We start from the raw sequence: 57671 nt of genomic DNA on the forward strand, positions 1-57671 counted from the left end.
TTCACATCTATTTTCAAGCCGATGGAAAGCATCGCTTCCGGCAGGCTTCGGGTAACGCGAAGAGACTTTAACGAAATACCCATCGTTACAATCTGCCGCGCGAGCTCCGGACGCATGCCGGATAAAATAACGGTAATGCCGAGCAGCTTCAGCGCCTGGTGCAGCTGGAGGATGCTTCGGGAGACAACATTATCCATTTGATACACGCCGGACAGATCAACAATTAAGTAGGCAAGCCCAAGTTCGCTGCCTTTCTGCATCGTTTTCTCCACTAAGCGCTGGGCCCGGGACGCATCCAGCGTACCGATCAGCGTCAGGACCGCTGCATCCTCGGTCAGCGGCACAATCGGAACGGACAGCTCCAGAATTTCCTGGCGCGTCAGCTCCGCCGCTTTTCGGTTGTAGTCCACGTAGGCTCTGGAAAACGTGTAGACCGCCTCATCAATTGCCGTGTTGACGCTTGATTCAATCCCGCGGTAACAATCAAAGGAGAGCTGCTCCCCGCCGATTTCCTTTTGAATAAATCGAAATACTGCCTCCCGGTAATGTGGAAGAAACTGAAGAGCTTCATCGAGCGGGAGCTCCTTTTCTGCAGAAAAAGTGCCAATTTCCTTTCCCCACCGGCTGATTTCTTCAAGTGCTTCGTCCCGTTCATATTTAGACATCGCCTGGCCGACCAGTCCGATAAAGTTGGCACGGATGTTCATTACTTCCTCGCTTTCGAGGCCGTGTCTGGAAAAACGAAGGAATTCGCCGATTTCCCTGGCGATTTGTTCTCTATGTTGAAAAATACCCTCTCCTAAAGAGGCAATCTGTACAGCGTTCATCGTCACATCTCCTTGAGATTTATAAGTAAAGCAGGATGGATCATCCTCATATGTAAAAATGAGTCATATGTTAATTTTAGCAGAAGCTTTAAAAACAGGCTATTAATTACATCGATTATAAACAAATCAGCATTCAGCTGGATAAATAACAGGACTGATTTTTTAAAATCAACAGAAAGCCGATTGAAATAGGCTGTAAAAGGAAATAAGCTGAAGAAGAGGGAAATAACGTTTCTTTTATGACAAAATAAAAAAGGTGCCACTATATGAAAATAACGGTTACGTCCAATGACGTTGCAAAAAGAGCAGGAGTCTCCCAGTCCACGGTGTCCAGAGTGATCAATAATTATCCTTATATCCGGGAGGAGACGAGGCAGAAAGTCTTAAAAACGATTGAAGAAATGGGCTTTACTCCCGACGAAGTAGCGAGAAGTCTCAACAAACGGAAAACAGCGACGATCGGGCTGATCGTCGGGGATATTTCCAATTCCTTTTTTGCAGAGACGGCAAAAATTATTATCAGCGAAGCGAGAAAAAGAGGATTCGACGTGATACTCTCAGACACGGACCATGAAAAAGAAAACCTGAAAAAATCGATTGATATGCTGGTAGGCAAGCGCGTGGAAGGCATCATTATCGGCTCGGTGGAAAGAACCGAGGAAGAAGTGGAACGGCTGTATCATTCCCAGACCCCGGTAGTGCTGTATAATACGCGGACGGATGAAAGCCCGTGCGATTACTTTGTGCTTGATAATGAAAAAGGTGCCAGAATAGCAATGAATTATCTGTTTCAAAAACAGCACCAGCGGATTGGATTTGTGTCCCCGTCTGCTAAATATTCCACCCTTCATGAAAGAATGGAAGGCTACAGGCAGGCTCTCCTGGAAAAGGGAATACCATACGACCCGGAGCTTGTGTACAACCAGCCTCTGGAAGCAGAAGAAATAAAAAAATACTTAACATCGATATTATCGATGCCCGACCCTGTTACGGCTGTATTTGCCGCTTCGGACCAGATTGCGGTAACGCTTTTGGAGCATTGTAAACGAATGAATATCAGCGTTCCGGAAGAGCTGGCCGTTATTGGTTTTGACGATATTCATTTATCCTCCAATCCTTTTATCGACCTCACGACCGTTTCGCAGAAGCATCAGGTGATGTCGCTGTCCGCGGTGGAACGGCTGATAGAACTGATCCAGGCAAAAGAAAAAGCACCCCGTCACGTACAGGAAATTATGGAGCCGGAACTTATCGAACGAAGCACGACCTAAAAAAAAAGTATCAAAAGTAGTTTACAAAAATCAAAAAACTTGTTAACCTTTGAATACGTATTCAAGAAGAGTGCGTATTCAATCATTTAGGCGGAATTTAACAGGTTCTCATTTTTTTTAATGTATTTTGAATACGTATTCAAAATAAGGAGGCAGACGTATCAGCAGAGACTTTTTTTCAGTAGAAGGAAAAACAATCGTAATCACAGGAGCCAACAAAGGACTGGGACTGGCTGTCGCAGAAATGCTTGCTGAAGCAAAGGCTGATGTCGCTTTAGTCGCCCGCGATGAAGCAGGGCTCAAGGCCGCTGCAGAGAAAATAAAAGCGGACGGCTTTAATGCGGAGTACTTTGCTTTTGATTTAACCAACACAAATGAGCTGCCGACTCTTTTTGAAAGTATTTATCAGAAATTTGGAAAAATTGATGTCTTAATTAATAATGCCGGCACGAATATTCCTGTACCGGCAGAGGAAGTAACAGAAAAGCAGTGGGATCAAATACATGATATTAACTTAAAGAGCGTTTTCTTTGCTTCACAGGCGGCCGGAAAATGGATGATCAAGCAGGGCCGGGGCAAAATTATTAATATGTCCTCCCAGATGGCCTTTGTCGGCTATTATAAAAGAGCAGCGTACAGCTCGAGCAAAGGCGGCATTACCCAGCTGACCAAATCGCTCGCGGTCGAGTGGGCGCCGCATCATATTAACGTAAACGCAATTGCGCCTACATTTATTGAAACACCGATGACGGCGAAGATGTTCGAAGATCCGGATTTCCGCAGGGATGTGCTGGCAAATATCCCGATGGGAAGGCTTGCCCGTGCAGAGGATATATTCGGGGCTGTCATGCTGCTAGCTTCTTCATCATCAGACATGATCACCGGCCACACGCTGCGCGTTGATGGCGGCTGGACCGTATGGTAGAACAAAAAATCCAAACAACCAATCAGGAGGAATAGTATGAGTGAAAAGTCAGTAAAAACATTAAATGAACAAATGAAAGACAGAATCATCCGATTTAAGGATTTAAAAGCAAAAGGAATTCCACTGATGTTTATCGACAGCATTATTCCCGGCCATCAGCGCATTAACTACGCGCTTATCGGTGATACGGCAAGCGAAAACCCTGAGTATAAGCCGATGATCACAGAACCGCACGGTTTTCAGATCGGAATGGTGAAAGCGCTACCAGGTAACGGCCCCGCTTTTCATACCCATGATTACATTGAAACATTCGTACCGTTAAGCGGAAAGTGGAGATTCTACTGGGGAGAGGGCCCGGATCAAATTGACGGCGAAGAAATTATCGGCGAGTGGGATCTAATAACGCTGCCGCCCGGCTTGTACAGAGGACTTGAAAACGTCGGTGAAGAAGAAGCCTGGCTGTTCGCCGTGCTCGAGCAGCACGAAGTGTTTGAAGGCAAGGATCCATACTGGGCTCCGGAAGTCGTGAGAAAAGCGGCGGAATACGGCTTTGATGCGGACGATAAAGGAAAAATGATCGCTCCCGATAATTTTAAACAGCTGGAAAAGGAAATGGCCGAGAAATTAAAAATGGGTGAGTAAACCACCGATAAAGGCAGAATACACATGATACAGAATCAGCCCAGGCAGCATAAATAAGAAGGAGGAAGTCAAGATGGAAAGCAAAAACACAGAAAAAGCCGCTAAAAAGCAGGAAAACACAGAGGTGGAAAAACCCAACGGCCGCCCGGCTCCGGCTTCAGCTTCAGCTTCAGCAGAAGAACCAAGGTGGGCCGTGAAAAACACTTTTCCCGCCAATATCGTTCATTATGCCGACAGCAATGACGTGAATGCAATGGACAGCCGCGATGACGATGATTACATGAACCACATAGCAAAAGAAGACGTGAAAAAACAGTCGATGAAAGGCTTCGGCGATTACAATAACATCATCGATTATATCGTGAAAATCACATGGCAGATATGGAACGAAAAAGATATCGGCATGATCTATGATACTTACAGCTACGGCGTGCAGATTCACCGTGGCAGCGTAAACAGCCACGGAGTCAACGAAGTAATCTCCGGTACGATGCAGACGCTGCAGGCATTCCCGGACAGATCAGGCGTAGGCTACAGCATTCTCTGGTCCGGCAACGACGAGGACGGTTTCTTTACTTCCCACCGTGGCAGATCAATTGCTACCAACATGGGTGATACTCTGTACGGCCCGGCTACCGGTAAAAGAGTTGTCTTCCGCACTGTGGCAGACTGCTTGATTCATGAAAATAAAATCTACGAAGAGTGGCTCGTCATGGACACGTACCATCTTGTACAGCAGCTGGGCTTTGATCCGGTCGAAGTGGCAAAGCGCACGGCTAAACAGACAAGTAAGCTGGCGCCGTCGATGTCCTTTAACTTAACCCAGACGGCTGAAGAAGGGATGCCGCCAAAGGAATATATACCAAAGTCTTCCTCATTTGAAATCGGCGACTTTATGCTGGAAATGATTAATAAAGTCTGGGAACGCCGCTCGTTCAATCAAGTAAAAACTTTTTATGAAAAAAATGCGGTCATGCATTACGTCTGCAACAAGGATATGGCGGGACACAGTGAAATTCAGGGCACCCTGCTGAACCTGTTTGCTTCCATTCCAAATGGAAAAGTACTCATCGACCGGGTGACGTGCAACAAAAAAGGATCCGACGACGATTGGGATGTAGCAGTCCGGTGGAGAATTCAGGGTCTGCACAGCGGCATCGGCTATTTCGGCTATCCGAGCGGAAAAGCAATAGAGATTAACGGCATTAACCATTACAAAGTCCGCAATCAGAAGATCCAGGAGGAATGGTTCCTGTTTGACGGTCTGGAAGTGCTCCGCCAGGTGTATACCGACCATAAAGATGACAATGACGGAGACTTCTCGTTCGAGGATGGAAACTTTACGGGCGTTTCTTAATGAAAAAAGAGGTGGACGGGCATGCGTTCAATTGCAGAACTAAAAAGAGGCTACGCAGCAAAACAATTTACTCCCTCTGAAATCGTCGAAGAATGCCTGCAGAAAATTCATAAAGCAGATGAGTCGCTTTGTTCCTTTATTACCGTCGCAGAAGAGGAAGCGCGTCAGCAGGCGCTGGCTGCAGAAACCCGCCTGAAAGCAGGCCGCAACAGGCCGCTGGAGGGAGTTCCCATCACCTACAAAGACATTATTAACACAAAAAACATCCGTACAACCAATGGAGCCTGGATCGACAGGCACCAGGTGCCGGCAGAAGATGCCGCGGTGGTGCACGATCTCCGTCAAAACGGGGCCATCACGCTGGGAAAAGCCAACCTGCATGAATACGCATTTGGCGTTACCTCGCGGAACCCTTTTTACGGAAACGTGAAAAACCCCTGGAACGAGCAGTATATGGCAGGCGGATCAAGCGGCGGATCGGCCGCCGCGGTGGCCGCAGGCTTCGGCTCTGGATCGATCGCAACCGATACGGCAGGCTCCATTCGAATGCCTGCCTCGTGCTGCGGGGTTACCGGGCTGAAACCAACCTACGGATCCATCCGCACGAACGGGGTTTTCCCGTTGTCGTGGTCTCTGGATCACGTCGGCCCAATTGGGGCTACGGTGGAGGATACGGCTCTTTTGTACGAGCATATGGGAGGAACAGCCGGATTATTTCCGGCCGGGGGGAAAATAAAAATAGGTGTTCCGACTGGTTTTTTTAATGAACGTGTTGATGAAGAGGTAAGCCGCACATATAAACAGGTTCTCCGTAACCTGGAAACAGAGAATATAGAATTAATCGAAGTGGACGTTGATTTTTTGAAAGAAGCGACGGCCGTTTCCAGAATGATAGCCGCTCCGGAAGTAACATACATTCATGAATACCGGGCCGATCTCAAAGACTACGGAGAGAACATTGCTCCTGTTTTTGAGAAAAGCCGGAGCTTCTCTGCGCTCGACTACGTAACGGCGCTGCAGACAAGAAACATAATGAAAGAAAAGCTCTCTCAGTTATTTAGAACGATTGATGTGCTGATTACGCCAACGCTTCCCGTCACTCCGCCTTTACTGCATGACCAGATACTTGCCGGCGGAGAAAGTATTGATGATGCGATGATCCGTTACACATGCCCATTCAGCTTGACCGGCCATCCGGCGCTTACGATGCCGGGAGGTCTTACTGAAAATAATATGCCAATAGGCATCCAGCTCATTTCCGGCTGGCTGCGGGAAGACATTCTTTTACAAACGGCGTTACTGTATGAAGCGCGTTTTCTGGATTCTTTTTACGAGGAAAGAAATCGACGCTGTACAGTGTAGGGATATTCCCTGCAGTCGGAATAGTACGAATGTTTAAAAAAATAGTTTATGAGGAGGAAACATGTTGAAAAAATCTTCAGCAGTATTTTTTACCGGCGCAGTCGTTTCTTCATTGGTCCTGAGTGCATGCGGCAATGATTCAAGTTCAGAGGATTTAGAAGGCGAAAGCATTACGGTCGCCCTGTCGGAAGGCGACATTGGCCAATTTAACGCCTGGCAGGCAAGAAGCGAGGAATTTACGGAAGAAACGGGCATCGAGGTGGAATTCACCGAAGTTCCGTACAACAACCTGCTGGACCGGATTACAACAGAAGGAATTTCAGGGCAGGGCACCTTTGACCTGGTCACGCATCTGGACGTTATGGGGCCTTCCAGCCGCCAGTTCTTCGAGCCGCTGGATGACTACGCCGCAGAAGATGATTACAATTTTGACCGTTTCCCGGAATCAACGCTTGATTTATCCACGTATGAAGGAGAAATATACAGCCTTCCGGTTAGAGCCAACGCCCAGCTGATGTTTTACCGCAAAGACGTGTTCGAAGATTTAGGCATTGATCCTCCGGAAACATGGGAAGAGCTCGAGCAGGCGGGAGAAACGATTACGGAAGAAACCGACATGGCCGGCATTGCGCCTTACTACCAAGCAGGAAACAACGGCCAGAATTTATACATGTGGACCTCTTATTTATGGAGTAACGGGGCGGATATTCTCGATGACGAAATGAAGCCTGTCTTTAATTCCGAAGAAGGCATCGAAGCCACCCAGCGCTATATCGACCTGCTGGTGGAAGACGAAATTGCGACGGCAGGCTCCGTTTCGTTTGGAGAGCAGGAAGCAAGAACAAACTTTAAACAGAGCAATTCCGCGATGTGGATCGGCTGGTGGTGGGTCTACTCAGACTTTAACTTCAGCGATTCCTCCGATGAAGAAGTTCTCGGAAATGTAGGATTCACGACGGTTCCCGGCTGGGAAGGCAAAGAAAGCGTGTCGAACATTTCCACGTTCCCGCTCGCTATGATGAAAGACTCCGAAAACAAGGAAGCCGCCTGGGAATTTATGAAGTGGCTGAGCGAACCTGAATTTGAAAAAGAAGTCGTGCTGGATGCCTTAAACGGCGATTCACCGTCCAATCAGTTTTCCACCGATATTTCACAGACCGCCAACCTGAATGACGAGGAGCTCAACGAAGCAGGAGACGACCTGTTTACGACCGGCGGAGAATCATTTGAAAACGCCCAGACGCTTCCTAAATTCGAAAACTGGCCGGAAGTGTCAGATATTATAAGCAATGCCATTTCCAACATGGCGACCGGTGAATCAGTGGAAGATAACCTTAACCAGGCAGCAGAAGACGTAGAGCAGCTGCTCGAAGAAGAGGGCTACTACGACGAATAAACACAGCATGCAACTACGTGAATAGTATAAAGGAGGTAAAGGGGTGACTAATAAATATTTCAAGTACCTGCTGCTCGCGCCGGCTTTTTTAATACTTGGAACCATCACGATATATCCGTTGATCCGCTCCTTCTGGATCAGCCTGCACGAATGGAATTTAACCGATTCCCTCGACATCGGAGAATTTGTCGGCATTGATAATTATCTGCAGGCCATGGGGGACAGTGGCTTTTGGAACAGCGTGACCGTCACGCTCGTGTTCACGTTGGCTACCGTATTTATTACGATAGCCAGTGCGATAGCCGTCGGAATTCTTTTGAGTAAGGAAAAGCCTTATATTTCCTTTCTCCGGGCTATCTTGATTATTCCGTTTGCTTTAAGTCCGGCACTTGTAGGATATTCCTGGAGATTTATGTTAAACCCGGACTACGGTTTATTTGATCGGATTATCGGGTTTCTCATCCCACCATTATCTGGTGTGGTTATGCTGGGGACACCTACGACGGCGCTTGCGGCACTGGTTTCCGTGGCCGTCTGGATCTGGCTGCCGTTTATCAGCCTGATGTTTATCAGCGGGCTGATGGGGCTTCCTAATGAAGTCTATGAAGCCGCTAAAATTGACGGTGCCTCTAATATGCAGATTTTGTTTAAAATAACCCTGCCTATGCTTCAGCCGATCATCCTCATTGCTTCTATCTTAATGACGATGTTTTCGTTAAAGCAGTTTGACCCCATCGTCACGATGACGAGCGGGGGACCCGGCAATTCGACAGAAGTGCTCAACTTCCTTATTTACAGCACCTCTTTCAGGTACTTTGATATGGGATATGGAGCAGCTCTTGGTTACATCTTAGCCATTATGACCATTGGTTTCGTGCTTATTTACATGAGGCGTCTGGTAAAAGGAGGCGAATGGAATTAATGAATAGTGTAACGGCAGCCCAAAAAGAAAAGCAGGCAGCAAAAGCGGTAAGTACAAGAAGAATAGCGGCCGAGGTCGTGGAAAAAGTCGGCGTTCTGCTTGTCGTGACCTTCTTATTTCTTCCGATTTTCTGGATTGCACTAACTGCGTTCAAGCCGGCGTCGGAAGTTTACTCGCTCAGCGTATTTTTTCAGCCGACGCTTGAAAACTTCAGCCGCATATTCAGCTCGGCCTATAATTTTGAGAACTTTTATTTTAACAGCTCCATTGTGGTGTTTTTTACGCTGCTTATTACGCTTCCGGTAAGCGTACTGGCAGCCTACAGCATTTCCCGTTTCCAGATGCGCGGCAAGCAGGTCTTTATGTTTGCGATCCTTGCTACGCAGTTTATCCCATTGATCGTCAACGTCATTCCTTTCTTTATTATGTTCCGCAACTGGGGCATTTTGGATACGACGCTTGCCTTAATTATCGTCAATCTCGGCCATACGATTCCCTACGCGATCTGGCTGATCAAAGGATTTATCGACAGCATCCCTAAGGATATAGAAGAAGCGGGCTTAATTGACGGGGCCGGACGAATGAAAGTAATCTGGCATATTCTTCTGCCGATGGCCCGCCCAGGTATTATTACGGCGACGGTATTCTGCTTCGTTATCACCTGGAATGAATACATGTTTGCCTTAATCCTCACCAACCAGGACGCGGTGACTCTGCCCGTAGCGCTGTCTTATTTTGTCGGCGAAAACGGGGTCATCTGGAACGAAATGGCAGCGGCCGGCATGATCTATGTGCTGCCGACAGTAGTCTTTATGCTTCTTGTCCGCAAACAGTTCGTTAAAGGAATGAGCGCGGGCGCAGTGAAATAATACAGAATGTCGGAAAGGAAGTCCCTATGGAATATATAAAAAAAGCCAACGATATCTCAATGGAAATAACAGAGGAAACCGAAAACACCGTAAAGCAGATCATTAAAGATGTGAAAAGCAGCGGAGATGAAGCGGTTCAGATGTATGAAAAAAAATTCAGCCAATCCTCCAGGCCGCTCAGGGTAACAGAAGAGGAAATGGAGGAAAGTATAGCTGCGCTTCCGGAGGAAACGAAAGTGCTGATCGAGCGCATTGTGGACCGGGTGACGAAATTTGCCGAAGCGCAGATGGAATGCCTGCTCCCGCTGGATAAGGACTTCGGTGACGGTATTCGCATGGGCCACCGCATTATTCCGGTCGAAAAAGTGGGCGCGTACGTGCCGGGCGGACGGTTTCCGCTGTTGTCTTCAGGACCGATGGTAACGGCACCGGCGAAAGTGGCCGGCGCGAAAAGAATTATTGCCTGCAGTCCGGCTAATTATAACGGCAGCATTCATCCGGCCGTCCTGTATGGACTGAAATGCTCCGGTGCCACCGACGTGTTTGCTATCGGCGGCGCCCAGGCAGTGGCGGCGATGGCGCTTGGCACAGAAACGGTACCGGAAGTGGATGTAATATCCGGGCCCGGCAACCGGTTTGTAGCAGAAGCCAAACGCCAGGTTTTTGGAAGAGTTGGGATTGACCTGATAGCAGGACCGAGTGAGATTCTCGTTTTCGCTGATGAGACGTCTAATCCTAAAGCATGTGCGGCAGACCTGCTCGCGCAGGCAGAACACGATCCTAATTCCAGAGCCATTCTCGTCTCCCTGTCCAAAGAGCAGGCGGAGGCTGTGATAGAAGAAGTCGAACAGCTGCTGGAGACATTTGCAGAAACATCTCCGGCCCATGAAGCCTGGAGCAGCGGGGGCGAAGTTCTTGTAGTGGACAGCCTTGAAGAAGGTATTAAATGCTGCAACGACTATGCGATTGAACACCTGCATGTTCATATTCCGCAGCATGAAACGTTTAAAGATCAGTTCAAACATTACGGATCTTTATTTTCAGGTGAAGAAAGCTCGGTGGTGTTTTCCGATAAAGTCTCCGGCACGAACCACACCCTTCCTACGCACCGCGGCGCCCGTTACACCGGAGGATTATGGGTCGGAAATTACGTGAAAGTCGCCACCCATCAAACGATAACAGGGAACGGAACGCAGTATTTGGCGGAACATGCCACCGCCCAGTCGGAAATTGAAGGGTTGGAAGGACACCGCTTGTCTGCCGAATGGCGGTTGAAAAACTGATGGGCATAAAAGGAGGGGGAGCATGGATCCTCTTGTTTTAATACCAGGATCATTGTGCACCGAAGAGCTGTGGGAGCATCAGGCTAAACATTTATCAGCAGGGCGGGAGGTTTATATTCCATCTATAGCTGAGCACGACAGTGTGACAAAAACAGCAGAGCATATTCTGAACAGTGTGCCCGGGACGTTTTCATTAGCCGGGTTGTCACTGGGCGGGATTATCGCGATGGAAATTATGAAACTGCAGCCGGAACGGGTAGACAGGCTCGCTCTGCTCGATACAAACCCGAATCCGCCCACCCCGGAGCAGATAAAGGGATGGAACAGCCAGCAGCAGGGCATACAGGACAGACAGTTTGACCGTATCGTGGAGGAACAGTTTATTCCGGCTGTGCTGTATGAAAAAGAAAAAAATGAACCGGCTCAGGAGATTACGAGGAAAATGGCAGCAGAAATCGGAGAAGATGGTTTTTTTCAGCAGCTCGAGGCAAACAAAGGAAGACCGGGATTTCTGGAGGATCTGCTGGATATTCAATGTCCTGTGCTGGTGATGGCCGGCCGCCAGGATGCGCTGTGCAACAATCAAATTCATCAGTTGATGGCCGCTCATATAACGGGAGCCAAACTGGTTTTTATCGAAGAGTGCGGCCATTTAAGCCCGATTGAGCAGCCGCAGGCCGTAACGGCTGCGATGGCCTGCTGGCTTCAGGAAGAGTGTACGATTGGAGGCCGCTATGTTTGCCAATAACGTTAAAGAAAAAATCCAGAACCAGGAATTGACCCAGGGGGCTATTACCAGCTTGTATTCCCCCGCTTTAGTGGAGATGCTTGGGTATGCGGGATACGAATTCATCGTGCTGGACGATGAACACGGAGCCTACAGCGGATCGGAGATGGAAGACATGATCCGCACCTCCCAGCTCGCCGGCATCGTTCCGATCGTAAGGGTGAGCTATGACGCTTCCAGCATCCAAAAAGCGCTGGACCGGGGGGCGTTCGGCATTCAGGTGCCGATGGTTAACACAGTGGAAGATGCCGAAAGAGCGGTCAGCCTGGCGAAATATCCTCCCCGCGGATCAAGAGGAACGGCATTTTCCATGCGTGCCGCCGGATTCGGCTTTTTAAACAACGGACAGTTTATGGATGACTCGGACGATAATATTTTAGTGACGGTGCAGATTGAAACGATGGAAGCCGTGAAACATTTCAAAGAAATCATGAGTGTGCCCGGCGTGGATATGGCCTTTCTCGGCCCAACAGATCTATCCGTTAATATGGGATACAAAAAGAATATCGGCGGACCGGAAGTTCAGGAAACGCTCGACAGCCTTTACCAGCAGGCGGAAGAAATGAACGTTCCCATTGGCACCATTGCGACCTCCCAGGCAGAAACAGAAGCCGTTGCCAAAAAAGGAGCCGTGTTTGTGTCGCTCGTGGTGACCACCTTAATCAAAAAAGCGCTGAACGACTCGCTGATACGATAATAGAAAATAGATTCAGCAAATAAAAAGCAGGCCAGGAAACAATTTGGTCTGCTTTTTTTGCTTGAAAAAAAGATAAATGTTAAAGAAAATATGGCTGTTTACCTTTCACTTTGGATATACACAAACAAAAAAAGCTGTGCTGAAACCTATTTCGGAGAGTTTATTTTTTGTGAAATTCATATGAATCACGAAAACAGTTCTCCTTTTAATAATGTATAAGGTATGCCATCATAGACATAAACGTATAGACGGAGAATGCTATGACAAATCCTCTTAATGATTTAAAAAATAATGTGTCCAATCTAACAAATGCTCAGCGCAGTATTGCTGACTATATACTTAAGAATTCCTCTGAAGCAGCTTTTTTAACGGTAAATCAGCTGGCTAAACGTGTGAACACAAGTACTACTACAATCATGAGGCTGACTTCCACTTTGGGATATTCAGGCTACAGTGAATTTCAGAAAGGTCTGCAGCAGCTGCTTAGAGATCGCACGGCTCCTCCTAACCGTCTGGAAGATAATTTGAAAAATGTAGGAAGTGATGATTTATGGGGAAAAACAATCGATCATCACCTCGATCATATTCACCAAGTAAGAAGTCAGCTCTCTAAGAGTCAGCTGGACGAAGTAGTCAACCAAATCCTTTCCTCCAATCAAATCTACTGCACGAGTGTGCGCAGCGGTCTCCCGGTAGGACAATACTTAACGCATGGGCTCAACCGAACGATGGGAAATTGTAAACTAGTACTGGCAGATACAGTGGACTGGGTAGATGAGGTTATTTCTATGCAGCCTGGAGATTTAATTATCGCAACGAGCTTCCCCCGCTATGCACGAAGAATTATAGATTTCATCAAAGCAGCCAAGCTCCGGGAAGTAAAAGTGGTGGCCATTACAGACAGTTATTCGGCACCGATTGTGGAATACGCCGATATCGTGCTTCCCTGTGATTCCGAAAGTCTTGCCTTTCATAATTCTCCTATCGCCGCCATGGTAGTCGTCGATTATCTGATCAACGCTACGGCTATGAGCCAATCAGCTAAAACGAAGCAACGATTAGACGAGGTGAACAACGTATTAACGAGTATGAATTACCATTACAAAGAAGCGGATGAAGAGTAAAAAGTATATCTTTTCTATAAAATATAAAGTTCCTAAGAGGCTGAAATCCTTTTAGGAACTTTTATTTTATTTTTTTGAAAGGGTTTACATTATAGGTTCGTGTTGTTATAGTAATAAATATTACTTTTAAATTAAATAAAGTAATAAATATTACTAAGGGTGATGACTATGGAAGAAGGCCTGCAAACGAAAGAAAATAAAATAATGACTAGAATGAAAAAAATCGGATCTTCCGTTTTTGCTGATGTAATGGAAATGAGCAATGTGATGCATTATGAGATGAAACCTGTTAATTTTTCAAAGCCTCTTGTTGGACGTGCAAGAACGGTAGACTTACCGCCGGGCGATAATTTGTTTTTACATCATGCTATTTACCAGGCAGAACCGGGGGAGGTACTTATCGTAGACGGAAAAGGATTTACCGGCGCCGCCTATTTAGGAGAACTAATGGCAGGGGCTGCAGAAGCACTTCATATTCAGGGGATTGTAATAGATGGTTTTGTTCGGGATCACCGCGAGCTTCGTGACAGTGCTATCCAGATATATGCAAAAGGTTTTGTCCCTTCCGGTCCAAGTAAAGAGGGACCGGGTTCGCTTGATAATGTAATTTCCTGCGCTGGAACTGTAGTTTTTCCTGGAGACTATGTGGTAGGGGATGAAGATGGAGTGGTGATCATTCCGCGGCAGAAAGTCGAAGAAATTCTGCAGAAGGCAGAGCAGAAGCTCCAGTATGAAACGAATCGCTTACAAATCATCAAGGAGTTTGTCAAAGAAGCGGATCAAAAGAATAAAAAATCACTTCAACCGGATTGGCTGGAAGCGAAAATAAAGAAATTCACTCATTAGGAGGAAACAACATGAATATTGGCTTTATTGGATTCGGCGAAGTCGGTTACGAAATGGCGAAAGGGTTTCGTGCTCAAAACGATAGGAATAAAGTATATGTTTACGATCACCTGCACGATAATCCCAAAACAATAGAAAGGGCGGAAACCATAGGGGCTGTTTTGTTCGACGCCCCCGAAAAAGTTGCCCAGCAGACATTGAGTGTATTATTTACAGCAGTTCCAGCCTCTTTTACAAAAGAAGCCTGGTCTTCGATAGAGTCTTATATAAATAAAGAAACTATCTATATCGATTTAACTACAGCGTCAGCGGAGGTAAAACAGCAAATAAGCGATAGTATGATAGAAAAAAATCAGTTTTTTGTAGATGGTGCAATTATGGGGCCATTAAAAGGAAACCAGCATAAAGTGCCGATCATGGTAAGTGGAAATGGGGCAGAAGCGTTTATTGAATGGGGCAGAAAAGTGGAAATGAACCTGGAATTTGTAAATAAAACCCCGGGAGATGCCACGAATATTAAATTTATTCGAAGTATTTTCACGAAAGGCCTGTCTACTCTTTTACATGAATTAATGGAAACAGCTTCTGCACTCGATTTAGAAGATACGATTCTACAATCTATTACACATACGATGGACAAAGAGCCATTTGAAAATATACTTAATAGATTAATCACCGGAAATGTGCAGCACTCCGAAAGACGAGTGAAAGAAATGGAAAATGTGGCTGATTTTATGCTTGAGAACAATGTAGAGCCTGTGATGACAAGAGCAACACGGGATAAATTGAAAGCTATCACGGAAAGTAATATTAGAGAGGCCTTTATGGAGAAAGAACCAAATGATTGGAAAGAAATGATACACACCATGAATCAAAAATAGAAAAGAAGGAGGGAGATCAATGGGCATTATTGCTTTAATTATATTTGTAAGCGTTTTAGTTATTTGGAGTATAGTATTAAAACGAAATTTGGGGGAAGCGGCACTGGTAGGGTTTTTGGCTATCGTTCCTCTGGGAGGATGGGACGCCCCGGCTTTATTTATACAGGGGATTACGTTTGCTTCCACTTTCTCTGTACTGTATGCTGCTATCGCTTTTGTATTTATGGCATATGTCATCGATAAGTTTGGGATCGTGGAGCGGCTCCTGGCTATTTTAAATTCCTTAGTAGGAAGACTGCCCGGCGCCCCTGCGATTATGGATGCGGTCGGTTCCTCCGTAATGGGCACCCTTTCCGGCGGCGATTCAGGTAATACTGCAGCAACCGGATCGATTACCGGTCCCTGGATGCTTCGAAATAAATGGAATAAAGAAATTGCAGCTTCTGTGATGGTAGGAAATGGAGGCATGGCTTCAGCGCTGCCGCCGACAACCTCCATGTTTATCATTTTAGGATTCGCCCCGGTTGCAGCAGCAATAACTACAGGAGAATTTTTCCTTGCTTTATTAATAGCCGGCGCTTACCAGTTTCTTCATCGGATGCTTCTAATCGGTTATTTTGTAAAAAAACAAAATATAAAAGCATTTCCGGCAGAGTCATTGGATCCGTTACGTACCTCCTTTAAGAATGGCTGGACTTCCATTCTGATCTATTTAGGAGCTATTATTCCATTGGTTTTAACTATTGGCCCGCTGGCCGGGTGGATAGAAGGCATCCCTTCTCTTGGAGAAGAAGCACTGGGCAGCATCGATATTGTGATATGGATCCCGACGCTGATGATAGCTATTTCATTTTTACTGGCTGGAAAGGCTGCTCCTAAATCAGCAGGAGAATTGGTTACGCTTATTCAGAGATCGATCCCGCGGTTTACTGTTATCGGCTCTCTAATATTCTTTGCGGTAGCTTCAAGTGAAGTATTAACCACCTTAGGATTATCTGATAATATAGCTCAGATCATGGGAGCGGTAAATGCACCGGGCTGGATTACCGTTCTTATAATAGGATTTGGCGTGACCGCCATTGCCGGTCCGTTAACCTCCACGGGTACTCTGACAGCTGTTGGATTAGTATCCTATGAAATTCTGGTATCTACTGGTTTTTCTCCATTAATCTCAGCAGTAGTGGTAATGACGTTTGCTTCCACTTCAGCGCAGATGCCTCCAGCTTCAGGATCCATTTATATTGCTTCAGGTATTGTAGGAGCCCGTCCGGAAAAAACGTTCGCTATATTAATCCTGTATTATGCTTTACCGGTTATTCTTATAGGCTGGCTTATTGCAATGGGCATTCTGCCAATTTAACAAGGAGGTATCAAGGGTATGCAAAAATTATTGGAGCGTCTTTTTACTATATGTTTAATACTATCGCTGTTGCTGGCGTTGATTATGGTAGTAACCCAGATTATAGGTCTGCTTATTGGAAACGGGAACCTGATGATTCAAAGCAGTGAAATGCTGACACAGCCAACGATCATATTAGCCGCATTGTTTTCAGGTATTGCTTTTATTTTAGGATACTTTCCAAGTTATCAGGAAACAAGAAAAGAATAATAAGAAAAAGACAAAAAATAGGTATTTTTATACAAAATCTTTACAGGGGGGTGCTTTCCGCAGGCCATGCCTCAGCTAAAGAGGAAAAACGCCTCTTTATCTTCTCCTATGGCTGTTCTGCAGGAGTCACCCCCCAGTTTCTTTTCTTCTTTTTTTCATAAGAAATTTTAAAAATATTTGATATCTTGTATGGATATACAAGACACAATACTTTCTCGATAATCTAAAAAAGAGCTGTCCCCTGCGGAACAGTTCTTTTCTTATTTAATTCTTCGCAGCGAGGTCCGTACGGATTCAATCAGCTGATGAAAGGCTTCTACTGCTTTAGCGGTATCCTTTTCCTGCAGGCCTTCGAGCAGGGAGCGGTGGTATGGATAGCTTTCATCGAAGATATCCTCTTTGCCGAAAGGCTCCTCCCAGAACTGGTTGAACTGGTCGGCAACGGATTCGATAATACTGTTTAAAAAATCATTGCCGGCAAGCTGGTAGATTTTCTGGTGAAAGGCCGCATCTGCTTTGTTGGCGGTTTTGCGGTCGTTATGTTTCAGCGCTTTTTCATAGTCATTTAAATAACCGGACAGAATGGTAATATCCTCCGGCTGGACGTTACGGATCGCTAACTTAATAGCCTGCTGTTCGAGAGCCTCCCGGACATCGAGCACTTCCAGCAGAAAATGCTGCTCGTTTTCGATATCAAAAGTGGTTTGAATATAGAAAGGGTTAATCTCCCGTACATAAGTGCCTTTCCCATTAATGATGGACACGATACCGCGGGATTCCAGTCCCTGAAGCGCTTCGCGCAGGGTGGATCGTCCTATCTGCAGACGTTCGGACAGCGCCGCCACGCTTGGCAGCCGCTCGCCTTCTTTTAATTCTTCAGATTTAATGTAGCCTAATATTTCTTCACCGGCCTGTTCGGATAAACGTTGTTTTTTCAATGCTTTCAAGCGGATGTGCTCCTTCCCGGGGACATGATCGTGTTTCTATTTTAGCACGCTTTTATTGGGGAACCTAGACAGAGGCTGTTTACCGCTCATAAAAAAGAAAAATAATTAGTTATTAGAAAATTTTGACCTATCATACAGGTTGATAGTATGATAGTATAAATAAAAAAGACAGCAGGTGATATTGTGAACTATTCAGATGAAGAAATTTGTATGGGAGCGCTTACAGAAGAAGGCAGTACATACGGTGAAGTCACGCCGCCCATTTACCAGAGCACAATCTTTACCAAAAGCTCCTTTGAAACATTTACTAAAGAACAAAGCGAAGAGGACCAGCATTTCGTTTACAGCCGCGGCACGAATCCTACGGTGCAGGTATTGGAAAAAAAACTTGCGATGCTTGAACGGGCAGAAGCCTGCAAATGCTTCGGGTCCGGGATGGGGGCGATCAGCGCTGTCTGGATGACGCTGCTGAAAGCCGGAGATCATGTTCTGTTTATGAATAATATTTACGGGCCGACCCTGCAGCTCGCGGCACACATGGAACGTTTCGGTATTGAATATACGGTATTTGATCACGAACAGGGGAGGGCTGTAGAAGAAGGGATAAAGGAAAACACCAGGCTTATTTATCTGGAAAGCCCGGGCACTATGAAAATGAAGGTAGTGGACATAAAGCATATTACAGACGCCGCAAAAAAGCGCGGTATTTATACCATGATGGACAATACGTGGGCCACACCTTTATTCCAAAAACCGATGACGCTTGGCGTCGATATTGTCATTCATTCGTTAACTAAATATATCGGAGGTCACAGCGATGTAGTGGGAGGAGCCGTGATCAGCAGCCATGCCTTAATTAAGCAGCTGTTTTTTTCAGGCTATCAGCTGTTTGGCTCTGTGCTGCAGGCAGACAGTGCTGCCATGATCATCCGGGGGCTGCGCACGCTTCCGCTTCGGATGAAGCAGCATCAGGACAACGCCCTGCAGGTGATTTCCTATTTGGAAAGCCGACCTGAAGTCAAAGCGGTTCATCATCCTGCAGCAGATAAACAGAACCGGGTGCTGATTGAACAGCAGCTTCAGGGATATGCCGGGCTGCTCAGTTTTGAATTAGAAGATGCCGGATTTGAGAAGGTTGCCGCGTTTATAAATCATTTAACGTTGTTTCGAATCGGCACGAGCTGGGGCGGCTATGAAAGCCTGGTTAACTCCCCTTTAAAAAAGGACAACCACGAGCAGCTCAAAGCCCAGGGGTTTGACCTGGGTATGATCAGGCTCTCCGTAGGACTCGAAGGCGCAGCCATGCAGATCAAAGACCTGGAAAAAGGATTTCAAGCTGTCACCGCATATTAAAAAAGGGGTGTTACGTTATGTCAGAGCAGCAGACTGTTTATAAAAAACCTAAACCAAGTGTAGGACTGGCCTTGATTCCCGTCCTGATAACGATCTTTATTTTTGTCGTAGGCATTGGCATTATGCAGTATCCGGCGGAGCTTATGCTCATCTTTGCCGGCGTGGTGTTTACTATTTTCGCAGGATTCTACCGAGTAAGCTGGGAACGGATTTTAGAGGAAATGGGAGAAAAAATCAAAAGGGCGCTGCCTGCTATTCTCATTTTGTTCAGTATTGGAATTATTATCGGATCCTGGATGATTGCCGGCACTATTCCATTAATGGTGTATTATGGTCTTAACATTATTGACCCGGCGTACTTATTTATTCTCGCTTTTCTCGTAACGGCGATCGTCTCCACATTTACCGGTACGAGCTGGGGCTCTGCCGGAACGATCGGGGTCGCATTAATAAGCATTGCGCAGACGATGGACGTCTCACTTGCGATCACTGCAGGTGCAGTCGTATCGGGCGCTTATTTTGGAGACAAGCTGTCGCCTTTATCAGACACGACCAACATGAGTGCGATTGCGGCGGGAGCCAACCTGTACGAACACATACAGCATATGCTGTATACGGCTGTTCCGTCTTCAATACTGGCCGTCATTATTTTCTGGATCGCGGGCACGTCGATTGATACGTCATCCGAGCAGCTCGGGGCAGTAACCGAGATGACTGCTGCGCTGGAAAGCCTGTTTTCCTTAAATGTTATTCTGCTGCTGCCGGCTTTGATCGTATTAATTGGTTCTATTATGAAAAAGCCGCCTTTAATTGTACTGTTTGCGTCTTCGATTACGGCGCTGCTTCTTGCCATGATTTTTCAGGGAGCCGCACTTGCGGATGTATTTGCCGCCGTTGTATCCGGCTTCACGGTAGACATGCTGCCGCAGAATATAGAAATTACAGAAGACATAGAATCGCTGTTAACCCGCGGAGGGCTCTACTCGATGTATAACGCCACCTTCTTTGTATTCTGCGCCTTCTTTTTTGCATCCGCTATGGAAGCGTCCCAGGTGCTTCACGTCCTGCTGGAAGGAATTATCAGCCGCCTGAAATCAACGGGAAGTTTAATTTTCACAACTCTGCTTTCCGGTTTTGTCATTATTAATGGAACGTCGAACGCGCTTGTTACCTACTTTTTAATCAAGGACATTTATGGGGAGTCGTTTAAAAAGCATAAGCTTCATCCAGTGAATCTGTCGAGAAGCATGGAAGACTCTGTCACGATCACGGAAGCACTGCTGCCATGGACTGTCTCCGGCGTATTTATCGCCACGACGCTTGGAGTCGGCAACTTTGAATTTCTGCCATGGGCCGTATTTAACTGGGGAGGTTTTGTCTTCTCCGCTCTGCTGGCTTTTCTTGCTCCCTATACAAACTATTTCGGCATTCGCAGACTAAAGGACGAATAACGAATAGTTAACCGGCGGCCTGTCCAGGCTGCCGGTTTTCCTTTTTCTGTAATTGACAAACAGCCACAATCAAAATACACTTAGTTTAGTAAAGAAACGAAGTTTTGAAGAAAGTAAATTGTAAGCGAATACAAAAAATCCTGGAGGGAAAATAATGAAGATAGTAGTAACGGGAGGGAACGGCCTGGTCGGCCGGACCGTCATCAAAGAGCTTCTTGACTATGGCTATGACGTATTAAATTGTGATCTGCGTCTGCCGGAGAAACCCCTTTGTCATACGATGATTGCTGATTTAAAAAATCTCGGCGAAGTATATGGGGTGCTGGAGGGCGCAGATGCGGTCATCCATCTGGCTGCAATTCCAAGAGCCTATGATTTTCCAAACGAAGTGACGTTTCAAAATAATGTCATGTCCACGTATAATATTTTGGAGGCAGCCGCAGGACTTGGCATAAAGAAAGTCGTTCTTGCTTCAAGTGAATCATCCTACGGCATCTGTTTCGCGAAGGATCCTTTGGAGCCTGAATATGTTCCCATTGATGAAAAGCATCCCCAGCTTCCGGAAGACAGCTACGGCCTGTCGAAAATCGTAAATGAAAAAACCGCTGAAGCGATGAACAGGCGTACTGGGATGCAGGTGGTATCTTTCCGCCTCGGTAACGTGATATCACCGGAAATGTACGAAAATTTCCCGTCTTTTATCCATGATCCTTCCCAGCGTGACCGGATTTTATGGAGCTATATTGATACAAGAGACATCGCATCTGCATGCATTCTGGCTGTTGAAAAAGATGGACTGGGCGCCGTGGCTCTCAACCTGGCAGCCGATGATACGAGCATGAACGTGGAAAGCCGGGAACTGATGAGAATAAGATACCCGGACGTACCGATTAAAGACAGTGTAAAAGGCTATGATTCACTGCTTGATAACACTCAGGCGAAAGAACAGCTGGGGTGGAAACCAAAGCACGAATGGCGCAGCTATGTGTCTTACGAACAGCAGCCAATTAACGAATAACCAAAAACAGCTTTTCTCCTTGAGAGGAAAGCTGTTTTTCTCTGGTCAAAAAAATAGTACAGAAAACTTAGTTCAAGTATTGAATAAACTAAGTTTTCTGTATATACTTAACAGGAATAGGTAAGCGTTTACATATTTGATGCCTATGTCCACGCTTGAAAGGAGAGGAGGACTGAGCAAAAGCATTATATTCCAATATAAAAAAGGGGTTATGATATGCGAAAAGGATTACGTACACCACTTTTATCAGGACTGGCTTTAGCTTTATTGGCACCAGTGGGCGCTCAGGGCGTTGACGCTCAGGAAGAAACGAAAGGAGCACTTGAAGTAGCTCCCATGGACGAAAGATATGAAGATTCATTTAAAATTGGTGCAGCGGTTGAACCTTATCAGCTGGAAGGCATTCACGGAGATATTCTAAAGCATCATTACAACAGCCTCGTTGCTGAAAATGTGATGAAGCCGGAAGCCATTCAGCCGGTCGAGGGTGAGTTTAACTGGGAAGAAGCAGATAAAATCGCAGCGTTTGCCAACGAAAATGATATGGAGCTTCGTTTCCACACGCTTATCTGGCACAGTCAGACGCCTGCATGGTTTTTCGAAGATGAAGAAGGAAATCCAATGGTAGAGGAGACGGATCCGGAACGGCAGGAAGCCAACAAAGAGCTTCTGCTCGAACGGCTTGACTCGCATATTAAAGCAGTAATGGAACGCTACAAAGATGACGTGGACGCATGGGATGTTGTAAACGAAGCCATTGCGGACGAAGCTTCGAATGAAGAAGGGCTGCGGGAATCCGAATGGTACCAGGTAACTGGAACTGACTATATTAAAGAAGCATTTGAAGCCGCCAGAAAATACGGCGGGGAAGATGCGAAGCTCTTTATTAATGATTACAATACGGAAATAGAGCCGAAACGAGACCATTTGTATAATCTCGTAGAAGAAATGGTGGACGAAGGCGTTCCTATTGATGGTGTCGGTCACCAATCCCATATTCAGCTGGATTGGCCTTCGATTGAAGAATCCAGGGAGTCCTTTGAGATGTTTGCCGGACTGGGGCTGGAAAATCAGGTAACCGAACTGGATGTCAGTCTGTACGGCTATCCGCCGGAGCCGGCTTACCCAACATACGAAGAAATTCCGGACAGCCTGTTTGAAACACAGGCCGAGCGCTATGATCAGCTGTTCGCTCTGTATGAAGAACAGGATGCAGACCTAAGCAGCGTAACCTTCTGGGGCATAGCCGATGATCACACATGGCTTAATGACCGGGCAGAAGAATTTAACGATGGTATCGGAAAAGACGCCCCGTTTGCGTTTGATACGGAGTACAATGTTAAACCTGCCTACTGGAGCATGATGGATGACGAAGTGCCGACCGAAGAAGAAATGGAAGAAGGGGTTACGGTAGAAGGCGGCCAGCTGCCGGATACGGCCACCAATAATCCTCTGTTCGCCCTTATGGGAATGGGAGCAGCCACTCTGTTTGGTGCTCTGCTGTTTATTAGAAAACGCAGATCAGCCTAAAAAAGAGAGTTCTAAAAAACGAAACGTTATATTCACCAGACGCATGCTTTCGGGAGACCGGGACGGCGTCTGGTTTTGTATTTTTTCGTTTAAAATAAAACCTCGTATTCCTATGAAAAAGGAATACGAGGTTATTTGTTTTATCTTATTGTGCCCGTTTAACTACTTCTCTGACAGAACTTGATTTCTTTAAAATCGTTTCCAATTCTTCCAGCGATTTTCCTTTGGTTTCCGGAATAAGCTTCCATACAAAGACGGCAGAAAGAATACTCATGACACCGTAGAAGCCATAGGTCATACCGCCGCTTACTTCCATCATCATTGGATAAGTGGAGGAGATAAAGTAGTTGGCGGCCCATTGGGCAGCGACAGCAATCGCCAGCGCCTGTCCTCGTATTTTATTTGGAAATATTTCAGACAGAAGCACCCAGACGACCGGGCCCCACGACATCATAAAGGAAGCCGTGTAAATAATAATGAAAACAAGCGTAGCGATACCTATCTGCTCAAAGAAAGCGAGACCGGCCACGCCGAACATACCGATTGTCATACCTATGGAGCCGATAATCAAAAGCGGCTTCCGGCCGAATTTATCAACCGTTACAATCGCAATGATAGTAAAGATAACGTTTACGAGTCCCATCACAATGGTCTGGAATAAGGAAGCATCACGGGCGGCTCCCATGCTTTCAAAAATCCGCGGCGCGTAGTATAACGCGACGTTAATACCGACAAACTGCTGAAAGACAGAAAGCAGAATACCAATAACGATAATCATTTTTCCATAGGCAAACAGCTTTTCTTTCCGCTGGTCAAAGGACTGTTTGATTTCAAACATAGTCGCTTTAGCCATTGTCGTGCTGTATGTTTTCAAAAGAACGTTCATCGCTTTATCTTCCTGATTGCGGGATACCAGGTAACGCGGGCTCTCCGGCACTGTAAAAAGCAGAAGCAGGAACAAGAGGGCGGGAATGGCTTCGGAAGCAAACATGTATCTCCAGCCGATTTCGTTCACCCAAGCCATCGTTTCCCCGCGGGCAATGCCCCAGTTAACGAAATAAACAACAAGCATTCCGAAGATGATAGCGAACTGGTTAAGGGAAACAAGTCTTCCCCGCAGATGAGGAGGCGCAATCTCACCAATGTACATCGGTGCGACGGCAGATGCCAGGCCGACCCCGATGCCGCCGATAATACGGTACACATTAAATGTAATCAAGAGGGCAGTAGTCGGCTCTCCCGCTGTGAAGAACAAAAATTCCGGATAGGCAGATCCCAGCGCAGAGAATAAAAACAGCAGTGCTGCCAGAATCAGCGTGTATTTCCGTCCCATCCGCGAGGCGAAGTAGCCGGATAAAAGCCCGCCGATAATACAGCCGATCAGCGCGCTGGAAACTGTAAGCCCGTGAACAAGGGGGCTCAGACCGAGGTTGTCGGCAAAATAAGTCTGCAGGGAGCCTTCCGCTCCGGAAATCACAGCCGTATCATATCCAAACAGCAGGCCTCCAAGCGTGGCAACCAGCGTAATCATTACAATATACGTCGTTTTATTTTTCATAAGTATATAAAGAGAACGAATTCTCTTTTCCAGCCTCCTTCCAATTTGTAAACGCTTTAATTATTGTATCAGCCAATCGATTGTTTGTATAGTCATTAAACAATGTATTTTTCAAAAAATTATGAGCGTTGAACACTATAAATTACCGCAAACTATGAATACCCAATAAACAAAGGTGATATAATAAAGTAAGCGTTACCGAAGTGTGAAATAGGTAAAATATTCACCAACGAACAATGGAAAGGAAGATCATATGTTTAAAGAAACGCTTGTCTCCGATAGTAAAAAAACGGCGGTTAAAGAGCTGGAGCTGGCAAATGAAAATGGCGCCGTCCTGCGGGTATTGAATTATGGAGCCAGAATCACAAGCTGGTGTCCGGCAGGAAGTCCGGAAAAGAGTATGGTTCTTGGTTATAAGGATGTTAATGATTACCTGGAAGATGATCATTTTTTAGGGGCTGTAGTAGGCAGAACGGCAGGAAGAGTGCAGTTCGGGGAAATGAAGCTTGGAAACACTTCGTATGACCTGAACCAAAATGAAGACGAGCATCAGCTGCACGGCGGAGCAGGCGGATTCAGCCAGGTAATGTGGGAGTATGCGTATAAAGAGACGCCCCAGTCTCTCGAACTTCATCTGACCTATTTGTCCGAGGATGGAGAGATGGGTTATCCAGGAAACCTTTCTGTGCGCGTGACCTACGCGCTCGATAAACATAGTGATGCCGTCACCTTCTCGGTTCGAGCCGTTTCTGATAAAGACACATGGTGCAGCCTGGCTAATCATGCCTACTTCAACATGGGGGAAGGGGAGAACTCCCACATTCTCGATTACGATCTGAAAGCGCCGGCAGCTTCGGTGTTGGAATTGGATGATGCCCTAATCCCGACTGGAGAACTGATAGACGTGTCCGGAACGCTGTTTGATATCACACAGGCTAAACCGCTCCGTGACATGATCGGATCGCCCGATGAGCAGATTATCTTTGCCAGCCAGGGAGTGGATCATTTCTTTATTCTGGATCCGGCTCAGGTGAAAAAAATAGAACTGACAGATCCGGGCAGCGGACGGCGCCTGAAAATAGAAACAACAGAGCCGGGAGCGGTGATCTACACCTCCCAGAAGTTGGAAAGTTCTTCACCGCTCCGCGACGGAGAGGCTTCCCCATACCGGGGCATCTGTATTGAGACCCAGCGGCTGCCTGATGCTTTCGCGTCAAAAGGACGGGGCTGTCTGCTGAAAGCAGGAGACATTTACTCAGCGGATACAGTCTACACGCTGGAGAAACTGTCTTAATAAAATCCTGGAAATATGAACGGAAAGCGCCGCCTGATAAAGTTTTATAAAAATAGGTAAACAAAAAAACCGGAAGCCTCTGCTCCCGGTTTTTTCTGTGTTATCCTTTGACGGCGCTTGAAGAAATACCTTCAACCACTTTGTTGCTGAAAAAGAAGAAGGCGATCATAACCGGCAGCACGCTGATGATGAGTGTTGCGCCAATGGCGCCCCAGTCGGTCATGTACTGGCCGATGAAGTTCTGGATACCGACCGTAAGTGTTTTATACTGATCGGAGCTGATAAATGTATTAACGAATACAAATTCATTCCAGTTGTAAATCATGTTAATAATAACGGTCGTTGACATAATCGGTGTCGTAATCGGCAGGATGATCCGGAAAAACAACCGGTGGATCGAACAGCCGTCAATAATGGCCGCTTCCTCGATTTCACGGGGAAGGGTGTAGTAAAAGCCAAGCAGGATCATCATCGTAATCGGCAGATTATAGGCCGTATACGTAATAACGATAGACATCGGGTTATCAATCAGGTTGACGCTGAGAAACATGCTGAAAAGTGGAATCAGCGCAGAGTGAATCGGAATCATCAGGCCGACCATAAACAGGCCGAGAACGAGTTTATTAAGTTTCCAGTTCATACGGGTGATCGCAAACGTTGCCATGCTGGCAAACAAAACGGTAAGCACGATCGCGAGTCCTGTAATCCATACACTGTTAAAGAAATAAAGGCCGATGCCTCCTTCCCATACAGTTAAGTAGTTGCCGAACTGGGGATCGGAAGGAAGCGCAAAAGGCGAACCGGAGAAAATCTCCGCGTTATCTTTTAAAGAGAAAAGAAACAGCCAGATCAAAGGAAAAATTTGAAAGAGGGCTACGAAAGCTAGACATAAATAGAGTAAGGCGTACCCAAGCCATTGACGCATAGGGAAAGCTCCTTTCTAGTACTGAATTTCTTCTTTATTTGCGGTAAGTTTACGAACAATAACGGTAACGACAAGCGTAATGATGAGAAGTAGAAATCCGATAGCACTGCCGTAGCCGAAGTTGTTCGTGCTGAAGGCGAGTGTATACATATAAGAAGCCATTACTTCACTGGCACCGTTCGGTCCGCCGCCTGTCATAATGTAAATCAGGTCAAAGTATTTCAATGAACCGACCACAGCAAGAACGATGGTAACCTTCACAACTCCCATAATAAGTGGAAGCTTGATGCGCAGCGCGATCTGAAGGGGCGTCGCTCCGTCTATTCTGGCGGCTTCAATCAAGGATTCCGGTATATTCTTCAGTGCAGCATAATAGATTAATATGTAAAAACCAGCATACTGCCACAAAATTGGAATAAAGATAGCAAACAGAACAATAGAAGGATCAGCCAGCCAGTTCGGCGGATCGGCGACTCCAAACCAGCCGAGAATGGTGTTAAGCATTCCGTTCGACGGATTGTAGACTTTGATCCAAAGCTGCGCAATGGCAACAGAAGACAAGAGCATAGGAATGAGGTAAATTTTTCTTAATAGGTCAGCGCCTTTAATTTTGGAGGCGAGAATTAAGGAAACCGCCAGATAAAGAGCCAGACTCAATGTAGAAAACAAAGCGAGCAGAAACGAATGATAAGCACTCTGCCAGAAAGAAGAATCCTGAATGGCATTAATGTAGTTTTCCAGACCGATAAAGGTCATCGGGCCGATTCCGTTCCAGTCCATAAGACCGTAATAGCCGATTAAAATAAGCGGAACAAAAATCAGAATAGCAATTAATAGAAAAGCGGGAAGCACGTACATAGCAATAATCCATTTGTTCGACATGACTTTATTCATTGATTTCAACTCCATCTTTTAAAATAAACAATCCTAAACGCTGCGGCTGCTTGAAAAGTATAATGCAAACGTTAGGCAGAGTCGAGATAGCGTTTACATTATTGTTTGAGAATACCAAAAAAATTTATCTTTGTCTAGTGGATAAACTAATGATTTAAAAATGAAGGACATTTCAAATGATTGAAATGTCCCGTTTAAAACGAAAGCATAAAGCAGTATTATTCTTCTTCAGATAGGGCTTGTTCATGAAGCTCGGCGAACTCTTCCGGCGTTATTTCGTTGCCGAATAGGCTCTGGATAGCGTTTAAGTGCTGATCAGCTACATCCGGGCTCATTTGTACATCTGCAAATAGTGTAATATTTTCAGCCGTGTTCAAGTCATCAAGCACTTCGTTATACATGTCCGGAAGATCTACTTCTTCTGTATCAACTGTAGTAGCAGGAATAACGCCGGCATCCTGAACGGCTGTGTCGCCCCACTGCTCGGTAAAGTACTTGACGAAGTCTTTAGACTCTTCTTTTACATCGGAATTCTCAGAAACGAAGAGGCCTACGCCAGGACCGCCGACAAAGCTGTTTTCATTGCCTTCGCCGTCAACTGTCGGGAAGCTGAAGTAGTCTACAGAATCTCTGAATTCCTGTGGTACATCTTCATTTGTTGTGTAGTTAGGCAGATCCCATGTAGCAATAAGATACATAGCGGACTGCTCGTTCATAAACATGCTTTTTGCTTCTTCATCAGCAAGTCCGTTGAAGCCTTCGGAGAATGCCCCCATGTCTACCATTTCCTGTGTCTTGGCTGCGGCTTCAATAAGAGCCGGGTCTTCAAACGAACCAGAGCGGTCAATTGCGTTTGTCAGCGTGTCAGATCCACCGATTCTGTCGGCAAAATACATGTACCATAAAGAGCCGGTCCAGCGGTCACGGTTTCCAAGAGCAATTGGGTTCACATCATTTTCGTTGAGTGTGTTAATTACTTCTTCCATTTCTTCATAAGTCGTAGGCTCTTCCAATCCGTATTCATCAAAGATAGCTTTGTTGTAGAAAACGGTTGCAACATTCAGTTCCAACGGAAGACCGTACGTGTTTCCATCTGCTTCATAGGCTTCTACTGTACTGGCTACGAATTCATCACGGAGGCCGTCTTCATCGAGCACATCATCAAGGGGAGCAAACATCTCACCGTCAATATAAGGCTCCATAAAGCCTGCCGGCCATGTCATTCCCACGTCTGGTAGTTCGCCGGAAGTAGCAAGCACCTGCAGTTTGTCTTTATACTGCTCGTTGCTTAAAACTTCAAGTTCTACATTAACATCAGGGTTCTGTTCTTCATACTCAGCAATAATATCTTCTACAATTCTGTTATGGTCAGCAGAGCTTCCTTCAGGCCAAAGGTGCATAAAATCTATTGTCTTAGTCTCTCCGTCGCCGGAAGCTTCATCCCCGCCTCCTCCGCATCCGGTAATAATGGCTGTAGCAGCAAGAGCGGACGTTAAATATGTAACCGCTTTCAGTTTCTTCATTTGAATCCCCCTTTTCTTTAATAAACTTATAGTATCAGGACTTTGTTTATTTGTCCAGTGGATAAACTAAGTTGTTAAAATTTTTTTTTGTTTCTATTTATGAGGCATTGGTACGTCCGACTTTCTGCAGCATATGAAAGCAGATCCACATCGTAATAAACGCAAATACGCTGGCACCAAAAATAAATAACAGCGCCGGAAGCAGGCTCATGAGAAAGAAGGCAGCTGCGAGCATAAGTGCCATGGCTGCCGTATGCAGCGGGTTTACAAGTAATAGAAGAAACGCATGATGCATGACCTTCCGGGTCGTTACATCAAAATGAACAAAAGCCGGAAACACGTAGCAGATAAACAAAATAAATAATAATACAAAAGCAAACAGTGGAATATGGATCCACGTCAAAGCAGGGCTCGCCTGGATGTACTGCAGGTTAAGCAGGACGAGAAGGCCGAGTGCTGTAATAAAAAGGCCGAGCTTATTGCTCTTTATAAAATCCCTTTTATAGAAATGGAAGAAAGAAGCGGCGACCGGAGCATCGGTGTTGCCTTTCAGCCAGTCCCGTACGACCGCATACAATGCAGTGGTAGCAGGGTAAAGCCCCAGAATAATCCCTCCTGCAAGAGTAAATAGAATCCAGAGTACATTAATATAAGCAAACTTTGTAATCCATTCAAGTGCTGAATAAATGAATCCGCTGAACGTATTCATTTTGACCTCCTTTACCGGGTGACAGGTTACACAACGGTGACTTTATTTGTTGCAAAAAACTTTTCAATAGAAAATGCAGCGGATCCGAGGGCGCAGGAATTTTTACTGCGGTCCGTGAATGTAAGGGCAATAGAATCCTGAAAATAGGGAAGAAGGCGCTGCTTGAATACCCGCTGAATAGGGTTGCGCAGCCATGGTTCAAGACGTGCCAGGCGGTTGCCGATAATAATCTGTTCCGGATTAAAAGTATTTACAATGTTGGTCAGGCCGATGCCGATATATTCACCAATCTGGTCAAACGCGTTAATAACCTGAGGATTGCCGTCTTCAGCCTGTTGAATAAGAAAACTTAAATTAACATTCTTTTCATTAGGGAAAAGAGGCGCTGTTTTTTCCAGAAGGGCATGCTCGGAGCTGTATAGTTCCCAGCAGCCTTTATTTCCGCATGGGCATTTTCTGCCGTTGGATTCAATAGAGAAGTGGCCGATTTCTCCGGAGATGCCGCTCGTTCCTTTATACAGTTTATCTTCAATAATAATACCGGAACCAATACCAATGCCGATACTGACATAAATAAGGTTGGAGGAAGCTCTGCCAGCTCCGTATATTTTTTCACCGTGGGCGCCGGCCTTGGCTTCGTTTTCTATAGTGATAGGCACATTGAAATGCTGCTCCATATATTGTTTTAAATGGACGTTATGCCAGTCCATATTCGGTGCAAATAAAATAACGCCTTCGTTGTTGATCATGCCGGGAACCCCGATACCGATGCCGACAAGGCCGTACGGGCAGGCAGGTGTTTTATCTATAAGAAGCTGGGCCAGATCTTTCAGCTGGGCAAATACGATCTCTTCATCTGTATCGGTGATAACAACTTCATCCTGTTGAATCACATTTCCTTTTAAATCGGTGAGCACGCCAAAGGCGTAATTGACACCGAGGTCGATGCCGATCGTGTAGCCGGCGTTCTGGTTAAAGAAAAGCATCATCGGCTTCCGGCCGCCGCTTGAAAGGCCGGCGCCAATTTCATCCACCAGATGTTCTTCAATGAGTTCGCTTACAAGACTTGAAACAGTGGCTTTATTTAAACCCGTTACTTTCGATATCTGTGCTCTTGAAATGGGACTCTGGGTTTGAATGTTACTCAGTACAATCGATTTATTAATTTTTTTGACCAGGCCCTGATCTCCCGTTTTCATAGTCATTCCTCCGTCATTAGTTTGTGCATTAAACATTTCGATGTATACATTTTTAATATATCTTCATTATTTCATAATATGCGTGAATAATAAACGAAAATATATTGACAATAAGATTTTAAATAAATATACTTAATTTATTAGTAAAACAAAGTTTTCAATTTTATCCATAGAAAACTGGTTTTGCATTTTAAAATAGGCAATATGTAAGCGTAAACATAAAATATGATAAAAGGTGGTTTTTTAATGAGTTATTTCCAGGAAATAGACAAAATTAAATATGAGGGAAGCGGCAGCCGTAATGCCCTTGCGTTCAAACATTATAATGCAGAAGAAATGTTTAACGGAAAAAGCATGAAGGACTGGCTGAAATTTTCTGTAGCCTACTGGCATACATTTACTATGGATGGTTCTGATCCATTCGGTATGGGAACAATGCAGCGTCCGTGGGATCAGTACAGCGGAATGGATCTCGCAAAAGCCAGAGTGGAAGCCAACTTTGAATTTATTGATAAGCTTGGATTTGACTACTTTGCTTTCCATGATGTGGATATTGCTCCGGAAGGAAACAACCTGAAAGAATACGGAGCCAACCTGGACGAAATTGTCGGCCGGATCCAGCCGTTAATGAAAGCACAAAACGTTTCGGTGCTGTGGAATACATCCAACATGTTCCATCATCCACGCTTTATGTTTGGTGCAGCTACTTCCAATAAAGCCGACGTTTTTGCACATGCAGCAGCTAAAGTAAAAAAGCAGCTGGAAATTGCAAAAGAACTGGGCTCGGAAAACTATGTGTTCTGGGGCGGAAGAGAAGGATACGATTCCCTTCTATATACAGATACGAAGCTCGAGCTTGATAACTTGGCGCGCTTCTATCATATGGCAGTTGATTACGCGAAAGAAATCGGATACGAAGGTCAGTTCCTCATTGAACCAAAGCCGAAAGAGCCGACAAAACACCAGTATGATTTCGATACAGCCACAACATATGCATTTTTGCAGAACTATAACCTGCAGGATCAATTTAAAGTCAATATTGAAGCCAACCATGCCACCCTTGCAGGCCACACATTTGAACATGAGCTCCGCTATGCAAGAGAGCACGGCATTCTTGGTTCTGTTGACGCCAACCAGGGCGATATGCTTCTCGGCTGGGATACAGATGAGTTCCCGACAGATATTTACAACGCAACGCTTGCGATGTATGAAATTCTTAAAAACGGCGGGCTCGGTAAAGGCGGGCTGAACTTTGACGCAAAACTTCGCCGTCCATCCTTTGAGCCGATCGACCTTGTCCACGGCCACATTGTCGGTATGGATACGTTCGCGATTGGATTCAGAGTAGCGAGCCGCATGATCGAAGACCGCGTATTTGAAAATATTATCGATAAGCGCTATGAAAGCTATCAGTCCGGTATCGGAGAAGCTATTTTAAACAATAAGACATCGTTCCGTGAGCTGGAAGCTTACGCCATGGAGAACACAATCAAGCATGAGTCCGGCCGCCAGGAAATGATTAAGGGCATTATGAATCAGTACATTCTGGAAGCAGGAGCATTTGCGAAAGTATAAAAATAAAGAAGAAGCTGTTGCGTAAACAGCTTCTTTTTCTTAAAAGGAGAGAAAATTTCATTGGAATACGTCATCGGCTTAGACCTCGGCACGAGCAGTATTAAAGGAATATTAACAGACCGGCAGGGAACCATTGCCGCAGAAGAATCAGAAAGCTATCCGATTTATCATGAACAGGATGGACACAGCGAACAGGATCCGGAAGACTGGGTGAGGCAGACAAAAAGCGTATTAAAAAAGCTCATTCAAAACAACAATCTGGACGGCGGAGATATAAAAGGAATCAGTTTTTCCGGCCAGATGCACGGCCTCGTTCTGCTTGACGGGGACCATAATCCATTAAGACGTGCTATTCTCTGGAATGACACGAGAACAAGCCGGGAAGTAAAAGAGATAGAAGAAGCGGTTGGTCAGGAAAAACTCTGGGAAATTACGAAAAACAGCCCTCTGGAAGGATTTACGCTTCCAAAAATTCTGTGGGTTAAAAAACATGAGCCGGACGTATTTGCCCGCGCCGAAATGTTTCTGCTTCCTAAAGACTATGTACGGTACCGCCTAACAGGACAGGCCGGCATGGACTTGTCGGATGCAGCAGGCACTCTGCTGATGGACTTGAACACCAACGAATGGAGCACTGCTGTTTTGGAGGCATTCGATCTTCCATCTTCTTTGTGCCCGCCGCTTTTTCCAGCCACCGAGCACTGTGGAGGTATGCTTGAAGAAGCAGCGCAGGAAACAGGCTGTTCCTCTTCGGTAATGATTTTTGCCGGAGGCGCGGATAACGCATGTGGAGCTGTAGGAGCAGGGATTCTGGAAAAAGGAAAAACGATGTGCAGTATCGGAACTTCGGGTGTTCTGTTATCGTATGCAGGCGGAGAAAAAACGCATTTTAACGGTAAGCTGCATTTCTTTAACCATGCGCCGGCTGATACATACTACGCGATGGGGGTTACGCTTGCTGCAGGTTACAGCCTGCAGTGGTTTAAAGAGAATTTCTTAAAGGATGATGATTTTTCCGAGATGGTTCAGAAAACCGAATCGGTGCCGGCGGGAGCGCGCGGCCTGTTGTTCACGCCGTATATTACGGGAGAAAGAACCCCGCACAACGATGCGCTCGCCCGTGGTTCGTTCATCGGCATGGATTCATCCCATACGAAAAACGAATTTGTTAAAGCGATTATGGAAGGGATCACGTTTTCTTTGAAAGAATCCCTGAATTTAATTGAACAAAATGGAATGGGAGTAGACACGATTGTTTCGATCGGCGGAGGCGCTAAATCAAAAGCCTGGCTGCAGATGCAGGCGGATATTTTCGGCAAGGAAGTGGTAAGTCTCCGCAACGAGCAGGGGCCTGCTATGGGAGCGGCTATTATAGCGGCAGCGGGATGCGGATGGTTTGAATCGCTTCAGGAAGCGGCAGTCGTATTTGTGCAAAACGATGTGTCCGTGATGCCTGATCCTGAAAAAACAAAACGCTACGAGCAGATTTTTGCTTTGTATCAGCAGGTATATACGCAGACAAAAGATATTACAAAGCAGCTGGCAGCATTCCGATAAAAGAATAAACATAGTGAAAGGTGGATTTTCATGACTGTGATTCAAAACCCCATTTTAAAAGGATTTAACCCGGATCCGAGCATATGCCGGAACGGGGAGGACTACTATATTGCGGTATCCACATTTGAGTGGTTTCCGGGAGTAGGCATTTATCACTCTAAAGATTTAAAAAACTGGCGTCTTGCTGCCCGTCCTCTAAACCGGTGGAGTCAGCTGAATATGATGGGAAATCCCGATTCCGGCGGCGTATGGGCCCCGGCGCTTTCCTACAGCGACGGAAAGTTCTGGCTGATTTTCACTGATGTGAAAGTTACAGAAGGCAGCTGGAAAGACTGCCATAACTACCTGGTGACGTGCGATACGATCGATGGAGAATGGTCCGAGCCCATTTATTTGAACAGCTCCGGTTTTGATCCATCGTTGTTTCACGAAGAAGACGGCCGTAAATATTTAGTGAATATGGTGTGGGATAACCGCGTCTACAAGCACGACTTCTACGGAATTGCGCTTCAGGAATACAGCGTGGAAAAGCAGCAGCTGATCGGCAAACCATCCATTATTTTTAAAGGAACCGATGTGAAATTAACGGAAGCGCCTCATCTGTACAAAGAAAATGGTTATTATTATTTATTAACCGCAGAAGGCGGCACAAAATACGACCATCAGGCGACGATCGCCCGCTCCAAAACATTGGAAGGGCCGTACGAAGTGCATCCGGACAATCCGTTGATCACATCGATGCCCTATCCGAGAAATCCGCTGCAAAAAGCAGGGCATGCCTCGCTTGTGCACACTCATACGGATGAATGGTTTCTTGTTCACTTAACCGGACGTCCGCTTCCGAAAACGGAAGAAGCACTGCTTGATCCAAGAGGCTACTGCCCGCTCGGCCGGGAAACAGCTATCCAGCGTATGGAGTGGAAGGAAGACTGGCCGTATGTAGTCGGCGGCAATCAGCCATCACTTGAAATTGAAGGGCCGGACATGCCGGAACATCCATGGGAAAAAGATTTTCCTGAAAAAGATGATTTTGATGATACAACGCTGAATCATCATTTCCAGACGCTCCGTATTCCATTGAATGACAAGATTCTCTCACTGACCGATAACCCGGGTCACCTGAGACTGTATGGAAAAGAGTCACTCACTTCCCAGTTTACGCAGGCCTATGTCGCAAGACGCTGGCAGAGCTTTACGTTTACGGCGGAAACGAAGCTTTCTTTCCAGCCGAATTCCTTCCAGCAGGGAGCAGGATTGGTTAATTACTACAATACTAAAAACTGGACAGGCTTCCATGTGACATGGGATGAAGAAAAGGGACGGGTGTTGGATATTGTGACATGCGATAACTTTACATTTGACCAGCCGTTGAGAAACGAGCAGATTCCCGTACCGGAGGACGTGGAGGATGTGTATATGAAAGTAGACGTTCATACCGAAGTGTACCGCTACTCCTACTCCTTTGACGGCAGCAGCTGGACGGAAATTCCGATCGATTTTCAAAGTCATAAGCTCTCAGATGATTACGTGAACTCCGGCGGTTTCTTTACAGGCGCCTTTGTCGGAATGCAGTGCCAGGATACGTCCGGCCAAAACCTGCCCGCTGATTTTGATTACTTTGTGTATAAAGAACATTAGAAAAAAGCAGGCTCTGCGGAGTCTGCTTTTTTAATAATTAAATACTATTGCCCATCTTTCATTTCATCCCGGTTCAGCATAAGATACGTACCGGCCACAAATACGGCGCCGCCGATCATATTGCCGATCGTAACGGGGATCAAATTATAAATAATATCCCCAAAGCTCAGAATGGAGTAAGAATCATGCAGCCAGGCCATGCCGAGTATCGACATGTTTGCAATGCTGTGTTCGAAGCCGGAAGCGACAAATGCCAGGATGACTCCGAGCACCATAATAATTTTTGCCGTATCGCTTTCGGTACGAAGCGTCAGCCAGATAGCCAGGCAGACAATCCAGTTGCAGAGAATTCCCTGAAAAAACAGCTGACTCCAGGGGAGGCTTATTTTTTCGGCCGCTAAGGAAAACATATAATGATCTGCCGGAATGTCCTGGAAAATACCTGCTCCAAGAACAAGCAGGCTGATCAGAAGAGCGCCAACAGCATTTCCAACATAGCTTGCGCCCCATACGCCGAATGTTTCTTTCCAAGTAGTTCCCCCGGAAAAAGTCGAGGTCGTCATAATCATATTATTTCCGGTAAACAAGTCGGAGCCGCCGATTAAAATAATAATCAGGGCAATGCCAAACGTAGAGCCGACGACCAGATCCAGAATAGGGGACTGAACGTCATACAAAGGCGCCCCGAGAGAAAACATAATCAGCGCTCCGATGCCTACATAGCTGCCTGCAATAATCGCCGATAATAGATAGACCAGCGGCGATCGTTTCAGCATAGCGCTTTTGGAAGCGCCCTGCTCATTGAGTGCGCGGATCGTTTCTTTATACATAGCTCTTGTCTCCTGTGTGATATACGGGTGTATTTATTTTGCCTTATTTAATATAGACTAAATGGAGTGGAATAACAAAGCATTCAGGCTTATTGTGGTATTTTTGCGGGTGCATCAGTTACAGGTATATTTTACTAGATTAATTAAATTTTCATAATATAGTTATTTTTAATCAGTAAATACACAAAAAAATAACATAACACCTTACAATTGTCATGGAATAGGTATATAATATCAGGTAATAAGATGCAATTTAAGGAGGACTTAAATTGAAGTATATTGCAGTAAAAGAATTAAAGGAAGGTGCAGTAATAGCCGAAGATATATACAAAGGGACGTCTTTGGTTGTCAGAAAAGGCCACGTGGTAACAGCTGCTTTAATCCGGAAATTACAGCAGTGGGAAATTAATTCTCTTCCTATTCAGTCAGATGAAGAGGAAAAGATAGAAGAAAAAAACATTGATTTGAAGAAATTGTCGGAAGAAAAAAGGCAGACTCTTCTGACTTTTCTCCAGGACATGCTGCAGCTGGGTAATGAGTACCGATTTGGCTATGCTATAAATGACGTAGATTCCTACCTTTGGGTGCAGAAGCTGTTTGTTGAAATTACATCGGAAAAAAGTACATACCGCCTGCTGCAGCAGCTTAAAGACTGGGATCTTAATACGTACCATCATTCCCTCGACGTGTTTATCCTGGGATCGCTGATTGCGAAAAAGATTGGACTGGAGCATGTTTCGGAATTCTCGAGGAGCTGCCTGCTGCATGATATAGGAAAGCTTCGGGTGGAAAAGAAAATATTAACAAAGTCAAGCGAGCTGAGCTCAAGAGAGATGCTGCAGATGCGTGCCCACACAGGAGAGGGTTATCATCTGCTGAAACAAAAAGGCCACGGAAGCTTCGTGACGGACATATTAAAGTATCACCATCAGCCGCTCAGTGCCCTCAGCGGAGAGGAGGAAATCCAGAAACAGACCCGGCAGAAGGAACTGGATCTTCTGCGGCTTGTAGACGTTTACTCGGCGCTGACGCTGGAAAGGCCTTACAGACAATCTCTGAGTGCACCAAAAGCACTGAAGATCGTCATACAGGAACATACGGAAATTAATATTGAATATATGAAAGCATTTTGTGAAATGTTGGAAATTTTCCCTCAGCACGCTGTAGTGCAGCTCTCTAATAACACTATTGCCGAAGTAGTGGAAGTAGATGACAAGCTGCCTACATATCCAATTATGAAAGAAAAAGATAAGCTGCATGCTTTTTATATGCCTGTTGACCGATCAATTATTATCAGCAAGGTGCTCCGGTTTAAAGAGTGACAAAAAGAAGTTAAAGGGGGGATTATATGATTCAAGAAGATATGAAACACTATACCGGACTTAAGGATTTTCTGGAAAGGGTCTTTGAAATGATGGCTTTAAACTTCCCGGACCATACGATTTTCTTTGCTACAAATGATAAAGAAACGAACATTATCCGGAAAGTGCTGGATCAGGCAGAATTATCTATTCCGGAAGGAAAAGAAGATCCCTACTGCGATAGTTTCTGTCATTTAGCCGTCGAACAACCGGAAAAAAGTATTGTGATACCAGATATCACCGAGCATCCTTTTACAAAAAAGCATCCGTTTACCAAACAGACAGGCAGCGGCAGCTTCATGGGGACGGCTGTATTGCAGGAAAATGGAGAGGCACTGGGAACACTGTGTTTAATCAATGACCAATTGAATTGTTTTTCAGAAGATAAACTGACCTTGCTAAAGGGATACGCTTATTTGATTGCAAAAGCGGTGGAAGTAGAGCAGAGACAGATGAGGGACAGTTTGACAGGCCTGTATCTTTCATCTACATTACCTTCTTTGTTTGAAAAAAAGCAGGCAGACTATGCATCTTGGAGTATGCTCTATATTAATTTAAGCGGCACACGTATATTTAATGAGCGCTATGGTTTTGAAACAGGAGACCTGCGAATGCAGAAAGTCTCAAAAACACTCTTAGAAATATTTCCTGCAGGCAGTCTGCTGGCTCGGGCGGCCCAGGATAAATTTATTGCCCTGCTTCCTTTTGAAGCGGATGAAAATCCGAAAAGCATGACAGAATTTCATGTAGAAAAACTATTAAACCATCTTAAAAGCATGCCCTGTGTGATAAATAATGAAACGTCGTATATTCGTATGGTTATAGGTGCGGCAGTCAGCAGCGAAAACTCTCACAGCTTCAGCGAACTGCGGGATAAATCAGAACAGCGGGCCGTAAGAGGAAATTTAAAAGGAACAGAAGGACTTATTTTTACAGATAATGATGATCAGGAAAAAATAGAAATTCAGGAATTTACGATCCGTAATGCTATGGAAGAAGAAAGCTTTACTGACCAGCTTGCTTTAGCCTACCAGCCGCAGATTGATATTCAGAAAGAAACGATTACCGGGGTGGAAGCCTTAATACGCTGGCATCATCCAGTGCACGGCTTCTTCCCGCCGAATATATGGATCCCACTGGCAGAGCAGTCGGAATCGATGCACAGCATCGGCCTCTGGGTACTTCAGAGAGCCTGCAGCGAAATGAAAGCAGTAAATACCGATCTGAAGCTTTCAGTTAATGTATCACCCGTGCAGCTTTATGATCCGGATTTCCCATGTAATGTGCGGCATATCCTGAAGGAGAGCGGATATCCAGCCGCCCATCTTACCTTTGAAATTACGGAAAATATTTTTCTCGAGAAAAATCCTGTAATTTTGGAGAATCTGCTTGAATTAAAAGAAATCGGTATTAAACTGGCAGTTGATGATTTCGGAGTCGGCTATGCTTCTTTTCATCTTCTGCATCGTTTTCCAATTGATATTCTGAAAATTGACCGGCAGCTGAGCGCTGACTTAACGTCGATTTCCAGCAAAAAAATTGTCGAGGCTATTATTGAACTGGCCTACTCGCTCGACATGCAGTGTATAGTGGAAGGTATTGAAACAAAAGAACAGCACAGGTATTATCAGACGCACAAAGTCGACTGGGGGCAGGGGTATTATTATCATAAACCAATGCCTGCATCTGAACTTGCGCAGTTGTTCACATTATTTAAAAAACCGGTTTCCCTTTAAAGGGAAACCGGTTTTTTAATAGAACAAAGGCTGTCAGGAATTAAATACAGCACCCTCTTTTGGAGTGCTGATTTTTTATTTTTCGGCGCCATAAAACTTGGAAAAGGAAAAGCCGCGGCCGATAATTTCGGAGGCATTCAGAAAGATCACAAACGAAGAAGGCTCCTGGTTCTGCAGGACTCTCTTCAGATAAACGGCTTCCTGCTGCTCCATGACACAGAGAATCATCGTTTTTTCATCGTTTGTGTAGCCGCCGACCGAGCGGACCTTGGTTAAACCGCGGTCAATTTCCTCCCGAATAATAGTCTGTATCTGCGCTTCCCGCTCGGTAATAATGAGAACGAGCTTGGAAGGCGACGCCTGAAGCTGAACGAGGTCGATGACTTTGCTCATGACAAAGATGGAAATCATCGCAAACAGGGCGATTTCCAGACCGAAGACAACAGCGGATGTCACCACGACGCAGCCATCAACAATAAACTGGGCATATCCGCTCGAAAGGCCGGAATACTTTTTCACAATCTGCCCAAGCGTAGACAGCCCGCCGGTGGAACCGCGTCCCCGGTACACAATGCCTAAGCCCACACCGATCATGGATCCCCCGTAAATGGCTGCCAGCAGCGGGTTATCAATCGCGAAGGGAAGATCGGCACTTATCCAGATGACGAGCGGCACAAAAAAAGTCCCGAGAAGCGATTTCATTCCAAAGTCTTTTCCGAGCAGAATCAGCCCGAGAAAGAATAAAGGAATGTTAATCATCCACTGGACAAATGCGGGATTAAACTGATAGAGCTCGTAAACAATTGTACTGATACCGGACACCCCGCCGGCTGCGAGGCGGGATGGCAGAAGAAAAATGTTGTAGGCTAAAGCGATCAGGGTCGAACCAAACAGGACATAGCCGAATTCGGCCATGCGCTGTTTTTTTGTAACGAAACTACTCATGTTCATAATTCCTTTCTGTCTCACCTGAATCTATCTCAGCTCTCCTAAAAAGTCCCATCGATTGTACCATAGATTATCCAATCAAAAATAAACCATTTTCTATGCAAATCTGGATGGGATATGGTATTCTTAACGTACTAATTGATAATGATAATCATTTACGGGGTATAGAAGGAGGAAGTACATATGACAGAGCACGAGTTGTTTGACGTTACTATTGTAGGCGGGGGTCCTGCCGGGCTGTATTCTGCTTTTTACAGTGGCATGCGCGGAATGAAAACAAAGATTCTTGAATATCAGCCGGTGCTCGGGGGCAAAGTGAACGTTTACCCGGAGAAAGTTGTCTGGGATGTCGGCGGCCTTCCTCCTACATCCGGTGAAAAACTGATTGCCCAGATGGTGGAACAGGCGATGACGTTCGAGCCGACCGTCTGCCTGAATGAAAAAGTGGCGTCCATTATTAAAAACGATGCGGCGATTTTTGAGATTACGAATGACAAGGGCGAGGTTCATTATTCAAAAACGGTCATTATGGCTATCGGCGGCGGCATCCTTAATCCGCAAAAGCTGGAGCTTGAAGGCGCAGAGAAGTATGAAATATCCAATCTGCACTATACGGTAAAGTCACTGGCCCGTTTTAAAGGCAAAAACGTCATTATTTCCGGCGGCGGCAACTCCGCAATCGACTGGGCCAATGCGCTTGAGCCGATTGCAGGGAAAGTCTTTCTAACGTACCGCAAGGAATGCCCGGCAGCTCATGAAGCCCAGGTGGACAAGCTGATGTGCAGCTCGGCAGAGTGCTATTTCAATACATGCATTTCCAAGCTGATCGCTGAAAAGTCGACGGAGAATATTGACCAGGTGGAGCTGACCAATGTGGAAACCGGTGAGCGTAGCACGCTTCCGATTGACGAAGTGATCATCAATCACGGCTACGAGCGGGATAAATCGCTGCTGGAGAGCAATACGCTGAAAATTGATATGATTGATTCCCATTTTATCGCAGGTGACCCGTTGAACCATACATCAGTGCCGGGCATGTTTGCGGCAGGAGACATCGTCAAGCACGATGCGAAGCTTAATTTGATTGCCGGCTGCTTCCAGGATGCGGCCAATGCCGTTAATCAGGCCAAGTACTATATCCAGCCGGAAGCCGGAGACCGGGCAATGGTATCCTCCCACAATGAAGCATTTAAGGAAAAAAATAAGAAATGGCAGAAGAAAAGTATGGCATAATAGAAGAAACCAGCGAAAAGGAGGAAGATCATATGATCAGCGAAACATTAAAGCAGAACTTAAACGATCAAATGAACTATGAATTTTATTCTGCCAATGCCTACCTGGCAACAGCAGCCTACTGCTCGGCAGAGGGACTGGATGGATTTGCAAATTTCTTCCTTGTGCAGGCAGAGGAAGAACGATACCATGCGATGAAATTTTACCACTTTTTAAATGACATGGGCGAGCGTGTGATGGTCGAAGGCAGCACTGCGCCAAACAACAGCTTTTCCAGCGTGCTTGACTGCTTCGAAAAAAGCCTGCTTCAGGAAAAAGAAGTGACGAAGCGTATTTATCACCTGGCCGATATTGCTCTTGATGAGAGAGAGCATGCGACAATGACTTTCCTGAACTGGTTTATTAATGAGCAGGTGGAAGAAGAGGCACTCTTTGACAACCTGATTCAAAAGCTGAACCGGATTGACCAGGACAGTAACGCGTTTATTATGATGGACCAGGAGCTCGCGAAGCGCTCATTTACCCCGGAAGATTAAATGAATACAGTATAAAAGAGAAGGCTGCGGCCTTCTTTTTTTATGCCTGCGCAAATAAGCCTAGTCTGTTTTTAGTGAATAAATAGGTATTATATACTGACTAAAGTACTAGTTTTAAGGATAATTTATGGTAAAATAAAGGCATGAGCAAAGGAGATGCATCATGCGAGGGTATACTTATTATGTAGAATGCAAGTACCAGGGACGCTGGATTCGTCTGTTTAATCAATCAATTATCAGCGCAGATGAATATGAAGCGCTAAACGACAACTATCTTTTTCTTCCCTATTATAAAAATTGGGAGTGGGGCGAAGATCAGCTGTATTATGTGCGCCAGCTCGAAGAACGTCCGCTGCGCGTGACAAAAACGATAAAAAACGATTGTCTTCCAATTTGGCTGAGATCCAAGTCAATATTTGAACTGAAAAAATGGCAGTTAACCAAGGAAGGCATCATAGCTACTGAATATAAAACCCTGCATGCGTTGCATGCCGGATAAAAAGATCAGCTGAGGAGAATATCCCCGGCTGATTTTTTTATGTTTTTTTCATAAGCGGAATCAGCCGGTATAGGGAAAAAGACATAACGGCGAGTAAGACCATCACGATAAAAGCCTGACGTATCCCAAGAAACAGTGACTCCTGATAGTTCATATCCGGTCCGCCGCCGGCGCTGACTATAGTGGAGAGCAGCGTAACGCCGAGCGCCATGCCGAACTGGCGGATGGTACTGCTTAGAGCGGTGCCGTGGGCCAGCTCCTCGCGGGGAAGGTCATTCATGCCGGCTGCGACCTGAGGCATCATCGTCATCCCGATACCTGCCATAAACAGGCAGAATACAGCGATGATAAATAAGATGGATGTATCCGGCTGGAGAAACGCGAATAGAATAACAGACGAAATCAGCAGGACAAAGCCCGTATTGATTAAGAGGCGGCCGCCGTATTTATCATAAGCCATCCCGCCGGCAAGAGACATGAAAGCGAGAATAGCGGTCCCGGGCATTAACAGGAAGCCGGAAACAAAAGCACTGCTGCCCTGGACATCCTGGGCAAACAGAGGCAGAATGGTTTCCGTTGATAAAAGCAGCACCCCTACAAAAAAGACGGATCCTGTCGTAAGAGCATAAACCGGATAACGAAAAACCCGCACGTTCAAAATAGGAGCTGTTAACTGCAGCTGCCGTCTGCCGAAAACAAACAGGCTGGCAGCTCCTGCTATGATCGGCAGCCAGACGACCCAGTGCAGCAGACCTTCTGTACTGATATAGCTTGAACCGACGAGAAGGCCGGTCAGGCCGATGGTAGAAAGCAGCACGGAAGGAAAGTCAAAGCGGGTTTCCCGCTGTTCTGTTATATTTTTCAGGAAAAAAACGGCTAAAAGAAGCAGCAGGAGAGTTGGCGTAAGAATAATCCAAAACAAGTGCTTCCACGTGTACATATCAATAATATAGCCCGAAACTGCGGGTCCGGTGGCGGGTGCTACGTTCATAACAAGACCGAGAAGGCCCATCGCTTTTCCGCGCTGATTCACAGGGAAAATAAGCAGAAGCACCGTTTGTACAAGGGGCAGCATAATTCCAGCTCCGACTGCCTGAATGATCCGGGCCAGAATAAGTATGGCAAAGCTTTCGGACATAAGCGCGAGAAGCGTACCCGCTGCCAGAAACAAAAACGAGGTCAGCACAAGGCTTCTCGTCGTAAACCGGTCAATCAAATAGCCGCTCATCGGGATAAAGACCGCAGACGTTAAGAGAAACGCAGTGGTGAGCCATTGGACCTGGGCTGCGTTAACAGCAAATTCCTGCATCAGCGTAGGGAACGCCGTAATCAAAAGAAACTGATTAAACAAAAACAAAAAATTTCCTCCAACTACGATAAAAATAATCAGCCGTTTCTGCGCGGTACTAAGCGTCATCATGTCCGTCCCCTCCATTTAAAAGCATCCTTTCTTATTGTAACAAGGAAGGAGGAGAAAAAAAGGCAGGAATGCAGGATGTACCATTTTTTTACATATTTCTTTTTGATAATGAAACAGTATAATAAAAAAGAATACATATTATGTAAGGGAGACAGAAACATGAAAAAATGGATAACTATTTTTGCTGCGGCCCTGCTTTTATTTGCAGCACTGCCAGCGGAGAATATGTCTGCAGCTCCGTCCGGTAAAGCATATGAATCCTATCTGGAGCATCTGGGCTGGACAGAAACAGAAATGGAGGCCTATCTGCAGGGGTGGGACACTTCGCTTAATGAATTTGAAACGCTGAAGGAACTGCAGGAATTTCTCGGAGAAGAGCTGACAGAAGAGTCAGCGGCAGCTTTTCTAGAGGAATTTGATATGACAAGAAACGAGCTGGATGAACGTCTGGCAGAAGACGGCCTTGTGCTGGAAGATTTGAAGTTTACAGATGACCTGTATGAGTATCTTCCCTACGATGAAGAATGGGAAGAGGAAGTATGGGAAGATGATTTTTCAGAAATTGGCTTAACGTCGGCGGAAATAGATGCACTGACGGCCCATTTTAAGAAGAGAGCAGAGCAGACCGGAGAATTTGAAGAAAAGCTGTTCAGCCTGCTGGACGACTCCAGTGATTTTTCAGAATGGATGGAAGAGCTGGTATGGACGGAAGAGCAGAAACAAACCTTCGCGAGCTGGTGGAATGAGTTGCTGAGTCTGCTGCAGATATCTGTTTCATTTGCCGAGGAAACCGCCGGGGAGAAAAAAGACCTTTCTTTTAACAACCTGCTTGATATGGAAAGCTGGACAATCGATGTACTGTGGATAGAGATCTACGACACGGAAGGAACGCTGCTTGCTGACTTGTTTATTAATACAGCGTTTATTGAAGAATTCGGCGGTATGGAAGCACTGCCTGCTGTGGAAGAGGCAGCCTCCGAACAAATCATCGCCGCCGCTCCTTCCGGTTCTGCAGAAAAACCATCAGTATCTGCTGAGAAAGAGGGCGGTATACTACCTGATACGGCTGGAAGCAGCCTATTTTACGTGCTCGGCGGACTGACAGCAGCTTTTCTTGGATTTTTGCTTTTACTATCTAGAAAAAAGACTGCATAAAAAATGCCCTGTGAAGAAAACCTTCGCAGGGCATTTTTTTAAACAAATTCAAACGAAGACGTCTAAAAATTCTAGTTGCCAAACGATTCAAAAAGCATTATCATGAAGGAAATAATTAATTTGTTTAGTAAACAAATTAAAAAAGGGTGATTTATTAATGACGACAGATACTACCTTTCACATGATAAAAAACGAAATGAACGCGCTTACGCTGCACTCCCCGTTTTATGAAGTATATGTCTCCATTTATGTTCTAAAGGCAGATGTGATTAGAACTACGGTAACGAAACATTCCCCGGAGATTCCCATTCATTCCTGGGCAATTGCCCCCGGGGACACAGAAATGCCGCTGGAAGGAGTGGACCGGCAGGAGATTTCAGAGCTTTTTGAACGGCCTTCTTATCAGCTGGAGGAAAATGATACGCAGCTGATTCTTACTACAGAGAAGATTAAGCTGGTTATTAATAAAACACACCTGCATCTCACATGGTATGCGATAGATAACGAAACAAAAGAGGAGGTATGGGCAGCAGAAGATCGAAGCACTCAGGCTTATTTTTTTCAAATTGCCAAAAAAGCACCAGTTTCTCATTATCTGACGAGAAAACCGGGAGAGCTGTATTTCGGTCTTGGAGAAAAAACAGGAAACGTTAATAAATACGGGGAACGTTACCGCATGCTTAACATCGATGCGATGGGATATGATGCGGAAAAAACAGATCCACTATATAAACATATTCCCTATTACGTCACGTACTCAGAATCAAGCGGTCTGGCCTACGGACTCTACTACGATGATTATAATGAATGCGCTTTCGATCTGGGCAAGGAAAAAGATAACTATCATGGCAGCTATCGCTATTTTGAAACACGCTCTGAATTCCTGGATTATTATTTTATTCTGGGACCGGACGTGCCTGAAGTAACGAAAACTTTCTCCTGGTTAACCGGGCGGCCGGCGAGAATGCCTAAATGGAGCTACGGCTATTCAGGCTCAACGATGACCTATACAGATGAACCACGGTCCCAGGAACGTCTTGGAGAATTTATTGAAAACTGCAGAACGCACAATATTCCGTGCTCTTCCTTTCATTTGTCCTCCGGTTACACGTCCATTCAGGATAAACGGTATGTCTTTCACTGGAACCGGGAGAAATTCCCGGAGCCTAAACGATTTGCCGAGGATTTTCATAAAGAAAGCATAAACATTATCGCTAACATCAAACCGAGCCTGCTTGTTAATCATCCTAAATTCAAAGAAGCCTCCGAGCAGGGAATGACGATTAAAAATGAAGACGAAGAACCATTGCAGCAGCAGTTCTGGGACGACCTTGGCGTTTATTTGGACTTTACGAATGAAAAAACGATTTCATGGTGGAAAGAAAATGTAAAAGAACAGCTGCTTCATAACGGAATCGACTCGACCTGGAATGATAACAATGAATTTGAAGTCTGGGATCCGGATGCGGTTATTGATTTGTTCGGCAAAAAGGGAAGGTTTCAGGATTATCGTGCGATTTTTCCAATGCTGATGACCAAAGTTTCTTTAGCAGCCCAGCTCGAACATGACCCTGGGCGCCGTCCTTTTCTCGTTACGAGATCGGGGAGCGCAGGAATCGGCAGATATGCGCAGACATGGACAGGCGATAACGACACGAGCTGGCACACATTAAAGTACAACATAAAAATGGCGATTGGACTCAGTCTTTCCGGTGTTTACAACTTTGGCCACGACACCGGCGGTTTTGCCGGAGGGGCACCGGAGCCGGAACTTCTTCTGCGCTGGATTCAGAGCAATATTTATTATCCGCGCTTTACCATTCATTCCTGGAACGATGACAACACGGTGAATGAACCGTGGATGTATCCGGAAATTACGGAAAAAGTGTCGGGAACCATGAATTGGCACCGCCGGCTGTCCGGTTATTTATATTCGATAGGCAATCATTCTTCAACCGATTATGAACCGATTGTGCGGCCGGTTTTTTACAACTTTCCAAAAGATCCGGTCACATACAAAGAGAATGATGAATTCATGCTTGGCGGGGATCTGCTTGTCTGCACGATTGTCGAACCGGAGCAGAGGGAGAGGACGGTATACCTTCCAACACACGATGGAGGATGGTACGACCTTTATACGGAAAAATGGTATGAAGGAGGGCAGGACGTTTCGGTGCCTGCCCCACTGGAGTACACCCCGGTTATGGTAAAAGGCGGGAGCATTCTTCCTATAGAAGAAGAAACACAGGTACGGGTACAGCTGTATCCGGCAGCAGCCGGGACCAGCGTTTCTTTTTCCTACTGCACCAGTACGGAAGCAGATGGAAAAGAAGAAACCGCTCAGTTTGATATGACTATGGAAACAAGTGATTCTGCCATTTCTGTTTCTGTTCATAAAACGGAAACGGCAGAAGGTAGGCCGCAGCAGTTTGCTTTTCATATGCCTTCCTCTGAAACGAGAACGCTTTGGATCAATGGAGAAGAAACAGCGTTATTTCACACATAATGAGAGGGGTAACATACGATGAAAAAAAATTATATTTGGCTGCTTCTGCTGCTTCTCGTAACAGCAGGATGCCAGCAGGCAGCAGGAGAAGAAGAGACAAAAGAGTTAACACTTGCTCATAATCAGCCTACGGATCACCCTGTTCATTTATCGTTGACGCGGTTTGCTGAGCTGGTGGACGAAAAGTCAGACGGGGAACTTGTCATTGATGTTTATCCTAACGGAGAGCTCGGCAGTGAAAGAGAGGTTATAGAAAATACCCAGTTCGGAACCGTGGACATTGCAAAAGTAAGCGCAAGTGCGCTGGAGGGGTTTGATCCGATCTATTCCATTTTCAGCCTTCCATATATGTTTGAAAGCCAGGAGAGTTTTAAGCAGATTATGGCGAACGAAGAGATAACCGATGAGATCTATCTCAACACGACGGATATTGGATTTAGAGGTCTCACGTATTATGATGCAGGCGTTCGCAACATGTATACAAAGGACCGCATCATTGAAAGTGCAGAAGATATGGCTGGTTTAAAAACAAGAGTACAGCCCAGCCGGACCAGCGTTCAAATGATTGAAGCGATTGGCGGCACGCCGACACCGATGAGCTATGGAGAAGTTTATACGGCGCTGCAGTCCGGTGTTATTGACGCAGCTGAGAATAATGAAACTGCTTTAGTCAACAGCAGCCACGGAGAAGTAGCGAAAAATTACTTTTTCACGGAGCATGCGATTGTACCGGATATGCTGATCATGAACGACGAAATGTACAGTGATTTGACAGAAGAAGAGCAGCAGGTTATTGAAGAAGCTGCAGAAGAATCGACGGAATACCACGAAGAACTCTGGGCAGAAATGGTAGAAGAATCAGTGACGATTGCTGAAGAGGAAATGGATGTTACATTCTACGACATCGATAAGCAGACGTTTATTGACGCTGTGCAGCCACTTCACGAACAATTCCAGGAAAATCCTGATACTGCAGATATTTATTCCAGGATAAAGGAGGAATCATAAGGTGAAACAGGTCAAAAAAACGCTGGATAAACTACTTTTAGCTGCGAATGCTTTCTTGATTACAGCGATGACACTACTGTCCATATGGCAGGTGATTGCGCGGTACTTTCTGGATGCTCCAAGCACCACGAGTGAAGAGATTATCCGCTTTATGCTCATATGGTTTACCCTTCTTACCGCGACGTATGTTCTCGGACAGCAGCAGCATATTGCGATTACTTTTATTAAAGAAAAGCTGAATGCCGGCTGGCAGAAAGGACTGAATAGATTCGTAAACATATTATGGATTGTTTTCGGAGTAGGGGTCATGATCGCAGGGGGCAGCTGGCTGCTTTCCTATACGTATACAGAAGTAGCACCGGCAACAGGATTGTCCATGCTTTTCGTATACAGCGCACTGCCGGTTTCCGGACTGTTTATGACGATTTATGCTGTCACTCATATGGTTACACCGGAAACATATTCTGAAAATAGAGAGGAGACGGGTCAATGACTTTATTAGCCAGCCTCATGCTATTTGGTATTTTAGGAATTCTACTGCTGCTGGGCGTACCCATTGCCCTATCCATTGCTTTGAGTTCTGTGTTAACGATCAGTCTTGTGCTTCCGTTTGATGTTTCTATCATTACAGCTGCGCAAAGACTCGCAACAGGAGTGGATAATTTTACGATACTGGCTATTCCGCTGTTTGTTTTAGCCGGTACGATCATGAACAACGGCGGCATCGCCTTCAAATTAATTAATTTAGCGAAAGTGCTGGTAGGACGCATGCCGGGTTCACTCGCTCATACAAATGTGGTCGGCAATATGCTGTTTGGATCTATTTCCGGCTCGAGTGTGGCCGCAGCGGCTGCCATGGGACGGATTATGACGCCGATGGCGCTCCGCCAGAACTATTCCCGGACATACACAGCGGCGGTAAACATCGCATCAGCGCCTGCGGGACTTCTTATTCCCCCAAGTTCGATGCTGATTGTCTACTCGCTCGTCAGCGGTGGAACATCTGTAGCGGCTTTATTTATGGCCGGGTATCTGCCGGGTATTTTATGGGGATTAGCTGTTATGGCTGTAGCATACGTGTATGCGAAAAAAAGGAAATATCCGGTATCGGAAAAAATCAGCTGGAAGGACCGCGCGTTTATTGCGATCGATGCGATCCCCAGCCTGCTTTTAATCGTCATTGTTATCGGAGGTATTGTAGCTGGTATCTTTACAGCTACAGAGGGTGCAGCGGTAGCGGTACTATATGCGCTGGTTCTGTCTCTTATCTATAAACAGTTGAAAGTACAGGAATTTAAAACGATTTTTAAAGAAACAATTGAAATTACCGGAATGATTTTATTTCTTATCACGGCATCATCGTTGTTTTCTCTGGTTATGTCCTATACGGGCATTCCATCCAGCATCAGCGAAAGTCTGCTGTCTCTTACAGAAAGTACGATCGTGCTGCTGTTAATTATTAACCTGATTTTGCTGATCATGGGAACATTCATGGATATCACACCGGCCGTATTAATCTTTACGCCGATATTCTTCCCGGTGATTACAGAGCTTGGAGTCGATCCGGTACACTTTGGTATTATCATCGCGTTTAACTTGTGTATTGGTAATATTACGCCTCCTGTAGGAAGCGTACTGTTTGTCGGAACGAGCGTAGCGAAAGCCAGGCTGGAAGATGTAATAAAAATGCTGGTGCCTTACTTTATCGTACTGATCATTATGGTTGTTGTTATTACGTTTGTGCCGCAGATCAGTCTCTTCCTTCCAGGATTGTTTGATCTGTTATAACGCCAGACTGAATTAAACCAGGTCAACGTTCATTTTTTCGGAGTGCCGCTTGGAATGGTCAACAATCGTAATATCAAAAAATCCCTTAAAAGCTAAAGCGGCAGCTCCATACGCACAGGCATCTTCATTAAGCCGGGAGATTTTCAGCTCATCGTAGTTGTTGAATTTAGACTGGAACCGGCTGGTTAACGCCGCCAGCAGTTCCGGGCGGGCGGAGAAGAGAGCACTGTTAATAACGATACGTTCCGGATTAAAAATATTAATAACATTATTTAATCCGAGAGCCAAATAGTCTAAATAGTTATCCAGAACGCTTCCTTGAACTTCCTTATGAAATAAGGCGGCCATGCTTTCTGTTGATAATTGTGCCGCATCCTGATGCAGATTTTTTAAAAGAGCTTTATTGGAAGCATACAGCTCCCAGCAGCCATGATTGCCGCAGGGACAGGGAAGGCCGTTCGGTTCGACAATCATATGGCCGATTTCGCCGGCGAAGCCCTGGAATCCCCGGTAGATGTCGAAATCCTTGATGATACCAAGGCCGATACCGGAATGAAGAGTCAGGCAGAACAAATCAGATACCTGCTCATAGTAGACCTGCTCCGCGAAGACGGATAAATTTGCACTGTTATCGATAAAAACAGGAACGTTCATTTCCTGCTCCAGCCTGCTTTTGATATCTTCATCTGCCCATTCCTGCTTGGGAGTAAATACGATCTGATGATCATTATTTACGATACCGTGAATACCGACGCCAATGCCGACTAATGGAATCTCCTGAAGCAGGGAGACGGCAGGGAGAATATCTTCTTTTAGTATGTGTAAAAGGGATTCTGTCATCTCATCAAAGTAATGAGTATCCAGCGCAACGGACTGCCGGTGAATAAGCTGTCCCTTCAAATCACAGCACAATATATTGGTAACCTGTTCATCAATATCGATGCCAATAGTAAAGCCGGCACGTTCATTAATCTCGATCATAATAGGCTTTCGGCCTCTTGTGACAGAAGCGCCGGTTTCTCGTTCTACAATATGTCCTTCTTCCATCAGTTCACCAACCTGGGAAGATATCGTTGCTTTATTTAATCCCGTGATGCGTGATAATTCACTTCGGGAAAGGGAGACATGTTTAATTACATTTTCAATAATAATTCGTCGATTCATACGTTTAATGTAGTGGGTATCTCCGGTATTCATATACATTCCTCCAGGCGCCAGAGTATGGCAGCGATTGCTGTCATTATATAATTTTTAGTTTGTCTAGTAAACAAATGAAAAGGAGAAGATACAATGAATACATTTATGCAGGAAGATTTTTTATTAAATACGAATACTGCCAAAAAACTGTATCACGAGACGGCTGCCCATCTGCCTATTATTGATTACCACAACCACCTGCCTCCAGAGGAAATTGCAGAGGATAAATCGTTTCAAAATTTAGGGGAAATCTGGCTGAACGGAGATCATTACAAATGGAGAGCGCTTCGTGCCAACGGAATAGAGGAAGCTTACGTGACAGGGAACGCCGGGGATCATGAGAAATTTATGGCCTGGGCTGGCACGGTACCAAAAACGCTTGGAAATCCGCTTTACCATTGGACCCATTTGGAATTGAGACGTTACTTCGGTATTACGGACCTGTTGAACGAAGAGACAGCCGAAAAAATATGGAGCAGTACAAAAGAAAAACTGCAGTCCCCGGAATACTCGGTTCAGTCCCTGCTGAAAAAGGATAAAGTGGAATTTATCGGCACGACAGATGATCCCGCCGATCCGCTGCTTTCCCATAAGAAACTGCAGGGGCACAGCGATTTTCAAGTATCTCCATCATTCCGGGCCGACCCTGCTATTTTTATTGAGCAGTCGGATTACTTGAATTGGATAGAAAGAATGGAACAGACCACCGCCATGTCCATTCAAAGCTACGATCAGCTTTTGGATGCACTGGAAAATCGTATTGACTGGTTCGATGAAATGGGATGCCGAAGCGCCGACCACGGTATTTCGCACGTGTTTTTTGAGAAAACAACGAAAGAAGAAGCAGCTGCTGTGTTTCAGAAAAGAAAACAGGGAAAGACTTTGTCCCAGAAAGAGGCAGAGCAGTATCAGACGCATATTATGCTGTTTCTAGGCGAGAAATACGCTGACAAGGATTGGGCGATGCAGCTTCATCTTCATCCGCAGCGTAACAATAATAAGAAAATGCTGGAGATCGCAGGAAAAGATACCGGATTTGACTCCATTGGCGATGGTGCCGTTTCAGAAAAACTGGCAATGCTTCTCGATCAGCTGGAATACAGACAAAAACTGCCTAAAACTATTCTTTACAGCGTAAACGCAAACAATCACGATATTCTGGCGTCCATGGCAGGGAATTTTCAAAGCGGCAGCCTGCCGGGGAAAATTCAGGTCGGTACCGCCTGGTGGTTTAACGATCATATCGACGGAATGGAAAAACAGATGAACTCTCTTGCCAACATCGGACTGATTTATCACTTTATCGGCATGCTCACAGATTCCAGAAGCTTCCTTTCTTTTTCCAGGCATGAATATTTCAGAAGAATACTGTGTAATATGATCGGCAGCTGGGTCGAAGAAGGAAAAGCGCCGAACGATGAAGCATTATTAAAAAAATATGTAGAAAACATCTGCTATTACAATGCGAAACGTTATTTTTCCATTGGATCCTAATATCGATTGATAAAATACGTAGTTAACAGGAGGGAAAGCATGGGACGAATTGTTACGTTGGGAGAACTGCTTATCCGCTTGTCCCCTCCCGGAGAGCGGACGCTGAAGCAGACAGATCAGTGGAATGTTTATGTTGGAGGGGCGGAAATGAATGTCGCCGTCGCTTTCAGCAGCCTCGGAGGAGACGCCCGTACTTTGACAGCCCTTCCCGATAACGCTGTTGGGGGAATGGCACTGGCTGCTTTACGGAAAGAGGGTGTCGATACGTCTTTTATTGCCCGGCAGGGCTCCCGGGTAGGACTTTACTTTGTGGAAAAAGGGACATCCGAAAGGCCATCGAAAGTAACCTATGATAGAGCATTTTCTTCATTTACCGGGTGGACCCCGGAGAATCTGGTCTGGGATGAACTGTTTAAAGGAGTGGATGTTCTTCATACGACCGGGATCACGCTGGCTCTAGGGACCACAGCAAGACAGGCGGCTCTCGCCGTTGTGAAAGAGGCTTCACGCCGGGGCATCCGCATCAGCTTTGATTTTAACTACAGAAGTAAACTGTGGGAAATAAATGAAGCGAAGCAGGCTTTTCAGGAAATTCTGCCTTACGTGGATATATGTTTTGGCAGTTCCAAAGATTTAACACATATTCTTGGATACGGAAAAGAAGAACAGGCTGATCTGGTTACTTCTTTTATGAAAGAATATGATATCGAATGCTTTGCGTCTATGACAAGAACCACCTATTCCAATACAAAGCATACGCTGCAGGCATCTGTAATGCATAAACAAAAAGGAACGGCTTATTCTCCTGCTTTTGATGTAACAATCCACGATCGAATTGGAGGAGGAGATGCTTATGCCGCCGGGCTTTTGTATCAATTGGTACATCATGCGGGCAGAAGCCAGGAAGACCAGATTCAATTTGCAGCCGCCGCCGGGGTATTAGCCCATTCTATTGATGGCGACGCCTTTGTTTTAGCAAAAGAAGACGTCGAAGCGTTCATCCAAAGCCAGGATGGCAGCGGTGTTGTTCGATAATTAAAGGAGGCAAAAAAATGGAGATGGGATTTCGATGGTATGGGAGGGGAAATGACAGCGTAAGTCTGGCTGATATCCGCCAAATTCCCGGTACCTCTCAAATTGTATGGGCGCTGCACCACAAACAGGCAGGTGAGCGCTGGGAAAAGAAGGAAATAGAAGAAGAAGTCAACTATATACAATCCTATGGCTTTAAAACGGATGTGGTGGAAAGTGTGAATATACACGAAGATATCAAGCTTGGCCTTCCCTCCAGGGATGGGTATATTGATGCATATATCGAAACGATCCGACATCTTGGGGAAGCGGGAGTAAAAGTGATCTGCTATAACTTCATGCCGGTATTCGATTGGATCCGGACCGACTTAGCGAGGGAAATGGAAGACGGATCGACTGCGTTATTTTATGAAAAAGATTTAGTAAATGATGTAACGCCGGAGCAGCTCGTGGAAAGAGTGCTGCAAAACCCTGATTTCACAATGCCTGGATGGGAGCCGGAAAGACTGGCTCATATTCAACAGGTAATCAAGCAGTATGAAGAAGTAACGGAAGACGATTTGTTTAATAATCTGCAATATTTTCTCGAGCGGGTCATTCCCGTCTGCAAAGAGCATGAGATTACGCTCGGCGTACATCCGGATGATCCACCCTGGTCTGTTTTCAATCTGCCGCGGATTGTGTCCACACATGAACAGCTTAGACGAATCGTAAGTCTTGTAGACAGTAAATACAATGGGCTGACGCTTTGCAGCGGCGCACTCGGGGCCCTGCCGGAAAATGATCTGCCTGCAATGATCCATGAATTTAAAGACAATATTGCATTCGCTCATGTAAGAAATGTATACCGGTATCCAAACGGAGACTTTATTGAAACATCTCATAGAGAACAGGACGGTTCCGTGCCGATAACCGACATTATAAAAGCCTATCATGATATCGGTTATACCGGCTGCATCCGCCCGGACCATGGCAGGCATTTATGGAATGAAAGCTGTCGTCCGGGATACGGTTTGTATGACAGAGCTTTAGGCATTATGTATATGCTTGGTATATGGGACGAAAGAGAAAAAAGGAGGATATAATGTTTGCCAATCACGAAACACTTAAAGGGAAAACGGCAATTGTGACAGGAGGCGGCGGCATTCTCTGCGGAGAAATGGCAAGAGCACTTGGACGCCAGGGAGTAAAGGTTGTTGTGTTAAGCAGAAAGCTGGAGAATGCGCAGGCTGTTGCGGACGATATTACGAGAGAAAATGGGGAAGCCGTCGCATTTGCGTGCGATGTATTGGATAAAAAAGATATTGAACAGGTGAATGAGCAGATACAAAAAATCTATCCTGTCTATGACATATTAATCAATGGAGCAGGAGGTAATCACCCTAATGCGTCCACTTCTGAAGAAGCGTTTGATTGGGAAGACGTAGAAAATCCCGAAAAGAATTCTTTTTTCGATTTGGAAGAAACAGCAATCCGGCACGTGTTTGATTTGAATTTTACGGGCGCCGTATTGTCTACACAGGTATTTATGAAACATATGTTTTCCGAAAAGGGGAGCAGCGTTATTAACATCTCTTCGATGAGCGCACCAAGCCCTATGACGAAAGTGATGTCCTACAGCGCAGCTAAAGCAGGAATAGATAACTTTACGCAGTGGCTGGCCGTTCATATGGCCAAACAGAACATCCGCTGCAATGCAATTGCCCCGGGCTTCTTTTTAACAAACCAAAACCGGAAGTTATTACTGACCGAAGAAGGAGAACTGACAGAACGTTCGCAGAAAATCATGTCGCAGACGCCGATGGAAACATTCGGCGAACCGGAAGATTTAATTGGGACGCTGCTATGGCTCGTCGATCCAGCCTACTCTTCTTTTGTTACAGGTATCACCGTACCTGTAGACGGCGGCTTTATGGCATATTCGGGTGTGTAGGAAAGGAAGGGTATAATGGCTGGAAAATTAGAAACGCTTCAGATGATGATAGATAAAAAAGCAGTTGCTGTGGTACGAGGCAGTTCCGTGGAAGAGGCGGAAATGGTAGCAGAAGGTTCACTTAAAGGCGGTATTTCTATTTTGGAAATTACGTATACCGTTCCAGGAGCTTCATCCCTTATTTCTTCTTTGATTAAAAATCATCCGGATAAAGCAGTAGTTGGAGCCGGCACCGTGCTGGATGAAGTTACTGCGAGAATAGCGATTTTAGCCGGCGCCGCTTTTATTGTGTCGCCCAGCTTTAATAAAGAAACAGCACTTTTGTGCAATCGCTACAGCATCCCTTATATTCCCGGGTGTTACACAGTAAAGGAAGTAATAGAGGCGCTGGAGTATGGGTCGGATATTATTAAGATTTTTCCTGGAAATACAGTGAGTCCCTCGTTTATTTCTACAATAAACGGCCCTGTGCCGCAGGCAAAGCTTATGCCATCCGGCGGAGTGAACGCAGAAAATGCGAAAGAATGGATTAATAAAGGAGCCGCGGCTATAAGCATTGGCAGCAGTCTGTATAAATCAACAGTGGAAGAAGTTGAAGCAGAAGCACGTAAAGTAACAGAGAGTATACAGGGAATAAAATAACTATTAATTTTAATAAAAAAGCAAAAATCCCGGCAGCCGGGATTTTTGCTTTTTATATGTTTAATAACAGTGCCCGGTTGTCCATTCATGCATTAGCTGCACGGCCTGGCCGATGTCCTCCCAGCGGGAAAGTTCCGCCGGGTGATGGCTTTTGCCACCGATGCTTGGGACAAACAGCATGACGGTTGGAATGAATTTGCTGATATGCATAGCATCATGTCCGGCTCCGCTGAACATGCTGTAATAGGAGAAATTCTGCTCCCGGCAGATGGATTCCAGCTCCTGAAGAAAAGGTTCGTGAAACGTGACGGGCGGCATGTAGGAAAGAGAAGTCTCCTCCCAGTTTCCCGATTCCTGCTCCATCGTTTGTTCTACCATTTTCAG

The 57671-nt window shown here is 45.6% G+C and carries 52 protein-coding genes (2 of these 52 only partly in view); 39 read left to right on the plus strand and 13 right to left on the minus strand.

What is annotated here, in order from left to right:
* A protein-coding gene (locus tag ATL39_RS02730; protein ID WP_120191751.1) for an STAS domain-containing protein crosses the window boundary here: on the minus strand, positions 1–827 show its 5' portion. It extends 7 nt beyond the left edge of the window; 827 of the gene's 834 nt are visible here — the first part of the coding sequence; the start codon lies at positions 825–827; its stop codon lies off the left edge, out of view.
* A 266-nt stretch (positions 828–1093) separates the two neighbouring features.
* On the opposite strand from ATL39_RS02730, the gene ATL39_RS02735 reads away from it, so the two are divergent.
* The 16 genes from ATL39_RS02735 (at position 1094) to ATL39_RS02810 (ending at position 16798) form a co-directional block, all read left to right on the plus strand.
* Positions 1094–2098, plus strand: a complete 1005-nt coding sequence (locus ATL39_RS02735) for a LacI family DNA-binding transcriptional regulator (protein ID WP_120191752.1) — start codon at positions 1094–1096, stop codon at positions 2096–2098.
* A gap of 160 nt (positions 2099–2258) precedes the next feature.
* Complete coding sequence (locus ATL39_RS02740) at positions 2259–3023, plus strand: SDR family NAD(P)-dependent oxidoreductase (protein ID WP_120191753.1); 765 nt, start codon at positions 2259–2261, stop codon at positions 3021–3023.
* Between the two features lie 36 nt (positions 3024–3059).
* Positions 3060–3665: a cupin domain-containing protein gene (locus ATL39_RS02745; protein ID WP_120191754.1), complete on the plus strand. Its 606-nt coding sequence runs from the start codon at positions 3060–3062 to the stop codon at positions 3663–3665.
* A 73-nt stretch (positions 3666–3738) separates the two neighbouring features.
* Positions 3739–5022, plus strand: a complete 1284-nt coding sequence (locus ATL39_RS02750; RefSeq protein ID WP_120191755.1) for an ester cyclase — start codon at positions 3739–3741, stop codon at positions 5020–5022.
* 21 nt (positions 5023–5043) lie between these two features.
* Positions 5044–6384, plus strand: coding sequence for an amidase (locus ATL39_RS02755; protein WP_120191756.1), 1341 nt, complete (start codon positions 5044–5046; stop codon positions 6382–6384).
* A gap of 61 nt (positions 6385–6445) precedes the next feature.
* Positions 6446–7780 carry an ABC transporter substrate-binding protein gene (locus tag ATL39_RS02760; protein WP_120191757.1) on the plus strand — a complete coding sequence of 445 codons (1335 nt, stop codon included), beginning with the start codon at positions 6446–6448 and terminating at the stop codon, positions 7778–7780.
* Between the two features lie 43 nt (positions 7781–7823).
* Entirely contained in the window at positions 7824–8702 is an 879-nt protein-coding gene (locus ATL39_RS02765; protein ID WP_120191758.1) for a carbohydrate ABC transporter permease, read from the plus strand.
* Positions 8702–9571: a carbohydrate ABC transporter permease gene (locus ATL39_RS02770; RefSeq protein ID WP_120192003.1), complete on the plus strand. Its 870-nt coding sequence runs from the start codon at positions 8702–8704 to the stop codon at positions 9569–9571. Before ATL39_RS02765 ends, ATL39_RS02770 begins: the two co-directional genes overlap by 1 nt.
* A 26-nt stretch (positions 9572–9597) precedes the next feature.
* Positions 9598–10854 (plus strand): histidinol dehydrogenase, encoded by a 1257-nt coding sequence (hisD, locus tag ATL39_RS02775; protein WP_120191759.1) that lies wholly within the window; start codon positions 9598–9600, stop codon positions 10852–10854.
* Between the two features lie 22 nt (positions 10855–10876).
* A complete protein-coding gene (locus ATL39_RS02780) occupies positions 10877–11602 on the plus strand; it encodes an alpha/beta fold hydrolase (protein ID WP_120191760.1) in 726 nt (241 codons plus the stop codon).
* Positions 11589–12338 (plus strand): HpcH/HpaI aldolase family protein, encoded by a 750-nt coding sequence (locus tag ATL39_RS02785; RefSeq protein ID WP_120191761.1) that lies wholly within the window; start codon positions 11589–11591, stop codon positions 12336–12338. The genes ATL39_RS02780 and ATL39_RS02785 overlap by 14 nt, the downstream gene beginning before the upstream one ends.
* A 260-nt stretch (positions 12339–12598) precedes the next feature.
* On the plus strand, positions 12599–13462 hold the full coding sequence (locus ATL39_RS02790; RefSeq protein ID WP_120191762.1) for a MurR/RpiR family transcriptional regulator: 864 nt from the start codon (positions 12599–12601) through the stop codon (positions 13460–13462).
* A gap of 168 nt (positions 13463–13630) precedes the next feature.
* Positions 13631–14308, plus strand: coding sequence for an RraA family protein (locus tag ATL39_RS02795; protein WP_120191763.1), 678 nt, complete (start codon positions 13631–13633; stop codon positions 14306–14308).
* Between the two features lie 11 nt (positions 14309–14319).
* The gene (locus ATL39_RS02800) at positions 14320–15189 is read left to right on the plus strand and encodes a DUF1932 domain-containing protein (protein WP_120191764.1); all 870 of its coding nucleotides are present in this window, start codon (positions 14320–14322) and stop codon (positions 15187–15189) included.
* 19 nt (positions 15190–15208) lie between these two features.
* Positions 15209–16549 (plus strand): TRAP transporter large permease subunit, encoded by a 1341-nt coding sequence (locus tag ATL39_RS02805; RefSeq protein ID WP_120191765.1) that lies wholly within the window; start codon positions 15209–15211, stop codon positions 16547–16549.
* An 18-nt stretch (positions 16550–16567) separates the two neighbouring features.
* Positions 16568–16798, plus strand: a complete 231-nt coding sequence (locus ATL39_RS02810) for a hypothetical protein (protein WP_120191766.1) — start codon at positions 16568–16570, stop codon at positions 16796–16798.
* A 260-nt stretch (positions 16799–17058) separates the two neighbouring features.
* On the opposite strand, the gene ATL39_RS02815 is transcribed toward ATL39_RS02810, so the two are convergent.
* Positions 17059–17745 carry a FadR/GntR family transcriptional regulator gene (locus ATL39_RS02815; protein WP_120191767.1) on the minus strand — a complete coding sequence of 229 codons (687 nt, stop codon included), beginning with the start codon at positions 17743–17745 and terminating at the stop codon, positions 17059–17061.
* Positions 17746–17928: 183 nt separating this feature from the next.
* Here ATL39_RS02815 and ATL39_RS02820 point away from each other — a divergent pair, with 183 nt between their 5' ends.
* The 4 genes from ATL39_RS02820 (at position 17929) to ATL39_RS02835 (ending at position 23097) form a co-directional block, all read left to right on the plus strand.
* Positions 17929–19098: a trans-sulfuration enzyme family protein gene (locus ATL39_RS02820; RefSeq protein ID WP_211326961.1), complete on the plus strand. Its 1170-nt coding sequence runs from the start codon at positions 17929–17931 to the stop codon at positions 19096–19098.
* A gap of 17 nt (positions 19099–19115) precedes the next feature.
* Positions 19116–20549 (plus strand): Na+/H+ antiporter NhaC, encoded by a 1434-nt coding sequence (nhaC, locus tag ATL39_RS02825; RefSeq protein WP_120191768.1) that lies wholly within the window; start codon positions 19116–19118, stop codon positions 20547–20549.
* Between the two features lie 151 nt (positions 20550–20700).
* Entirely contained in the window at positions 20701–21567 is an 867-nt protein-coding gene (locus ATL39_RS02830; RefSeq protein WP_120191769.1) for an NAD-dependent epimerase/dehydratase family protein, read from the plus strand.
* A 216-nt stretch (positions 21568–21783) separates the two neighbouring features.
* Positions 21784–23097, plus strand: a complete 1314-nt coding sequence (locus ATL39_RS02835; RefSeq protein WP_120191770.1) for an endo-1,4-beta-xylanase — start codon at positions 21784–21786, stop codon at positions 23095–23097.
* 145 nt (positions 23098–23242) lie between these two features.
* Here the strand turns inward: ATL39_RS02835 and xylE are convergent, their stop codons facing one another.
* Positions 23243–24628 (minus strand): D-xylose transporter XylE, encoded by a 1386-nt coding sequence (xylE, locus tag ATL39_RS02840; protein WP_245960897.1) that lies wholly within the window; start codon positions 24626–24628, stop codon positions 23243–23245.
* Between the two features lie 280 nt (positions 24629–24908).
* On the opposite strand from xylE, the gene ATL39_RS02845 reads away from it, so the two are divergent.
* Positions 24909–25949 carry an aldose epimerase family protein gene (locus tag ATL39_RS02845; RefSeq protein WP_120191772.1) on the plus strand — a complete coding sequence of 347 codons (1041 nt, stop codon included), beginning with the start codon at positions 24909–24911 and terminating at the stop codon, positions 25947–25949.
* Between the two features lie 100 nt (positions 25950–26049).
* Here the strand turns inward: ATL39_RS02845 and ATL39_RS02850 are convergent, their stop codons facing one another.
* The 5 genes from ATL39_RS02850 to ATL39_RS02870 all read right to left on the minus strand — a co-directional run bounded on the left by ATL39_RS02850 (position 26050) and on the right by ATL39_RS02870 (position 31199).
* Entirely contained in the window at positions 26050–26874 is an 825-nt protein-coding gene (locus tag ATL39_RS02850) for a carbohydrate ABC transporter permease (RefSeq protein WP_120191773.1), read from the minus strand.
* 15 nt (positions 26875–26889) lie between these two features.
* A complete protein-coding gene (locus tag ATL39_RS02855; RefSeq protein ID WP_120191774.1) occupies positions 26890–27768 on the minus strand; it encodes a carbohydrate ABC transporter permease in 879 nt (292 codons plus the stop codon).
* 218 nt (positions 27769–27986) lie between these two features.
* Positions 27987–29291, minus strand: coding sequence for an extracellular solute-binding protein (locus tag ATL39_RS02860; RefSeq protein ID WP_120191775.1), 1305 nt, complete (start codon positions 29289–29291; stop codon positions 27987–27989).
* Positions 29292–29388: 97 nt separating this feature from the next.
* On the minus strand, positions 29389–30000 hold the full coding sequence (locus ATL39_RS02865; protein ID WP_120191776.1) for a YesL family protein: 612 nt from the start codon (positions 29998–30000) through the stop codon (positions 29389–29391).
* A gap of 26 nt (positions 30001–30026) precedes the next feature.
* The gene (locus tag ATL39_RS02870; RefSeq protein ID WP_120191777.1) at positions 30027–31199 is read right to left on the minus strand and encodes an ROK family transcriptional regulator; all 1173 of its coding nucleotides are present in this window, start codon (positions 31197–31199) and stop codon (positions 30027–30029) included.
* A gap of 246 nt (positions 31200–31445) precedes the next feature.
* On the opposite strand from ATL39_RS02870, the gene xylA reads away from it, so the two are divergent.
* From xylA to ATL39_RS02885, 3 genes are read left to right on the plus strand one after another with little or no spacing between them, the layout of a single operon-like run.
* Positions 31446–32774 (plus strand): xylose isomerase, encoded by a 1329-nt coding sequence (xylA, locus tag ATL39_RS02875; RefSeq protein WP_120191778.1) that lies wholly within the window; start codon positions 31446–31448, stop codon positions 32772–32774.
* Between the two features lie 60 nt (positions 32775–32834).
* Complete coding sequence (gene xylB / locus ATL39_RS02880) at positions 32835–34331, plus strand: xylulokinase (RefSeq protein ID WP_120191779.1); 1497 nt, start codon at positions 32835–32837, stop codon at positions 34329–34331.
* Between the two features lie 30 nt (positions 34332–34361).
* The gene (locus tag ATL39_RS02885; RefSeq protein WP_120191780.1) at positions 34362–35969 is read left to right on the plus strand and encodes a glycoside hydrolase family 43 protein; all 1608 of its coding nucleotides are present in this window, start codon (positions 34362–34364) and stop codon (positions 35967–35969) included.
* Positions 35970–36013: 44 nt separating this feature from the next.
* On the opposite strand, the gene ATL39_RS02890 is transcribed toward ATL39_RS02885, so the two are convergent.
* Positions 36014–36799 (minus strand): formate/nitrite transporter family protein, encoded by a 786-nt coding sequence (locus tag ATL39_RS02890; RefSeq protein ID WP_120191781.1) that lies wholly within the window; start codon positions 36797–36799, stop codon positions 36014–36016.
* Positions 36800–37068: 269 nt separating this feature from the next.
* Here ATL39_RS02890 and ATL39_RS02895 point away from each other — a divergent pair, with 269 nt between their 5' ends.
* Both ATL39_RS02895 and ATL39_RS02900 read left to right on the plus strand, forming a co-directional pair.
* Complete coding sequence (locus ATL39_RS02895) at positions 37069–38121, plus strand: HD-GYP domain-containing protein (RefSeq protein WP_120191782.1); 1053 nt, start codon at positions 37069–37071, stop codon at positions 38119–38121.
* A 26-nt stretch (positions 38122–38147) separates the two neighbouring features.
* Positions 38148–39896 (plus strand): bifunctional diguanylate cyclase/phosphodiesterase, encoded by a 1749-nt coding sequence (locus ATL39_RS02900; protein ID WP_120191783.1) that lies wholly within the window; start codon positions 38148–38150, stop codon positions 39894–39896.
* A gap of 75 nt (positions 39897–39971) precedes the next feature.
* On the opposite strand, the gene ATL39_RS02905 is transcribed toward ATL39_RS02900, so the two are convergent.
* Positions 39972–40841 (minus strand): YitT family protein, encoded by an 870-nt coding sequence (locus tag ATL39_RS02905; RefSeq protein ID WP_120192005.1) that lies wholly within the window; start codon positions 40839–40841, stop codon positions 39972–39974.
* Between the two features lie 186 nt (positions 40842–41027).
* On the opposite strand from ATL39_RS02905, the gene ATL39_RS02910 reads away from it, so the two are divergent.
* The 3 genes from ATL39_RS02910 to ATL39_RS02920 all read left to right on the plus strand — a co-directional run bounded on the left by ATL39_RS02910 (position 41028) and on the right by ATL39_RS02920 (position 43112).
* Entirely contained in the window at positions 41028–42077 is a 1050-nt protein-coding gene (locus ATL39_RS02910) for an NAD(P)/FAD-dependent oxidoreductase (RefSeq protein WP_120191784.1), read from the plus strand.
* 32 nt (positions 42078–42109) lie between these two features.
* Positions 42110–42613: a ferritin gene (locus ATL39_RS02915; RefSeq protein WP_120192006.1), complete on the plus strand. Its 504-nt coding sequence runs from the start codon at positions 42110–42112 to the stop codon at positions 42611–42613.
* Between the two features lie 163 nt (positions 42614–42776).
* A complete protein-coding gene (locus tag ATL39_RS02920; RefSeq protein ID WP_120191785.1) occupies positions 42777–43112 on the plus strand; it encodes a hypothetical protein in 336 nt (111 codons plus the stop codon).
* A 37-nt stretch (positions 43113–43149) separates the two neighbouring features.
* On the opposite strand, the gene ATL39_RS02925 is transcribed toward ATL39_RS02920, so the two are convergent.
* On the minus strand, positions 43150–44547 hold the full coding sequence (locus tag ATL39_RS02925; RefSeq protein ID WP_120191786.1) for a DHA2 family efflux MFS transporter permease subunit: 1398 nt from the start codon (positions 44545–44547) through the stop codon (positions 43150–43152).
* Positions 44548–44691: 144 nt separating this feature from the next.
* Here ATL39_RS02925 and ATL39_RS02930 point away from each other — a divergent pair, with 144 nt between their 5' ends.
* The 5 genes from ATL39_RS02930 to ATL39_RS02950 all read left to right on the plus strand — a co-directional run bounded on the left by ATL39_RS02930 (position 44692) and on the right by ATL39_RS02950 (position 50989).
* The gene (locus ATL39_RS02930; protein ID WP_170146819.1) at positions 44692–45687 is read left to right on the plus strand and encodes a processed acidic surface protein; all 996 of its coding nucleotides are present in this window, start codon (positions 44692–44694) and stop codon (positions 45685–45687) included.
* 157 nt (positions 45688–45844) lie between these two features.
* The gene (locus ATL39_RS02935; RefSeq protein ID WP_120191788.1) at positions 45845–48193 is read left to right on the plus strand and encodes a TIM-barrel domain-containing protein; all 2349 of its coding nucleotides are present in this window, start codon (positions 45845–45847) and stop codon (positions 48191–48193) included.
* Positions 48194–48211: 18 nt separating this feature from the next.
* Positions 48212–49201: a TRAP transporter substrate-binding protein gene (locus tag ATL39_RS02940; RefSeq protein WP_120191789.1), complete on the plus strand. Its 990-nt coding sequence runs from the start codon at positions 48212–48214 to the stop codon at positions 49199–49201.
* Position 49202: 1 nt separating this feature from the next.
* The gene (locus tag ATL39_RS02945) at positions 49203–49694 is read left to right on the plus strand and encodes a TRAP transporter small permease (protein WP_120191790.1); all 492 of its coding nucleotides are present in this window, start codon (positions 49203–49205) and stop codon (positions 49692–49694) included.
* The gene (locus ATL39_RS02950) at positions 49691–50989 is read left to right on the plus strand and encodes a TRAP transporter large permease (protein WP_120191791.1); all 1299 of its coding nucleotides are present in this window, start codon (positions 49691–49693) and stop codon (positions 50987–50989) included. The genes ATL39_RS02945 and ATL39_RS02950 overlap by 4 nt, the downstream gene beginning before the upstream one ends.
* Positions 50990–51001: 12 nt before the next feature.
* Here ATL39_RS02950 and ATL39_RS02955 read toward each other — a convergent pair whose 3' ends face one another.
* On the minus strand, positions 51002–52186 hold the full coding sequence (locus tag ATL39_RS02955) for an ROK family transcriptional regulator (RefSeq protein ID WP_170146820.1): 1185 nt from the start codon (positions 52184–52186) through the stop codon (positions 51002–51004).
* Between the two features lie 93 nt (positions 52187–52279).
* On the opposite strand from ATL39_RS02955, the gene uxaC reads away from it, so the two are divergent.
* Genes uxaC through ATL39_RS02980 form a run of 5 tightly spaced genes read left to right on the plus strand, consistent with a single transcriptional unit; the run spans position 52280 to position 57287 of the window.
* On the plus strand, positions 52280–53680 hold the full coding sequence (gene uxaC / locus ATL39_RS02960; protein ID WP_120191793.1) for a glucuronate isomerase: 1401 nt from the start codon (positions 52280–52282) through the stop codon (positions 53678–53680).
* A 39-nt stretch (positions 53681–53719) separates the two neighbouring features.
* Entirely contained in the window at positions 53720–54715 is a 996-nt protein-coding gene (locus tag ATL39_RS02965; RefSeq protein WP_120191794.1) for a sugar kinase, read from the plus strand.
* Positions 54716–54732: 17 nt separating this feature from the next.
* On the plus strand, positions 54733–55797 hold the full coding sequence (gene uxuA / locus ATL39_RS02970) for a mannonate dehydratase (RefSeq protein ID WP_120191795.1): 1065 nt from the start codon (positions 54733–54735) through the stop codon (positions 55795–55797).
* Positions 55797–56645 carry an SDR family oxidoreductase gene (locus tag ATL39_RS02975; RefSeq protein WP_120191796.1) on the plus strand — a complete coding sequence of 283 codons (849 nt, stop codon included), beginning with the start codon at positions 55797–55799 and terminating at the stop codon, positions 56643–56645. The genes uxuA and ATL39_RS02975 overlap by 1 nt, the downstream gene beginning before the upstream one ends.
* A gap of 15 nt (positions 56646–56660) precedes the next feature.
* On the plus strand, positions 56661–57287 hold the full coding sequence (locus ATL39_RS02980) for a bifunctional 2-keto-4-hydroxyglutarate aldolase/2-keto-3-deoxy-6-phosphogluconate aldolase (RefSeq protein WP_120191797.1): 627 nt from the start codon (positions 56661–56663) through the stop codon (positions 57285–57287).
* 60 nt (positions 57288–57347) lie between these two features.
* Here the strand turns inward: ATL39_RS02980 and ATL39_RS02985 are convergent, their stop codons facing one another.
* Positions 57348–57671, minus strand: partial view of a M20 family metallo-hydrolase gene (locus ATL39_RS02985; RefSeq protein ID WP_120191798.1) — the final stretch only. It continues 903 nt past the right edge of the window; 324 of the gene's 1227 nt are visible here — the last part of the coding sequence; its start codon lies off the right edge, out of view; it ends in the stop codon at positions 57348–57350.

The organism is Sinobaca qinghaiensis (assembly GCF_003610495.1).
GTDB lineage: Bacteria > Bacillota > Bacilli > Bacillales > Marinococcaceae > Sinobaca > Sinobaca qinghaiensis.

Excerpts from the sequence above, each read along its gene's own strand:
- ATL39_RS02905 (WP_120192005.1), bottom strand. The coding sequence starts at position 40,841 with ATGAGTAGTTTCGTTACAAAAAAACAGCGCATGGCCGAATTCGGCTAT.
- xylE (WP_245960897.1), bottom strand. The coding sequence starts at position 24,628 with ATGATTACGCTGGTTGCCACGCTTGGAGGCCTGCTGTTTGGATATGAT.
- ATL39_RS02915 (WP_120192006.1), top strand. The coding sequence starts at position 42,110 with ATGATCAGCGAAACATTAAAGCAGAACTTAAACGATCAAATGAACTAT.
- ATL39_RS02760 (WP_120191757.1), top strand. The coding sequence starts at position 6,446 with ATGTTGAAAAAATCTTCAGCAGTATTTTTTACCGGCGCAGTCGTTTCT.
- ATL39_RS02955 (WP_170146820.1), bottom strand. The coding sequence starts at position 52,186 with ATGAATACCGGAGATACCCACTACATTAAACGTATGAATCGACGAATT.
- ATL39_RS02925 (WP_120191786.1), bottom strand. The coding sequence starts at position 44,547 with ATGGAGGGGACGGACATGATGACGCTTAGTACCGCGCAGAAACGGCTG.
- ATL39_RS02770 (WP_120192003.1), top strand. The coding sequence starts at position 8,702 with ATGAATAGTGTAACGGCAGCCCAAAAAGAAAAGCAGGCAGCAAAAGCG.
- ATL39_RS02795 (WP_120191763.1), top strand. The coding sequence starts at position 13,631 with ATGGAAGAAGGCCTGCAAACGAAAGAAAATAAAATAATGACTAGAATG.
- ATL39_RS02980 (WP_120191797.1), top strand. The coding sequence starts at position 56,661 with ATGGCTGGAAAATTAGAAACGCTTCAGATGATGATAGATAAAAAAGCA.
- ATL39_RS02890 (WP_120191781.1), bottom strand. The coding sequence starts at position 36,799 with ATGTATAAAGAAACGATCCGCGCACTCAATGAGCAGGGCGCTTCCAAA.
- ATL39_RS02965 (WP_120191794.1), top strand. The coding sequence starts at position 53,720 with ATGGGACGAATTGTTACGTTGGGAGAACTGCTTATCCGCTTGTCCCCT.
- ATL39_RS02835 (WP_120191770.1), top strand. The coding sequence starts at position 21,784 with ATGCGAAAAGGATTACGTACACCACTTTTATCAGGACTGGCTTTAGCT.
- ATL39_RS02745 (WP_120191754.1), top strand. The coding sequence starts at position 3,060 with ATGAGTGAAAAGTCAGTAAAAACATTAAATGAACAAATGAAAGACAGA.
- hisD (WP_120191759.1), top strand. The coding sequence starts at position 9,598 with ATGGAATATATAAAAAAAGCCAACGATATCTCAATGGAAATAACAGAG.
- ATL39_RS02855 (WP_120191774.1), bottom strand. The coding sequence starts at position 27,768 with ATGAATAAAGTCATGTCGAACAAATGGATTATTGCTATGTACGTGCTT.
- ATL39_RS02870 (WP_120191777.1), bottom strand. The coding sequence starts at position 31,199 with ATGAAAACGGGAGATCAGGGCCTGGTCAAAAAAATTAATAAATCGATT.
- ATL39_RS02805 (WP_120191765.1), top strand. The coding sequence starts at position 15,209 with ATGGGCATTATTGCTTTAATTATATTTGTAAGCGTTTTAGTTATTTGG.
- uxaC (WP_120191793.1), top strand. The coding sequence starts at position 52,280 with ATGAATACATTTATGCAGGAAGATTTTTTATTAAATACGAATACTGCC.
- ATL39_RS02900 (WP_120191783.1), top strand. The coding sequence starts at position 38,148 with ATGATTCAAGAAGATATGAAACACTATACCGGACTTAAGGATTTTCTG.
- ATL39_RS02735 (WP_120191752.1), top strand. The coding sequence starts at position 1,094 with ATGAAAATAACGGTTACGTCCAATGACGTTGCAAAAAGAGCAGGAGTC.
- ATL39_RS02750 (WP_120191755.1), top strand. The coding sequence starts at position 3,739 with ATGGAAAGCAAAAACACAGAAAAAGCCGCTAAAAAGCAGGAAAACACA.
- ATL39_RS02910 (WP_120191784.1), top strand. The coding sequence starts at position 41,028 with ATGACAGAGCACGAGTTGTTTGACGTTACTATTGTAGGCGGGGGTCCT.
- xylA (WP_120191778.1), top strand. The coding sequence starts at position 31,446 with ATGAGTTATTTCCAGGAAATAGACAAAATTAAATATGAGGGAAGCGGC.
- ATL39_RS02860 (WP_120191775.1), bottom strand. The coding sequence starts at position 29,291 with ATGAAGAAACTGAAAGCGGTTACATATTTAACGTCCGCTCTTGCTGCT.
- ATL39_RS02850 (WP_120191773.1), bottom strand. The coding sequence starts at position 26,874 with ATGCGTCAATGGCTTGGGTACGCCTTACTCTATTTATGTCTAGCTTTC.
- ATL39_RS02785 (WP_120191761.1), top strand. The coding sequence starts at position 11,589 with ATGTTTGCCAATAACGTTAAAGAAAAAATCCAGAACCAGGAATTGACC.
- ATL39_RS02755 (WP_120191756.1), top strand. The coding sequence starts at position 5,044 with ATGCGTTCAATTGCAGAACTAAAAAGAGGCTACGCAGCAAAACAATTT.
- ATL39_RS02930 (WP_170146819.1), top strand. The coding sequence starts at position 44,692 with ATGAAAAAATGGATAACTATTTTTGCTGCGGCCCTGCTTTTATTTGCA.
- nhaC (WP_120191768.1), top strand. The coding sequence starts at position 19,116 with ATGTCAGAGCAGCAGACTGTTTATAAAAAACCTAAACCAAGTGTAGGA.
- ATL39_RS02950 (WP_120191791.1), top strand. The coding sequence starts at position 49,691 with ATGACTTTATTAGCCAGCCTCATGCTATTTGGTATTTTAGGAATTCTA.
- ATL39_RS02940 (WP_120191789.1), top strand. The coding sequence starts at position 48,212 with ATGAAAAAAAATTATATTTGGCTGCTTCTGCTGCTTCTCGTAACAGCA.
- uxuA (WP_120191795.1), top strand. The coding sequence starts at position 54,733 with ATGGAGATGGGATTTCGATGGTATGGGAGGGGAAATGACAGCGTAAGT.
- ATL39_RS02810 (WP_120191766.1), top strand. The coding sequence starts at position 16,568 with ATGCAAAAATTATTGGAGCGTCTTTTTACTATATGTTTAATACTATCG.
- ATL39_RS02865 (WP_120191776.1), bottom strand. The coding sequence starts at position 30,000 with ATGAATACGTTCAGCGGATTCATTTATTCAGCACTTGAATGGATTACA.
- ATL39_RS02935 (WP_120191788.1), top strand. The coding sequence starts at position 45,845 with ATGACGACAGATACTACCTTTCACATGATAAAAAACGAAATGAACGCG.
- ATL39_RS02885 (WP_120191780.1), top strand. The coding sequence starts at position 34,362 with ATGACTGTGATTCAAAACCCCATTTTAAAAGGATTTAACCCGGATCCG.
- ATL39_RS02845 (WP_120191772.1), top strand. The coding sequence starts at position 24,909 with ATGTTTAAAGAAACGCTTGTCTCCGATAGTAAAAAAACGGCGGTTAAA.
- ATL39_RS02920 (WP_120191785.1), top strand. The coding sequence starts at position 42,777 with ATGCGAGGGTATACTTATTATGTAGAATGCAAGTACCAGGGACGCTGG.
- ATL39_RS02790 (WP_120191762.1), top strand. The coding sequence starts at position 12,599 with ATGACAAATCCTCTTAATGATTTAAAAAATAATGTGTCCAATCTAACA.
- ATL39_RS02975 (WP_120191796.1), top strand. The coding sequence starts at position 55,797 with ATGTTTGCCAATCACGAAACACTTAAAGGGAAAACGGCAATTGTGACA.
- ATL39_RS02780 (WP_120191760.1), top strand. The coding sequence starts at position 10,877 with ATGGATCCTCTTGTTTTAATACCAGGATCATTGTGCACCGAAGAGCTG.
- ATL39_RS02800 (WP_120191764.1), top strand. The coding sequence starts at position 14,320 with ATGAATATTGGCTTTATTGGATTCGGCGAAGTCGGTTACGAAATGGCG.